Consider the following 57,671-nt stretch of genomic DNA (forward strand, 5'->3'; position numbering starts at 1 on the left):
TCTATTCGTGATGTTCACCTGGCTATAGCATTTACTTTATTACCTAAGCTTTTGGTTCACTTGAGTTTCAAGCACTCATTATCCAGAGTTCAGGTTAATTTAGTGTTTTGAACAACACGAATACTCTCCTGAAACCTATATAAAGTACTCAACATAGCGTATTATATTATTAATCTATATAAAGTTTGCAGCATAAACTAATGCTCTTTTATAGCTAACTTTACTTAGCCAATTGATAATAATAATAAAAACCTGGAATAATTTAGAATATATGACGCAGTCAGTACTAAAAATATTACATATTGAAGACGACGATGGCGATGCAATACAAATAAAACGTGATTGCGCTAAAGAGTTTGATGGTAGAAATTTCACCTTAACACGTGCCAATACAATTGAAATTGCGTTGCAAACACTAAAACAGTTCGACTTTGACGTTATACTATTAGATTTAAACCTTGGTGATAATAGAGGCTTAGAAAACCTTAGAGAAGTAAAAGAACTGACTCCTGATTCTCCAATTGTGGTAATTAGTGGCCTTGATCATACACAAACAGCACTCGAAGCAATTCGCGGTGGTGCTCAAGAATATATAATTAAGTCTAACTACAATAGTCGCCAGCTAGGTTTAGCCATATTATCCTCCATTGAGCGCAAGGCATATGAAAGACATTTATATCAGTTAGCAAATAAAGATGAATTAACGGGATTACATAACAGGCGTGCATTTAATAATTATTTAAGACCTTGGCTAGTGCGTGCAGCTCGTTGGCAACGCACCGAAACAATTATGTTTATGGATGTAAATAATTTTAAAGAAGTTAATGATACCTTAGGCCATGATGTCGGTGATTTATTATTGCTACACATTGCAAAAACACTGAAAACAGGTTTAAGAGCTTGCGACATGCTAGCCCGCTTTGCTGGTGATGAGTTTATTGTGCATTTAGACGCTCAATCACAAGAGTCGACAGAAATCAGTGCAACCATAGCTGAGAAAATAAGCGCTTTATTTGTAAACCCCGTGCTAATTGATGGGCATATAATTAAAACGAGTGTCAGCATCGGCATCGCTTTTTATCCAGCTCACGGTACTGACACGGCATCACTTATTAAAAGTGCTGATAAAGCTATGTATCAAGCAAAAAAAGCTAATATTCCCTACGTGTTTTATCAACCCGAAGAAAAAATTCTAGCTACACAATAACTTTATTGTGTAGCTGTAGTTGAATTACTTTTAATAAGTTTTCACTTAACTTTACTAGCCCTAACCTTAATAAATGAGTGATTAACTTTCACTCCTTTACAACCACATATTATACCAATTGATATAAACAATCGATCATTCTAAAGCGGTTTAAATATCCAGTATCTACGTTGCTTTCAATCCCAATAGCCTGCTATTGCTCGACAATTGCTCCTGCATTGTTCTACTTACGGGCATCCATACCCTAATCAATCAAGCGCCTTGCTACTGAAAATTCATCCTCGTTTAAAATTGATCGATTCATTAAGTCAATTGGTATTAAATTCCAATAAACTTGATTATTTCAGGCTATATTCAAATAAAGCTTGGTGCTTTAGGGTAATCATTTCGACGCGTAATATATAAAACACATTCAGCTTGCCCTTTTTGTTGAAACTTTCGCACAGATTCAATAGGGGTTGTAAATGTATCGCCTTTAGATAAAGAAAGCGTTTCACCATCTACCGTTATATCTAACTGCCCTTGCTGAACAAAAATCACTTCTTCTTCAAATCGAACATGCTCAGGTACTAGTGCATTATTTTGTAGCTTTAACCCTCGCACTACAAAACCATGAGACCAGCTCAATTTACTTGCTGGTAAATCTTCAACTATATTTTTATCACCGACCAGTGCAACCTCTTCAACACCATCAAACTGTGCTAAACAAGTATTTTTTGACCATGCAAAAGTATCGCTACGCTGTACAATTGTTTCCATTTCTTCATTGCCAACAATACGATGCTCTGCAATTTGTTTGGCTGAAGTAACAGGCATAGGTTGCTTACCTTCTGGTACTTTCTCTCCTAAAGTAGTATCGACTAAGCTACCGTCATCAAGCAGTATCAAGCCATACTTTTCTGCAAGTTCAAAAACTTGGGGGGCCCATAATACGTTACCTGGGTCATCACTGCCTAAAACCGCATATAAATAAGCGCTGCCTTCGCCAACATTTTCGAAACCACGGAAAATATCCGTTGGAATAGAAATAATATCACCCTCGTTTATTATAACTTTTCCATCATCACCATTTACACCACTCATAAAAGCCCATGTGCCACTGTGTATTACAAAGAATTCTTCAGTTAAATGACTATGTTGAGAGTTTAAACATCCGGCAGGTTGGCGAGCGCCACCAATGTTAAAACCATGTGGTATCGAAATATGTATATGCTGGTCAGGATTTTCAGCTACACCGGGCCCAATAAGCGTAAAGTTTTCTTTTTTATCACTGCCTGGGCTGCGCGTGTCAATAAAGGCATTGGTACATGGGTTTAAATCATCATATCTAATCAGTCTATCTGCTAATGTCATCTTTTATATCCTCTTATTTTCACTTTCGTTGAGTCATTAAGGTTAAATTTTTATGTCTATTACTTACTGCTGAGTGATTAATGTGCCGTCCAACCGCCATCAACTTTAATGCTAGTGCCGGTGATCATCGACGCTAAGTCACTTAATAGAAAGGTGCAGCTATTAGCGATATCTTCTACTTTCGCTAAGCGACCGAGGGGGATCATATTAAAAACAAAGTTTTTAAAAGCTTCGTCTTCAAACATTGGCTCTGTCATTGGAGTTAATACGAAGGTAGGAGCGACAGTATTTACGCGAATATTATGCTCGGCTAACTCAACAGCCATCGCTTTAGTTACGCCCTCTACCGCATGTTTACTCATACAATACAAAGTGCGACCTGGCGAGCCAACAAAACCCATTTGTGATGACATATTTACAATAGATCCACGCTTGCTGCGCTTCATCGGCGTAATAGCCGCTTGAGATATTTTATAAAGTGTTCGAATATTTAAATCGATCACCGCATCAATATTTTCGCTGCTTTGATCTTCCATAGGACCAACGCGGTTTATGCCGGCATTATTAACTAAACCATCTAAAGTGGGTAATTCGCGTAACTTTTTATAAAAAGCATCACTTGTCACATCCATCACCCAAGGTGTTATATTTTCAGGATAAAGTTCAGTCAATTTATCTAAATCACTTTTTGTTCGAGCTACCGCAATAACATTAGCGCCATACTTAGCTGCCATAACAGCACAGCCCAAACCAATACCTTTTCCTGCACCAGCAATTAATATCGTTTTACCTGTGAATAAATTTTCATTAAAGCTCATAACATATATCCTAAAATCAATTATTGCATTCGAAGTCATTATTACGTAGGATTTAGATAAGTTCAAGTTAATAAGTCGAATCTGTATTAATTAAGTCAAAATTAAAATCAAATAAACTGGAGATATTGAAATGATTAAATACCTAAAAAAAGGCAAGCAAGAAGAAGAAAAAAAAGACTTCTTACAATCAGTTAAGACAACAGTAGAGAATATTCTTGAAGATATTGAACAAGATGGTGATAAAGCTGTTGCAAAATACTCTGAAACCTTCGATAAATGGAATCCGAAGTCATTCAGGCTAACAGAAGAAGAAATTAAAGCCTGTTATGAAGAACTCGATGACAGTGTTATTGAAGATATTAAATGGGCACAAACGCAAGTACGTAATTTCGCTCAAATTCAACGTGACTCAATGAAAGACGTTGAAGTAGAAACATTACCTGGCGTTATACTTGGTCATAAGCATATACCAATGGAAAGTGTTGGCTGTTATGTGCCAGGTGGTAAATACCCATTAGTTGCATCTGCACACATGAGCGTTGTTACTGCTAAAGTTGCTGGTGTAAAACGTGTTATTGCTGCGGCGCCACCATTTAATGGCAAACCATCACCTGCAATTGTTGTTGCGATGGATTTAGCCGGTGCTGACGAAATTTATTGTTTTGGCGGCGTACAAGCTATAGCGGCTATGGCTATTGGCACAGAAACAATTGCCCCTGTTGATATGATTGTTGGCCCTGGCAACGCTTTTGTTGCTGAAGCAAAACGCCAACTATTTGGTCGTGTAGGTATAGATTTATTTGCTGGTCCAACAGAAACATTAGTTATTGCCGATGAAAGTGTTGATGGCGAATTGTGTGCTGCTGACCTACTGGGTCAAGCTGAGCATGGTCCAACATCTCCAGCTATATTACTAACAAATAGTGAAAAACTGGCACGCGACACTATGGCTGAAGTAGAAAGACAATTAACTATTTTGCCTACAGCTGAAGTTGCTGGAGCTGCTTGGAAAGATCACGGTGAAGTGATTGTTTGTGATACCTATGAAGAAATGATTGAAGTTGCTAACGACTTAGCTTTTGAACACGTACAAATCATGACTGAAAATATTCCCTATTTTAAAGAGAACATGCGTAACTTTGGTGCACTCTTCTTAGGCCCAGAAACAAACGTATCTTATGGTGATAAGTGTATTGGTACAAACCATACACTTCCAACTCGTAAGGCGGCACGTTATACTGGCGGACTATGGGTTGGTAAGTTTATTAAAACCTGTACATTTCAAAGTGCTACAGAAGAAGCATCGGTTGTTGTGGGTGAATATTGTTCTAGACTTTGTGCTGTTGAAGGGTTTGCTGGCCATAAGGAGCAAGCCGATATTCGTTTAAGAAGATATAAAGGGTAAACATTGACTAAAAATAAAAAGGTTACTTCTTATGATGTCGCTCGCGAAGCGGGCGTATCACAATCAGCTGTTTCACGGGTATTTAGACCAGGCTTAAGTGTCTCGGCAAAAACTCGTGAAAAAGTAACGGCCGTAGCGAATAAAATGGGTTATCGACCTAATGCCATCGCGAGAATGCTGATTACTAAACAGTCTGGTATGGTGGCGGTTATCGTTTCGTCTCGTGCGAATGAAAACTACCCTGAAGTACTTTCGCAAGTTAGCAAACAGCTTGCGGCTCGTAATAAACGAGTTTTATTATTTACCTTAGATGACGCTGAAGGTGTAGATGAGTTATTTGAACAAATCTGGACCTTCCAAGTTGATGGCGTTATCGCACTTGCTGCTCATTTTGAAAGCCAACGTTTGGCACAATTTGAGCAACATAAAATACCCGTAGTGCTCTATAACCGCAATGTTCCTGATGCTTCAACCAATACCGTTTGTTGTAATCATGAACAAGGCATTAAGCAACTGCTTGCTGAATTAAAATTAAACAATCCAAAATCTTATTTAGTCCTTTCAGGCCCAGAAGACTCTGATGTTGCCAATGAGCGTCGCGAAATCGCGCTTGATTTATTGCAAAAGTCAGGAGAAAAAAACGTTCCTGTGCTGTATGGCGACTATTCATATCAATCAGGCAGAGACTGTATTGCGCAATGGTTGAAGAAACATCCTGCGCCAGATGCGGTAATTTGCAGTAACGATACCATGGCGATTGGCGTAATTGACGAAATAAGAGAAAATCACAACATTCATATTCCAAACGATATGTCCGTTGTTGGCTTTGATGGGATCGCTTCATCATTTTGGCAAAGTTATCAAATAACTACCGTGAAACAACCGTTAGAACAATTGGTAAAAGCAGCTGTAGACATGTTAATAGAACACATAGAAAACCCTGACTCGCCGCCTGAAGCTCGTGTATTAACGGGTACCTTAATTAAAGGAAATTCAGTAAAGCGACCGTAACTAGGTTATGTTGTTATGCCCACTTTACCCATATTAATTTTACCCGGCACCTTATGTACAGGTGCCATGTTTAGTCATCAAATAACTCAACTCAGTCAATATAGCCATCAGATATCAGTTGTACAATTTACCGATGAAGCAACCTTGCCAGAAATGGCAGCAAGCGTAATAAAAGCAACAGGTGATCAACCGTGCGCTATTATTGGTTTCTCCATGGGTGGTATTGTTGCAGCCCAAGTCGCGAAAACTCACCCTCATCTCATTGCTAAGCTCGCGTTAATTAATTCTAATTGCCATGCTGATCTTCCTGAAAGAAAAGCCGGCAGAGTTGAGCATATTAAACAAGCCAATGCTGGGCAGCTTAGGTTATTGATTGAAAATACATTTATGCCTAACTACCTTTACCAACAAAAAGCAGAATACCAAAAAATTATTCTAGATATGGCTTTATCGCTTGGTGAAAAATGTTTTTCTGCACAAGCTATGGCAATAGAAGATCGCCCAGACACGCTTAATGTTCTACAAAGCCTTAAAGCTGACATACTTATTATGAGTGGTCTACAAGATAAAATATGCCCGATTGAGCATCAATTAATGATGCATAAAGCACTTGCTGGTAGCGAATTAGTACTACTTGAACAATGCGCGCACTTCTCGCCTTTAGAACAAGCAGAGAAAGTATCGCAAGCATTAATTCAATGGTATTCGTTGGGTTCAACTCAACAACATACACCAACTTAACATAAGGGATATAAAATGAACCTTAAACAAGCATTAGCAACAAAAAAGCCCTTACTCGGTACATTTATCAAAACACCACATTTTCATAATACAGAAGTATTAGCCCATACTAATTTAGATGTTTTATGTTTAGATGCTGAACATGCCCCTTTTGACAGAGCAGATTTAGACACTTGTGTACTCGCGGCAAAGTCAAAACAAAAACCGGTCATTATTCGTATACCCGACAGTGAAAATGCCACTATTTTAAATGCTTTAGATCTAGGCGCTGACGGGGTTGTTATTCCCCACGTATTAAATGCTGAGCATGCTAAACGCATAGTAAAAAAGTGTTTTTATGGACCAGACGGTAGAGGCTATGCTGGTTCAACGCGCTTTGCCGGCTATACCACTCATAAATTGCCCGATAACCTAGCCGCCAATAAGAATGAAACGTGCGTAATAGCGCAAATTGAAGACTTAGAGGCCATAGACGACATCGATGCTATTTGCCAAGTAGAAGGCATTGATTGTATTTTTATTGGCAGAATGGATTTAACGGTAGCATTACAACAAACAGACCCAAGCCACCCTGATGTAATAGCAGCCGTTGAAAAAGTTGTTGCTGCGACTAAGAAGTATAATAAATATTGCGGTATGTTTGTTGGAAATTTGGCTGAACTTCCACTTTGGATAAAATCAGGTGTGAGCTTATTTTTATTAGGCTCTGATCATAGCTTTTTACTTAATGGCGCTAATCAATTGCAGCAGAGTTTTGAAAGTTCAATAGCAAAGTCAGCAGAATAAAACCTTAAATATTTCCTTATAGTATGAATAAATAAAGCCCTTTCGGGCTTTATTTATTCAGAGAGATTATTAATAACGTGCTTTATTAAACTCTTTCATTCTACCTAATACATCAACGCCAAGTTGATGATAAACATGTAATAAATCAACCAACACCCAGTTTTCTCGTATTAGCCCTTTCTCACAGCGCCAAAAATCTAGGCTACGCATGGTAATTTCTTGGTTTGATGGCGCAATACCTAGCCAGCCATCACCACTTACTTTCATTTGCATACCAGGCCATGCAGTAAAACCGACATACTCACCATCAGCAAATAAGTAGCCTTTTCCAACATCACCTACACGATTAGGTAAAGCATTTAGAAAGGGAATTTGGTGCCAATTACGAAAGCCTTTAATACCACGGCCAGTGCCAATGCCTGATGGACCATACCAACTACATCTTGGATGCCAATATTTTTCAAGCTGCATAGCCTCAACACCACCGGCTGCATAATTGCCTAATGAATTACACATATCACCCACTAACTTGCAGCTGCTAATAGCAACTTCAGGGTTGTTTTCAATCGTTAATCCATCTTGCGTTGCAGGTGCAGGAACATGCCATTCACGCCCTAAACTTGGCGACATTGGCCATGCGTTAGCTTGCATCATAACTTCAGGAATATCCCAAATTGCCTGCATTTCAACAATTAAGCCGTTTTCTATACGATAAAATTCATGAAAGCGCATAGCTACTTGATGCCCTGTTGGGGGAATATCTAACCAACTGCTTTCAAAGCTTCCGGTGTAATAGCCACAACATCCAACCCAATGGCTTCCCTCTTCACTGGCACCTGCCATTACAATAGTTTCACGTCGCTCAAGATCGGGGATTGCCTGTTGCAAAGGTTTATAAACATCTTCAAATAAACTATTAGGTCCTGATAAGGTTTCAAAAGGAAATGAAAGTTGCAGCTTCGCATTTGGTGAAAAAATTTGCTTAATCGCTTGGCGTACAGCAACCTCGTTAAAGTTATACAATGATTCGCTAAACTGCTTAACTAGCTTTTTATTCGCATAATGTAAATCTTGCGGCATGAACCTTCTCCTATGATGAAACAAATACGCTAATGAGATCGAAATATTATTATCAAAATTCTATTATAAAAATATTGGATGACTTCGAAGTCATTCAATGATAGCCTGAGTTCAAAGTAATTCAAGTAAAACTTATTTTAGTGGAGAAAAATTATGTTAACCGTTATTGATAAGTTGTATCAGCAACTCAAGTCATCCCCTAGCAATATAGAGTCATATGTTCATGATCAAGTAGCATGGCGTGTTAGTGCGCCTGTTAATAACTTACTTGGCACAAACGAATTATTAACCTCGTATTGGCAGCCTTTAGTCAGCGCATTGCCCGATATAGAGCGCAAGCCATTTATTAACGTACAAAGTGAATATAACGGTAAAGAGTGGATTGCCAGTACCGGCTATTTTGTTGGCACCTTTAGCCAGCCACTTTGGGGAATACCCGCTAACAATAAAACACTTTATTTACGCTTTACTGAATTAGTAGAACTTGACGAAAATAAAATTAAACAGTGTTTTTTAATTATCGATTTTCTTGATGCAATGAACCAAGTGGGCGTTAATCCATTAAGAAAAAGCTTAGGCCATAGTGGGCTTATTATGCCGCCATCAACAATGGACGGTTTAAGCAGAGAAAAAACCAGCAAAGCTGAAGCCGAAAAATCTGAGCAACTGATACTTGATATGTTAGCCGAACTTGGTCGTTTTGACGGTAAATCTTTATCAAGCATGAAGTTAGAGAACTTTTGGCACCCAGACTTTATGTGGTACGGCCCTGCGGGTATTGGAACTACTCGCGGCATTGTGGGCTTCAGAAGAGATCACCAAGGGCCTTTTGTGTTCAGTTTTCCAGACAGGGATGTCGACCATAAAGCCACTTTAGTATCTGACGGTAATTATGTTGCAACAGGCGGCTGGCCTCATATGCACGGCACCCATAGTGTTGGAGGTTGGTTAGGTCTACCGCCATGTAATAAGCAGCTATCGTTACGTGTGATGGATATTTGGCGTCGTGAAGGTGATTTACTTAAAGAGAACTGGGTTGCAATTGATATTATTGATATGTGTATGCAAATGGGCCTCGATGTATTTGCCATGATGAAAGAACAATTAGGCGATAACACTTAATTATGATTGATCATTGAATACTGCTTTTATCAATAAAAAAGGAAGCTTACTAAGCTTCCTTTTTTAATGCCTTCAATTTAAATGCGCTAAGTATTAAACCTATAAATCAGTGCTGCTAATATTGCTACTAATTAATCCGATTAATGGGGCCTAAACCTCTAGCTTAACTCGGGTTATTAATTTTTCGGCTACGCTCTAAAATATCTAAACCTTGCTGCTTTAACCAATAAGGAATATCAATTAACACCCAGTTTTCCATCAATTTATCGCCCTCTCGACGATACACATCAACCACCCGCATATCGGCTCGAATGTCACCGCCAGGTAAACCTAAAAAACCACCAATAGGCGTACTACTTAAGTTTGGCCAACCAAAGAAACAGGCGTAATTACCCTCTGCATAACGACAAATATGACCATTAAACACTTTATCTTTTAGCCCTTGCCTAAATGGGTAAGAATGCTGCTCTTGAAACTTAGGAATAGTATAAGTTGCCCCAATACCCGCAGGGCCATACCACACCATATCTTTAGCCCATGTTTTTTCTAAAATTTCAGGTGGATACGTGTCATTGCCGGTTTGATTAAGTTGAGATAAATCATCAATCATTTGGTTAAGTACAGCCATGGTTTTCTCAGCTTCTACAGGGTCTTTGTCGTCTAACTGAATACCATCATGAGTTCGGGGACCAGGATAAATAAATGAATGACCTGTTGCTTGAGGTAAAGGATTAATCCCCACTTGATGCATAACGCTGATAATGTCACAGAAAAAACCAGCACGAACAATTTTTCCGTTTTCTATACAGTTAAAATCAGCATAGCGCACCATAGCCACTCGGCCAGAGCGCGGTATACCTAACCAATCATTATCAAACTGCACCATAAAGTGCCCCATACTAGTAACCCAATTAGCGCCATCGTTGCCACTAACACCAGCCATAAACACATCTTGCCTGCGTTGAATATTTTTAAAAGCATGCATAAAAGGCTGCCAAAACACTTCATTTATCGCTTGTGGGCCTTTTTGCTCGTTGAAAGGATGCACACCATACCATTGGCAATCAGTACTCATATATTGAGTCAAAACATCGCCAACAGTTTCCGCTGAAGACTGCTCTAAAGCTTGGTAATATTCCAGTATTAAGTTTTTATTTTGTTGTTCGTTTGTCATCATTACCCTCAATATTAGCGCTGTTATAAGTTTATAAATTACAATAAATTAGTTAGTTACATACAAACATATTCCTACAGAATTCAGTTAACTCTAGAGTAAACCTTAACTTATTATCAATTTTTTAGATAATATCTGCTTTCATATTATTTTAAACAATGCTATGTTTAAATGACTTCGAAGTCAACGATGAATAATTAACAAAAAAAGACTTCTGTAAAAAATAAAGAGAGATAGATATGACAGAGTTTGGAACGCTTAACTGGACTATTTTAATTGTTTATATTTTGGCAAACCTGCTATTAGGTTATGTTATCAGTAAAAAAGTCAGCACCGCTGATGACTTCTATCTAGGACAAAAAACCACTCCCTGGTGGGCAATTGGTATTTCAGTAATTGCTACCTACGTTAGTGCCATGACATTTCTAGGAGCGCCAGCTTGGGCATATAAAGATGGCTTGTCGGTTATAGCGATACACCTTAATTACCCATTAGTAATTATCGCCGTTATAACCTTCTTTTTTCCATTTTTCTACAACGCTGGAGTTGCCTCAATATACGAATACCAAGAAAAACGCTTTGGCAAGAAGGCACGTGCTTTAGTCTCAGGTATTTGGTTAATATCTCAAACTATGAGCTCGGCTGCAGTGCTTTACGCCACCTCTATTGTTTTAAGTTATATCACAGGTATTCCAGAAATAACGTCGATTATTATTGTTACCATTATCGCGCTTATTTACACCGTAATGGGGGGAATTACCGCGGTAATTTGGACTGATGTAATTCAGTCCGGCATATTATTGTTGGGTGCCGGTATAATTATGTATGCATTAATTGATAATAGCACCACACCCGTGATGGAAAGCTTAGCTCAATTAAAAGCAGAGGGTAAAACTAACCCGCTTAACTTTGATTTCGATTTCACTAATGTAACAACCGTTTGGTCAGGTATTTTAGCCATGACGCTTTATCATATTACGGTTTATGGTACTAACCAAATGATGGTACAGCGTACCTTAGCGGCAAAAAATATTGGTGACGCGAAAAAGTCGTACTTGTTAATGGGTTTCTTAGCTTTCTTTGTATATTTCTTCTTTATTATTATGGGGATACTATTTTATAACTATTACCAAGGTAAAACTTTTGAAAATGAAAACACCATTATTTTAGAGTTTGCTTCTCAGTATGGTATGCCTGGTTTAATGGGTATTATCGCCGCAGCGGTTATGGCAGCGTCAATGTCGAGTTTAGACTCCGCATTCAATTCATTATCTACGGTTTCAACCCTAGATTTTTATAAAAAATACTACAAGCCGAATGAATCAGACAAACACTATTTGAATGTTTCACGTGTCTTCACTGTTTTTTGGGCCACTATTATTATCTTCCCTGCCATTATGTATCACTTGCATAGCACAGGCTCTATTTTAGAAGTGTTAAGTAAAGTAGGTTCGTATTTTGTTGGTGCGCAATTAGGTATGTTTGGCTTAGGCTTTTTCTCTAAACATGCGACAGAACGTGGTTTATTAGTAGGCACATTAGTTGGTGTGTTAGCAGTAGCTTACGCCGCCATTTATACAGATATTGCATGGCCTTGGTACGCTGCTATTGGTGCGTTTGTTAATGTGGTAGTAACCATTATTGCTAGCTTAGTTATCGATGGAAAACAAAAAGATTACTCGCCTTACACCATTAAAGGTCAAATCAAAGCGTTTGCCGATAGTGGCTCTCCAGAAAAAGAAAACGGCTGGTATCTAGTTCCAGGCAAAGTAGACAAGGTGTGTTACTCACTATTTGGTTTCTTTATTTTCACATTAGTATTTTTGTTCTCTTTTGAACTATTTATTTAACAAAACGAGTTAACTTTATGAGTTTTAAACTAAATAACAACATCACACAGGTTCATTGGCAGCCTTTAACTAAGCTGTTAGATCCAACAGGTGTCAAGCAACAAACACTCGCGGGATTTGATGAAGAATTCGTTGATATTGTTGATTATATTATTCGTATAACCCACCGTATATGGGAACAGAAAAATGTTGGGCTGTGCTATAAATATTACAGCGATATTTGCCCTGTTTTCACTTTAGGTGCTTACTCAGAGTGTGTTGAGCAAGTGGTTCAAGGTACCTTAAAAACCATTGCAGCCTTTCCAGACAGAAGCCTTATTGGTGAAAATGTAATTTGGAAAGAAGAAAGCGATGGCACCTATTATTCATCGCACCTAATCACCAGTATTATGACCAATACGGGTAACTCTGATTTTGGTTTATCTACAGATAAAACAGGCAGAGTTACTACGATTGCTGATTGTGTTTGTTTTGAAAACCAAATAGTTAAAGAGTGGTTGGTAAGAGATAATAGTTTCCTGATTAGCCAGTTGGGCATTGATTTAATCGATGCTGCCATTAACTTTTCAGCTCTGCAGCCGAATGATACCTTCAACGAATGGTATCAAAGTGAATATACCCGAGTGGTTAACACTGAGCATAGAAAAGAACTTGAGTGCATAAACAGTAATTGGACTACCGATAACTTTGTGCAAGCTTGGGCACAAACCTTATTTAATCAAAAGCAGTTTTCGACGTTAACGCAATTTTATCATGTTGCCGCATCGCACCAATGGCCTGGTGGTCGTCAATCGACTGGGCTTGCACAAATTAGTGGCACGCTTATTCAATGGTTATCACAATGTCCTAATGCCAAAATGACCGTAGATCACACTGCTGTTGTAGGCTTCGATGAGAACACTATAGATATTGCTATTAGATGGTCTGTTGCCGGTAACTTTAACCCTCATATTGGCCGTTTAGCGCAATTAAAAGGCCAACGTTATTTTGTTTTGGGCTGTACTCACCTGCGAGTAAAAAACCAAAAAATAATAAAAGAAGTCACCGTTTTTGACGAAATTGCTTTATACGCCAATATTATTCGTGAATCGGGGCAATCGCTCCCATTATTAGCGCAAGGAGCATAGCCATGTTTAATCAACTTATCGAGTTATACACTAAGGGTGATTTAGCGCAATTATCCGCTAATATTCTCCACAGCACAGCTTGGAAACAGCATGATTTTACGGCATATGGAAATATGCAAATTGAAAAATTATGGCTTAAAAGTATTGAGCAATTTGGTTTTTTAACCGTAACCGAGCGCCAAGAAATACAAGGCGAGCAGTTTTCAGCACTTTATATCGAATTATCCGATCAAGTTAAAAGTGAAAAGGTCTCAATTGCCTTTTTCTTTGAGCATAATAATTTACATATTAAAAAGTTACACTGCGTTGTAGATACCTTAGCTTTGGCAACGTTATTACAGCAAGATGTTGCCACTATAATGCAAGCATTACCGGCGTCAGATCCATTATTGCTGAGTCAATTTGACCATCAATTACATCCAAAAAGCTATCATGCTACGCCTGATGATATTACTGACTTACCAGATAATGTGAAAAGCACGGTGAATAAATGGTGGAATATCTGGCAAGAAAAACAACTCGCCAACTTCGATAAGATTTATCACAACAATGCCTCAATACAACTTGCAGGCTTTGGTAAGAATGAAGGTTTTAATCAGCTAAGAAGCTTTCATTTAAAGTTACATAACAGAATGAATCGCAGTTATTGCCAGTTAGAAAACATAGCATTCGATGAAGCAAAAAGCTCAGTCGCACTTAAGTGGCATGTTGATGGCGATTACCTTGATAATGGCGTTATTAAACGTATTAGATTGCCATTTATTTCTATTATCACCATTAGCGAAGGTCTTGTAGTAAAAGAATACCTACAAGCTGATTGGCTAGCACTTTGTAAACAATATAAAGTAAGTTATCCGTTCGTTTAGTTACTAATTAAATACTATCTAAATTGAGGTTAAGCACTACCTAAGCGCTTAACATATTAAGTTACCTTAGCTAATCGCTTGGGTAACTTTTTATTATCCCAACTATAAAACTTACTCTACGTTTACATCACAAGCTCCTAACCTGTAAAGTATACACAAGCTGCTTATAGTGCTTAAAATGCAGAGTAATCCAATTTTTTGATCCCCTTTAAAGTTGTGTAAATTCATGACCAGTAACATAAGTTACTTAAAGCTGTGGTTACAAGACAAACACTGCTAGGCCGAATAGCACAATCAATTAGATAAACGCTTATTAGCAACTATTAAGGCATTTTACTCGCTTATATTACGTGTATTCGTTGAATTTAATGTGGCCTATATTGAATAGTAATGGCCATTGGTCATAGCCAAAAATACTTCTAAGCTAACGATTAAAATAGTCTTTGAGCTAATCATTTACCTAACATTTTACCTAATCATTGACCTAGCCTTTAACCTTTAACCTCATCAGGTACATAAAATTACAGCGTAACTAAATACCCTTGGGTATTATGCCGTATATACCCAAACTACTTAAGGTATCCATTTTTTAGACATAAAAAAACCGTAGAAGTATCTACGGTTTTAAATTTAAGCTTGAATAACCTTTAACAAATTAAAAGGTATATTTAAGGCTAGCACCCCAAGTTCGAGGATCATTCCAGTTAGCTTGTACTGAGTTTATTGGTTGTGCATCAACAATTTGAGAATGAACAACAGCACGTGTTAGCACTTCTTCATCAGTTAAGTTTTTAACAAAGAAGTCTACTTGAACATCATCGTTAATTAACCAAGTTAATCGTGCATCTACAATGGCATGAGCATCAACTTTCGTTTCAGGTGTATTAACATCAAAAGCATAATATTCGTCTGAATAAGTTACTTGAATATGTGGAATTAACGCACCGCCATTACTTAAGCCAAATTCATAGTTTGCCGCTAAACCAACGGTATATTCTGGTGCCATCGCAGGAGACCAACCAGCAAAACTAAATTGGCTGTTATTATCATTAATATCCTGACGGCCTTCAAAGTTACCTAATCCTAATAACGGACGTAATTGATCATTACCCACTGCGTAATCATCCGAGAACTCAGCATCTAACCAGGTAAAAGTACCGGTAACCGCTAAATTATCGATAGGGTACCATTGCATATCAAGCTCAATACCTTTGGTATCAATACCGCCACCATTTTCATAATATTCAAAGCTTTGCGTTGCACCCGCTTCTACACACTCTAAAACAGTATCTGTAGTCGTAGTATCGCTACAAGCAACAGCAAATAGTTGCGCTTTTACATCATCATATTCGTTAATAAAAGCCGATATATTTAAACGCATGTCACCATCAAGCAATGTGCTTTTCATACCTATTTCATAAGACATAACTTCTTCATTGTCATAAAGTGGATCAGCGCCACGAGAAACAACTCGACTATCATTTGCTCCACCTGTTCTTATGCCTGTAGCAGCCGACGCATACAACATTAAGTCATCATTCTTATCAAATTCAAGGGCCGCTTTCCATAATACTGCTGAGTCATCCCAGTCAGGAATAGTATCGCCAGTAAACGATTTTTCATCTTTGTTATAACGTAAACCACCGACTAAACGTAAGTCATCAGATAGTTCATAACGAAGTTGTCCAAACACGGCAATTGAGTCAGAAGTATGGGGGTCATGATCTGGGTTACCCCAGCTAGGTACAACAACTGAATCTGCTACGCCATTGCCGGTTGTATCTGTGCTCGACAGCCATTCCCAATCAGCTTCTTGATCGAAATAATATAAACCTGCAATCCACTGCAACGGACCTTCATGATTTGATGAAACTTGTAACTCAGTTGATATTGTTTTTTGATCATCTTGGCGACCAAAACCACCAACAAAATCTAAACCCCCATCGCTATAGTCATTATCATAAAACTGCTTACCGCTAAGTTCTGAATAGTTAGATGTCCATTTAAAGTCAGCGACGTCGGTATACCACTCTAAAATAGCCGTTGCTGAAAATGCCTCTTGTTTATCTAACGACATTGCATTTCGATATACATCGTACGGACCTTCATCATTACGCTCTACATCGTCTCGCTGATAAATATGACCTGGCGTAACGGTTGCGTTAGGGTTATAAACACCTGGACTAGTTTCAGTAAGTGAATAACCAGCAATTTGTTGATAACCCCAAATAGCTTCAGAGTTAGCGTCTTTTTTCGAATAATCTAATCTAAAAGTGGCGTTAAAACTATCACTTGGCTCATAGCGTGTGATAGAGCGAGCATAAAATGAATTTTTTTCACGCAAATCATCAGAAGGCCCAGCTATCACATGGTTTTCAATAAAACCGTCATGTCTATCTGAAGCAACAACAATTCGAGTGGCTAAGTTATCAGCTAAAGGAATATTTAATACACCTTCATACGCACTACGATTATATGACCCCGTAGTTATTTTAATATTACCTTCAACTTCATCCATATTTGGGCGATTAGTAATAACATTAATACTACCGGCAAATGTATTACGACCATACAACGTACCTTGTGGGCCACGTAAAACTTCTATGCGCTCAATATCAACAAAAGCACCCATGCCAGCAGTTGTTGTAGGAACATAGATACCATCTTGGAAAATACCGACAATTTGTTCCGCAATACCTGTGCCGGCAACACCTACTTCATTCGTTCTAGCACCACGCATGGCAGGTCTAACTTCTCCACCTGAGCTACCTACTTTTAATCCGGGAACAACCTGCTGCAACCCTGTTATATCAATAATTCCTGCACGTTCAACATCATCCGCTCCCAATGCAGTAATAGAAGAAGATACCTCTTGAAGATCTTGTGAATGGCGGTTAGCTGTAACCATTATTCTTTCAATTTTATCAGTGGCTTTGGTGTTTTTTTCTTCTGCTGCAATTGCAGATTGGCTTATACATGCATTGACAATAGCTAATGCAATAACCGATTTAACAAGCTTTTTTGATGTAACTGGCTTCATGGTAAATCCCCTTCCTTCATTTAAAGAAATAAATGCTTATATTGTTTTAGTTGTGAATTAATGTTGCTTAAATAATCTTCATTTACATATTTGTACTTCGAAATCATTTTGATGTCAACCAAAATTGAAAGAGGTGAATATATTTCAACTGTAACTAAATAGTCAATTGAAAGACCACAAGCTAAAACCCAATGACCTACAAAGATATAAACTCAATATAAAAAACCACACAAAAACTTAAATATCAGTTAGTTAAAAAGATAAAAGCCAAATAAAAATGAATTTAACAACGATTAAAAATAGTCTTACCACAAAAATAAAGATGAATTTAATAATAAAAACAAATAATGACTACGAAGTACTATTTTAGTTTTGTTAGTAGTTTTAATAGTAAATAAAGGAGTAAATAAATTAAGAAATTTCAAAGAGAAGTTGAATACTAAAAACTAATGACTAAATTAAATAAAGCATCAAAGAAGAGTTGGGAGGCGGCAATCATACCGAATGTAAGCTGTATCAACTTCGCCTTTATCTGATATATAGAGCGATTAAATTAAAGTATAAAACAGAGTGGGAACTAAACTAAAAATGCATGTCACCTGAAAATATTCACATGAATGCTTTTATATATGCGCCATTATTCAACATGTTAAACTATTATTTTATCAAGGCATTAAACAGTAAAAAACTCTCTAGATACCTCAAAAAGTTTTCGGAGCGCAATTTTTAACAAACAATCAGCGCTTATATCACAGATGAAGATCAGGTCCGATAAAGCACTTTAATGACATGCCAACCAAATTTAGTTTTAACAAGGTGAGGCTCTAATATTGCTCCACTAAAGGCTACCTTATCAAACTGAGGTACCATTTGACCGCGTTTAAACTCGCCCAAGTCACCGCCTTTTTTACCTGAAGGACAAGTGGAATGCTTCTTAGCTAAGGTTTGAAACTTAGCTCCTTTACCTAATTGCTTAATTATATCTTCTGCAATTTCTTTGTGCTTAACCAATATGTGAAGAGCGTGCGCTGTAGCTGCCATGTAAAGCCTTTTAATACTCAGTGATAAACACGCACATTATAGCGGTTTATTAATTATTTTATTAATATAATCTTTTAGACATAAAAAAACCCCGACTCTTTCGAATCAGGGCTTTATAAATGATGGTACCAGCGGTCGGACTCGAACCGACACGTCTCGCGACAGGGGATTTTGAATCCCCCGTGTATACCAATTTCACCACGCTGGCATAGGCTTTACGCCCGTTTTGCAATTTGCAAAGAAGTCACTTTTTACTTAAAAACTGATTTCTTTGAAAACTAGTTTTCTAACAATTTCTAGATACTTTTTAAATACTCTCTAAGCAAGAGCCCTTCAATAATGTAAACATCAATAAAGAGGCAGGCATTATACGAAAAATTGCTCCGTTGGCAATAGTTTTTCTTTTTATTATCGCTGAGTGCTGTTTATTTGTTCATGAGGCACTAATAGCTGCAGATATCATTTCTTTTTCTACCCACAACCTTGCCTCGAATGCATTATCAAAAAAACCGTATTTAAACCCTGCAGCGCGATACATTTTGCTGAATAAATTCTCAGCTAGAAGTGAAGTTGTGCAATGCTCTAGATTCACAGCAACGATTTTCGATTGGCTATGGCGGATAAAGTTTATGTGGTACTCAAGCGTAGATTCTACACTAAGTGCCTCACCTTTAAGGGATAAAATAACACCATAAGTGTGTGGGTCTACTTGTGTTAATGCCCAAAGTAGCTTTTGGTGAAGATGATCCAAATACTCGATATTCCACGGACCGGTCGCCTCAATAAAGATAATATTATCTTCTATTAATAGCTTTAGAGTGCCTTGTGGTAAAACGTTAGCCATTATTTATTCATCTCTAGTCTCATTAACTAAGCACCTTAAGTATGCACTAATATATAAATTAACCACTATTACTTATACTTTTATATGCCTTTTGTTAGACTATCGCAAATTTTTCTATTGATTTAGCTATGTCATTAACTTCTTATACATCTTTTCCGCGTGCAGGCTTTCGTCGCCGTGTAGCTTCATGGCTTTATGACGCTTTACTTGCGATAGCCGTTTATATGACCGCTGGTGCAGCTTCTTTTTTAATTATTTCTTTATTGGTGCATTTTGGTGTTTTTGATTTACAAGGTCATCAGCATTTAAGCGACACCATCAGAAATACCTCATGGTTACTTTGGCCAAATGAGTTATGGAAACTAGGTTGGGTCTCACTGTTTTTTATCTGGTTTTGGGCTAAAAGTGGACAAACCTTGGGCATGAAAGCGTGGCGTTTGAGGGTACAAAACCAAGATGGTAGCTTGATCAGCAAAACCACCGGCTTAAAGCGCTTACTGCCAACACTCTTTGGTTTAGGTAATTTTACCGTTTTAGTAGATAGAAAAAACAAATTGAGTTTGCAAGATCGACTAACCGATACTGAGGTCGTGCTTTTAACACTTGAGGCAAATCGCGGCAGGCTTTAATTAATATTAATGCTGTGTGTAAAAGTTTCGAGATGAATATTTTTTATTATTCATCTCGAAGCCATTCTAAGTTGATATTTTGTAACTTAAGCGGCTAAATTGCTTACTAGCTCGCCCGTCTATTCATTAAATAAAGCGCAATACTGACAAAGATAATACTGGGCATAAAAGCGCCAAATATTGCCGGAAGTTGATAAACTAAACTCAGCGAGCCTAGCACTTCGTTAACAATAAAGAATAAAATCCCCGTTGCTACACCCATCATAATTCTAGCGCCCATAGAAACCGAACGCAGTGGTCCAAAGATAAAAGATAGTGCCACTAATAGCATTACCGCTAAGGTAACAGGTTGTGCTATTTTTCGCCAAAATGCTAATAAGTAACGACTTGGATCTTGTTTGTTAGCGTCTAAGTAATCTAAATAGTCACTTAACCCCCGAAGCGATAATGATTCAGGTTTTACGGTAACAACACCGAGTTTGTCTGGGGTTAAGGTTGAATCCCAAGACATAGCATCTTGGCTTTCTTTGGTTATTTCTTTTTCACTAATTTGGGTTTCTATTACATTGCGCAGTTGCCAAGCATCTTTTTGATAGACTGCGCTACTCGCCGATACCCAACTAGACAACTTAAGCTGCTCATTAAAGCGGTATATTTGAATATCTTTTAAAGAGCCTTGATCTTGTACTTCGCCAATATGAACAAAGTAGTCTCCGTCTTTCGCCCAAGTACCAGCATCAGATGATATCAAACTTCCGCCTGAAATCGCCTGAGCACGAACTTGTCGAGCAGCAGCTTCACCTTGAGGGGCTAACCATTCACCAACGGCCATGCTAACTACAATCAATAATAAAGCTGATTTCATTACTGATTTAATAATATCTAAACGCGAGAGCCCTGCCGCTTGCATTACAATTAATTCGCTACTACTTGCCATCATCCCCATGCCTATTAAGCCGCCAATTAAGGCCGACATAGGAAAGAATAACGAGATATCTTGCGGAATAGCATAAAGCACATAAAGCGCAGCATGAGCTAAATCATAATTGCCTTTACCGACAGACTTCATTTGCTCAACAAACTTGATAATGCCGCTTAAACTAACAAATACCGCTAGGGTAAGAAACGTTGTTGAAGCAATAATGCGACCTATGTACATATCGAGAATACGCATTAAGCTGCTACCTTATTTTTAGCGAGTTTTGCTTTAAATTTACGACCACTCGTTCGACCTTTAACCAACAAGCTAAAGCCCAATATAAGCACAATAAAGTGTACCGGCCACAAACCTATATATTGCGGAACAGAGCCTTTTTCTATGCCAGAGCGAACAGCGGTTAAGAGTAAAAAGTAACTTAAAAATAGTAAAAGTGCCGGTAACATTTTACCAAATTTACCTTGGCGTGGGTTAACAACACTCAAAGGTACAGCCACTAAAGTCATGATAATGCAGGCTAATGGAAAGGCAATACGCCATTGGCTTTCAGCACTGGCTTCAGGTGTTTTGTCTTGGTATAGCTCATCGGTTGGTATTGCACTTAATTTACGACGCTTGTGGGCCACTTTTTGATCTTGAATTTGAATGTAGTATTTATCAAAAGTAACTTGGCGAAATTCTTTGTTTTTAATATCGTTTTGATAACGTGTACCAGAAGAAAGTATTAAGCGTTGCAAACCGGTTTCTTCTTCAATAACTTGCCCTGTGGCCGCATAAACCAGGCTAGAGTCTATAACACTAGAATTTGGTGTATCTTCATCAGGCAGTTGTGCAACAAATACCTTTTCAAAAGTATTGTCAGCTCGGTTTTTATCGTGAATAAAAACTACCGCTTTCTTATTGCCTGTGGCTTGAAATCGTCCGGCGATAAGTGAACTTAATCCTGAGTCAGCGGCAATTTGATCTTTAACTTGATATTCATACTCTGCCGCCATTGGTGACAAATAAAGCGTAAACATACCGGTAATTATCGCGGTAACGAAACCTAGTATTAGCGTTACACGCACAACATACCATTCGCTTACGCCACAAGCATGCAGCACTGTCATTTCGTTTTCAGCATAAATACGACCATAAGCTAGCAATACGCCGAGAAAAAAACTTAACGGTAATATCATACCGGCAAGATCAGGTATTTTCAGGCCAATAAAAGTCATGACTAAATGACCAGGAATTCCCCCTTCCGAGGCGTCATCTAGCACGCGAACGAATTTATTGCTGATAAATATTGTCATAATGACAAGGAATACAGCAAGTTGTGTTTTGGCAACTTCTTTGAGTAAATAACGAAATATAATCACTAAGTGATCCTATAAAAACTTTCTATAAAACATAGTTTTTTTCTGACATACAGCCATTTTTTGCGTAAACTTGTCATTTTTAGCATTAAGTTAAATGTAAGCTTAACAGGTAATGCTGTGCAATCCGGCTATAATTATAGCCTTTAGCAGAATACAATTAAAAGCAAGCTTAGCGATTATTTACTATTTTTAGCAAGCTTATTAGTATAATTTCTATAAATTATACGTATTTGAGTCAAATTAGGAGACATCATGGAGTTCAGTGTAAAGAGTGGCAGTCCAGAAAAACAACGTAGCGCGTGTATAGTCGTCGGTGTTTTTGAACCACGTCGTTTGTCGGCTATCGCTGAGCAACTAGATGAAATCAGCGAAGGTTATATCAGTAATTTATTACGTCGTGGCGACCTTGAAGGTAAGTCTGGACAAATGCTGTTATTGCATCATGTACCAAATATTCTTAGCGAACGCGTATTGCTCGTTGGTTGTGGTAAAGAACGTGAGTTAGACGAACGTCAATACCGTCAAATTATCAGTAAAACAATTAGCACCTTAAATGAAACAGGCTCAATGGAAGCTGTTTGCTTTTTGTCTGAACTCCACGTTAAAGGTCGCGATACCTACTGGAAAGTTCGTCAAGCAATCGAAGCAACTCAAGATTGTCTTTACAGTTTTAATAGTTTAAAAACCCGTAAAGAAGAACCTCGCCGTCCGTTACGTAAAATTGTATTTAATGTGCCAACACGCCGTGAATTACCTATTGGTGAACGTGCAATTAATCATGCATTAGCAATTTCAGAAGGCATAACAACCTGTAAAAACGTTGCTAACATGCCACCAAACATTTGTAATCCTGCGTATTTAGCAGAACAAGCGCAAATTTTGGCTAACGATTACAACAATGTTACAACCCAAATTGTTGGTGAAGAAGAAATGGAAGCTCTCGGCATGGGGTCATATTTAGCCGTAGGTCGTGGCTCTGTTAATGAATCTTTAATGAGTATTATAAATTATAAAGGCGCTGGTGATGACTCAAAACCGCTAGTACTTGTTGGTAAAGGCCTAACTTTCGACAGTGGCGGCATTTCATTAAAACCAGGCGCAGGCATGGATGAAATGAAATACGACATGGGGGGCGCTGCAGGTGTTTTAGGTGCTATGCATGCCCTAGTTGAACTGCAATTACCGATTAATGTTATTGGTGTTTTAGCTGGCTGTGAAAACATGCCAAGTAGTAATGCCTATCGCCCGGGTGACATTTTAACCACGATGTCAGGTCAAACAGTTGAAGTATTAAATACCGATGCAGAAGGTCGATTAGTACTTTGTGACGCGCTAACTTATGTTGAACGCTTTGATCCTGAACTGGTAATCGATGTGGCTACCTTAACCGGTGCTTGTGTTGTTGCCTTAGGCGCACATGCTACAGGTTTATTAAGTTCTCATAACCCATTGGCGCACGAGTTACTTAATGCTTCAGAGCAAAGTGGTGATAGAGCATGGCGCATGCCATTATGGGACGACTACCAAGACCAACTTGAAAGCCCTTTCGCAGATTTTACCAACTTAGGCGGTAAAGAAGCAGGCACAATAACGGCCGCATGTTTCTTATCACGCTTCACCAAAAAATATCATTGGGCGCATTTAGATATTGCTGGTACAGCATGGCGCGGTGGTAAAAATAAAGGCTCAACAGGTCGCCCAGTAAGCATGCTAACGCAATTTTTATTAAATCGCGCTGGCGCAGAACAAGGCGAATAGTGCTAAATAAATTTATGCCCGGAATAATGTCATGCTAACCCAAGCAATGTTCTACAGTATAGAGCAGCAAAGTAAAGTTGTAGGTGTACCTGAAGAACAGTTACATCTGCACTACGCTTGTTTGCAAGCGGCTCATTTTTATCGACAAAATATGCGGGTATTTATTTATACTCTAGATCAACAAAGCGCCCATGATATTGACGAAATGTTATGGGCTTTTGATCCTGACAGCTTTGTACCACACAATTTAATTGGTGAAGGTCCAAAGCAAGGTGCTGCCGTTGAAATAAGCTGGCAGCCACCAAAAAATCGCCGTGCGGTTTTAATTAATTTAACCCGTGAAGTACCCAACTTTGCTAACCAATATTCTCATCTGATAGATTTTGTGCCTAGTGATGACTCCCTAAAAGAACAAGCTCGAAACCGTTTTCGTACTTGTCGTCAATGGGGTTTCAACGTAGAACACCAAGTTGCAAGTGCTGCACAAACTATCGATACAACCAGTTAAAAAATTTCTGACGGAAACTCTGATGGATAAAACATTTACCCCCTCTGACATTGAACAATCCCTTTATAAAAGTTGGGAAGAACAAGGTTACTTTAGCCCAACCGGTGAAGGCGACAGTTACAGTATTGCTATTCCACCGCCAAACGTAACCGGCAGCTTACATATGGGCCATGCTTTTCAGCAAACCATTATGGACACGCTAATTCGTTATCAACGTATGCAAGGTAAAAATACCTTATGGCAAACGGGTTGTGATCATGCTGGTATTGCAACGCAAATGGTCGTTGAACGTAAAATTGCCGCCGAAGAAGATAAAACTCGCCATGATTACGGCCGTGAAGGCTTTATTGATAAAATTTGGCAGTGGAAAGAAGAGTCTGGCGGTACTATCGGTAAGCAAATGCGCCGTTTGGGCAACTCTATTGATTGGAGCCGTGAGCGCTTTACCATGGACGACGGTATGTCTGAAGCCGTACAAGAAGTTTTTGTCCGCTTGTTTGAAGACGACCTTATTTATCGCGGTAAACGCCTCGTAAACTGGGATCCAAAATTCCATACCGCTATTTCTGATTTAGAAGTAGAAAACAAAGATAAAAAAGGCCACATGTGGCACTTGCGTTACCCGCTAGCTAATGGCGCTAAAACCGCTGACGGACTCGACTATTTAGTGGTTGCCACTACTCGCCCTGAAACCGTTTTAGGCGACACAGGTGTTGCGGTAAATCCTGAAGATCCTCGTTATAAAGATTTAATTGGCAAGCAAGTATTACTGCCTTTGGTTAATCGTTTAATTCCTATTGTTGGTGATGAGCATGCTGACATGGAAAAAGGCACAGGTTGTGTAAAAATAACCCCAGCGCACGATTTTAACGACAACGAAGTCGGTAAACGCCATCAATTACCACAAATTAATATATTAGATAAAGACGCTGCTGTATTAGCCGAAGCAGAAGTTTACGACACTAAAGGCGAAGTGTGCGATGCATACGATACAGCCTTACCAGCAGAATTTGCTGGCATGGACCGATTTGTTGCACGTAAAGCCATTGTTGCGAAATTTGACGAACTAGGTTTGTTGGTCGAAGTTAAAGACCACGATTTAGTTGCTCCGTATGGCGATCGCTCTGGTGTTATTATTGAGCCTTTATTAACAGACCAATGGTATGTGCGTGTTGAAAAACTAGCCGGCCCTGCTGTTGACGCAGTAAAAGACGGTCAAATCGAGTTTGTACCTAAACAATACGAAAACATGTATTTTGCTTGGATGAACAACATTCAAGATTGGTGTATTTCACGCCAACTTTGGTGGGGACATCGTATTCCAGCTTGGTACGACGAAAATGGCAAGGTTTATGTTGGTCGTACCGAAGCAGAAGTACGTGCTAATAACACGATTGCTGACGATGTTAAATTACGCCAAGACGACGATGTACTTGATACTTGGTTCTCTTCTGCGCTTTGGACATTCTCAACACTGGGCTGGCCTAAAAACACTGAAGATTTAAAAACCTTCCACCCAACTGATGTGTTGGTTACTGGTTTTGACATTATTTTCTTCTGGGTTGCTCGTATGATCATGATGACCATGCATTTCAACAAAGATGAAAACGGTAAGTCACAAATACCCTTTAAAAAAGTTTACATGACTGGCCTTATTCGCGATGAAAATGGCGATAAAATGAGTAAATCAAAAGGTAATGTTGTTGATCCATTAGATATGATCGATGGCATTTCGCTTGAAGACTTATTACAAAAACGTACTGGCAATATGATGAAGCCTAAATTGGCCGCGAAAATTGAAAAACTGACCAGAAAAGAATATCCAAACGGTATTGAAGCAAATGGTACTGATGCCTTACGTTTTACTTTAACGTCAGTTGCCACTACCGGCCGTGATATCAGCTGGGATATGAAACGCCTTGAAGGTTACCGTAATTTTACCAATAAATTATGGAATGCCAGCCGTTATGTCATGATGAACACTGAAGAGTTTGACTGCGGTCGCACTTCATCAGATGCACCAGCAGGTGAAATGAAATTTTCTTTAGCTGATCGCTGGATTATGGGTCAGTTTCAACAAACCGTGAAAACTGTGCATGAAGCGTTTGACGCTTATCGCTTTGATCTTGCCTCACAAGCCTTGTATGAATTTACCTGGAACCAATTTTGTGACTGGTACTTAGAGTTAACTAAACCGGTATTATTTAAAGGTAATGAAGCACAGCAGCGCGGAACACGTCATACCCTAGTGACTGTTTTAGAAGCATTGTTGCGTTTAATGCACCCAATTATGCCGTTTATCACTGAAACAATTTGGCAACGTGTTGTGCCGTTAACTAACTTTGAAAAAACTGGTGATAGCATTATGATACAAAGCTTTCCTCAATTTGATGAAAGCCAATGTGATCAAACCGCTATTGACGATTTAGAGTGGGTTAAACAATTGATTGTTGCTGTTCGTAATATTCGAGGCGAAATGGATATTGCCCCTAGCAAACCATTGCCAGTGCTGTTGAAAAACGTAAATGCTGACGACCAACGCCGTTTATCTGAAAATGAGCAATTTATTAGCGCCTTAGCTAAGCTTGAAAGTATTACCATACTTGCCGATGACGATAACGGTCCTGCTTCAGCAAGTGCCGTGGTTGGTAGCTTATCACTATTAATTCCAATGGCTGGCTTAATTGATAAAGATGCTGAGTTAGCGCGTTTAGACAAAGCAATTGATAAGTTATCAAAAGATGCTGACCGTGTACGTGCCAAACTTAATAATGAAAGTTTTGTTGGCAAAGCACCTGAAGCAGTCATTAATAAAGAAAAGGCAAAGTTGGCTGAAGCTGAATCTACCATAGCTAAAATGGTTGACCAGAAAGCTCAAATAGCTGAAATTTAATTAGTTAATGTAAAATAAGCTTTAAAAGCCAGCATCTTAGCTGGCTTTTTTTTATTATAAAAAAGTCTGCCAATCTTGGTATTTTATAGAGATTCCTAAATTCTATTGTGTTAATATGACTTCGCGTTGAGTTTTTGCGTTTCGGGATAAGGAGAGATCTTGTGGTCAACAGACCTATGATCAGCCTAGACGCTTTAATATGTGTTACTGGAAACCTTTCTCTACCTTCTTTTAGATAGAGAGCATTTACTCCGTATATGGCCGTTTTGGCTAAACTTTAATTTTTGACCTGCGAGAAATGTTGGTATGTCTGATACAGTAACTGGTAAAGTAAAATTTTTTAACGAATCTAAAGGATTCGGTTTCATCGAGCAAGAAAACGGCGCTGACGTTTTTGTTCACTTTAGTGCAATCTCTGGTGACGGTTTCCGTACTTTGACTGATGGTCAAACGGTAACTTTCAGCGTAAAACAAGGCCAAAAAGGTCCTGAAGCTGAAAACGTAGTTGCATCTTAATTTAAAGTGCAAAATTTTCTTTAGTTACCACTAAAGATAGATAAAAAAACGAAACATATGTTTCGTTTTTTTGTTTCTGGCACTAAATAAAATAGCTTATCAACACTAAGGTTTTAAATAATCGGTACTCTGAATAAGTTGCCATTACTCAGTATTTTTTCCCCAGCTCGCTTGCTTGCATTCTGAATTATCGGTAAGCAATTGAAAAATAAAACATCAATAGTACTTACTGTGATGTAAACATAACGATATATTAAAAAAAACAGCAAAAATGCTGATTTTCATATCTGTAAAGTACTTATTATCTAGCGTTAAGTAATATGAGGCTCTATCAGATCGAGCATAACGTCAATATGTGCGTCTTGGTCGTTTAACGCGGCGATATAATGATACTTTTCTCCGCCAGCTTGAATAAATATATCTTTATTTTCATGCACTAACTCTTCTAACGTTTCTAAGCAATCAGCACTAAAAGCCGGACTAATAATAGCAACATGCTTATTACCTGCTTCAGCTAAACTTTCTAACGTTTCGTCAGTGTATGGCTTGAGCCACTCAGCCTTACCAAAGCGTGACTGAAAGGTCATAACATAATCGTCTTTGCCTAAGCCTAATGCTTCAACAACTAAACGCGTAGTTTTATGACTAAAGCAATAATATGGGTCGCCCTGCTCAAGAAAATACTTTGGCATACCATGATAAGAAAAAACCAACTTGTCAGGCTTACCGTGCGCTTCTATGTGTGTTGTAATACTCTGCACTAAGGCTTTTATATAAAGCTGTTTGTCATGATAACTACTTTGAAAGTGAATACTGGGTATCCAGCGCCAAGTTTTAACTTTATTAAATACAGCATCAAAAGTTGCCCCGGTAGTTGGACCGGCATACTGAGGGTATAACGGCAACACAATAATGTTATTCACGCCATTTTCTTGAAAGCGATCTAAGGCAGTTGCAATTGATGGGTTACCATAACGCATAGCAACATCAACCATCACTTTATCACCATACTTTTGTGTCAGAGTATGCTCAACTTTAGCTTTTTGTTGTTTGCTGATCACTAACAAGGGCGAACCTTGCTCTGTCCAAATACTTTCATAAAGTTTGGCTGACTTTTTTGGGCGCACTCTTAAAATAATGCCATGTAAAATAACTAACCAAATCAAGCGAGGTATTTCTACTACGCGTGGATCTGATAAAAACTCTCGCAGGTAACGTCTTAATGCTCCTGTTGTGGGGCTATCGGGTGTGCCTAAGTTAGTTAGTAATACGCCTGTTTTCGAGGTGCAATCATGAATTTCTTTACTTTGCCCTGCATATCTTGACATGGATTATCTCTATAAAATTTCGTTAATTGCCTGAATAAACTCTGCTGAGTCAGGCTTTACACGACTATTAAAATGCTTAACTGTTTTACCATCTGCGCTAACGAGGTACTTATAAAAGTTCCACTTAGGGGCTGTGGTTTTATCTGCTAATGTTTTAAAAATTGGGTGTGCTTCGCTACCAAAAACATGCACAGGTGATAGCATAGTAAATGTTACGCCATAATTAACAAAACATATATCGGCGGTATCTTTTTCATTATCTTCTTCTTGGAAAAAATCATTGGAAGGAAAACCAATCACTACTAAGCCTTTATTTTCATATGCTTTATGTAAGCTTTCAAGGGCTTTAAATTGTGGAGTAAACCCGCAATGGCTGGCGGTATTAACAATTAATATGGCTTTACCTGCGGTTAGTTGGCATAAATCTAGTTGCTCTTTAGCGTGTAATTTTTTCTCATTGTGCTGCATAAACGCTAAACAAGACGAGGCTGGCTTTAACTGTTCTGATTGAGCAATATCGACATTTTTTTCGGCTTTCACCATAAATGAAGTTAAAGCCATCAAGGTAATTATTGTGAAGTATTTCATGCGTTTCCTTTCAGCACTTTTACAAAGGCATATTATCGTAATTATTCAAGCAAAGGAATTGCCTATACCGTTGAAAATGCCTCATTAATAGATTTATTTTATATACGAAAGTCATTGTGGTTTTGATCACATAACTTACATTTAGGGATAATAAATAAAGAAGCGCTCGGAATATCTGTTACTAGCCTTTATTGAACGATATAGTATCATAAGCAAAGTTGCATTAACTGACATAAACACGCGTTAATGCTTTGCCCCTAATATCAAAATGTATCAATTAGTTAAGTGAAAAAGTTTGTCAAACCTAAATATCGAAAATAAAACCACATCAACAAACAATGATAGCTTGTTAAGCGCGAACAATTTAACTTGTATTCGTGAAGAACGAGTTTTGTTTGAAGATTTAAATCTCAGTATTTTTCCTGGTGATATTTTACAAATTGAAGGGCCTAATGGCGCGGGTAAAACCAGTTTAATGCGTATACTTGCTGGCTTATCTCAACCTTATGATGGCGATATACATTTTCAAGGTAAAAGCATTACAGATCAGCGTGAATTATTTCATCAAAATTTATTATACCTAGGGCACTTACCCGGTGTTAAAGACGAGCTAACTGCTCAAGAAAACCTGGAGTTCAACCTTGCTTTACATGGACTAGATGCCAGCACGGCTGAAAGCACCTTAGCTGAAGTTAACTTATTAGGCTTTGAAGATGCACTAGCTTCGCACTTAAGTGCAGGACAGCATAGGCGCATTGCTTTATCGCGATTATGGCAGAGCCAAGCTAAAATTTGGATTTTAGATGAGCCCTTTACTGCAATCGACAAACTAGGCGTAGAAAAGTTAGAGCAGCTATTTTTGCAACATGCTGATAACGGCGGCTGTGTCATTTTAACCACGCATCAAGATCTCTCATTACCCGCCGAGCGAGTAAAGAAAGTTTCTTTAGCTTATCGGTTTTATTAGGGTAATTATTCATGACACAACTATCTTATCGTGCCGCTTTCGCGTTAATTGTTAAAAGAGATTTAAGAATCGCCTTTCGTCACCGCGACGACATTATTAACCCCTTACTTTTCTTTATTATTGTTGTAACGCTTTTTCCTTTAGGTGTGGGCCCAGAAAGCACCATGCTCTCACGCATTGCACCCGGCATTATTTGGGTAGCAGCCCTTTTATCGACTTTACTCTCGCTAGACAGGTTATTTAAGTCTGATCATGCTGATGGCTCTCTTGAGCAGATGTTACTTAGCCCACATCCGATATTTATTTTAGTTTTGGCTAAAATTGTCGCGCATTGGTTACTCACCGGCTTACCCTTAATACTCATAGCACCTTTGTTAGCGGTATTATTGCACTTACAAGAAAGTAGCTACATCGCACTAATGCTTACCCTATTATTGGGCACCCCTATATTAAGTTTACTAGGTGCAATTGGTGTCGCTTTAACCGTTGGTATCAAAAAAGGTGGGGTGCTGTTAAGTCTGTTGGTATTGCCACTTTATATACCGGTACTTATTTTCGCTACCAGTGCCATTGATACTGCCGGAATGAACTTACCTTATAACGGACAACTTGCTATAATCGCGGCAATATTTTTTGCCTCGTTAACCTTGGCCCCCTTTGCTGTTAGTGCAGCGCTGAAAGTGAGTACAAATTAATATGATGTGGAAATGGCTTCACCCTTATGCAAACCCTGAAATAAGCTATCATTTTGCAGGTAAAATATTACCTTGGTGCGCACGTTTGGCTTTTGCATTCTTAACCATAGGGATTACTTGGGCATTGTTGTTCGCCCCAGCAGATTACCAACAAGGCGATACGTTTAGAATTTTCTATATCCATGTACCTGCGGCAATGCTTTCTATGGGCATTTATCTTGGTATGGCTATTGCCGCGTTGTCAGGCTTAGTTTGGCAATTAAAATTAGCCGATGCTTCGGCAGCTGCTATGGCGCCCATTGGGGCTACTTTTACTTTCATTGCTTTAATTACTGGCTCGGCATGGGGAAAACCTATGTGGGGAACTTGGTGGATTTGGGATGCTAGACTGACTTCAGAATTAATATTATTATTTTTATACTTAGGCGTTATGGCGTTACATAATGCATTTGATGATAAAGCCTTAGCAGGTAAAGCAGCTGGCATTCTTGCTTTAGTGGGGGTTATTAACCTACCTATTATTAAGTACTCAGTTGAGTGGTGGAATACGCTGCACCAAGGCGCAACCGTAAGTAAGTTGGGTCAACCTTCCATGACTGCTGATATGTTTTGGCCATTTTTAGTGTGCTTTATTGGCTTTGCTTTTTTAGTAACCGCCTTAATATGTCTTCGCTTTCGTACTGAAATATTAAACCGAAATAGTATGCGTCCTTGGGTACGTGAATTAGTGACTACAGAGGTGAAAACGCATGCAGTTTGATAGTATCAGCGCCTTTATAGATATGGGCGGTTATGGCTTTTATGTTTGGTTATCTTATGGCGTAAGTATTTTTGCCTTAGCCCTATTAATTTTTACTAGTATCAGTAGCCATAAAAAAATTAAGCTACAAATAACTCAACGCATTAAACGTGAAGAAAAATTACGCCAAGCGGCTAAATTGCAGCAAGCACAAACCAGTAATGACAATAGTCATAACATTTAAGAGGTAATATTATGAATCCCCGTCGTAAAAAACGATTAACGATAGTAACGTCATTAATCATAGGTTTAGGTGTAGTGGCAGGACTTGTTTTGTATGCATTAAGTCAAAATATTGATTTATTTTATAAGCCATCTGAAATATACAATGGTAAAGAAGACACAGGTCTAAAAGCGATAGACGGTCAAAGGTTACGTATAGGTGGCTTAGTTGTACCAGGTAGCGTACATCGTAATAGTGAGACCTTACACGTAAGCTTTAAACTTGCAGACATGAGAATGCCTATTAGCTTCTCAGAAAGTGACCCAACGGTTACGGTTACTTATGACGGTATATTGCCTGACTTATTTCGCGAAGGCCAAGGTATAGTTGCCAACGGCACATTGGTTGATGGTAATACAATTAAAGCCAGTGAAGTACTCGCAAAGCATGATGAAAACTACATGCCTAAAGAGCTAGCTGACGATATGGGTAAAAAACACGAAAAACCAACATATTAATCTCTCGAGCTATCAAGTTTATTTTAATTAGCGACTGTTAATTAATAAACTCAGGAAAACTCAATAAAAAACGCAAAGTGGTGACACTTTGCGTTTTTTTATGTGACCGGTTTAAAACCGTTTCTACTTTTATTTATGCGCTATTGATGTCGATGGTATGCCTTAATCGCAACAACTGAAAATATACCGACTAATGCGACGATAAGGGTTAATAACAATAATGCTTCAGCCCGTAATAAAGTATTTAACCAATCTATCGGGTAACCTTTTATTGTTAGCCATGAATATTTAAGCATATTAAAATACGCTTACGCATCCATACTAAGAATACGATTTACTCTTCGAAGTATGTGCCCCAACCATCGTATTCAACTTTACATTGTTTTGCTAATTCGTACATTTTTTTTGTTTCATCAAAAATAATGTCAAAATCTAAGGCTTGCTCGGTAATAATGTCAAAAGCAAAAACTTTCTCGCCTGACTCTAACTCAGCCTCTTCTGGCTCTTCAATTTCAAAACCACTTTTAAAGGCGGTAATCGCGGCTTTCTCAAGCACATCAAAATCAGCGCTAGAAAAGTGATGCTCTATAGTGTGGTGCACTTCTTCGTTAGTGCCATCTTCGACTAACGCTGCGATTAAATCTTCGGTGTGCTCTTTCCATTCTTGTAATTCTTCATCGATCATTATTTTGTCTCACTTTTTTGCTTATTTTGTGAATTCTTGTCATTAACTTTTGGCAACTCGTGACCTGTTTCGTCGCTTAATTGTGTTATTTTAACTAGCATATCGCTACGTGTTTGATTGGTTATACTGCGAATTTTGTCTTTATCTTCACAAGATAAATAAACCGGCGGTAAGAATTCAACAATCATTTTACCGTTATCCCAGCGATTTAAATCTATGGTTTTATGTGTATTACTCGCACACACTGGAATAATTGGCACCCCTGCTTTAGCAGCCGTTCGAAATGCGCCAGTTTTAAAAGGTAATAAACCTCGACCATAGCTGCGTGTTCCTTCAGGAAAGAGCCATACAGATAGCTTTTTTTCACGAATTTTATTGGCGGTCATGTCGATGGTATTCATGGCTTTATTTTTGTTTTTACGGTCAATTAAAATATTACCGGTTAGCCAATACATTTGCCCGAAAAAGGGGATCCACTTTAAACTTTTCTTGCCAACACTCACAGTGCCAGGTTGAACCGCATTACTTACCGTAAAAATATCATAGCTATTTTGATGGTTACAAACGTAAACCACAGGGCCAATATTTTTTACTGAATCAGGTATTCTAATTTCGACCTCTAGGCCTAAAATTTTTGAAACTTTACCTAAATACTTAGCTGTATGATGAACATTGTCGCGATGAAATGGTCGGATCAAACAGAGTAAAATTGAACAAATGGAGGTAATAACTAAAGCCAAAGTCATCAATATGACACGTATAACAGCTAACAAAAGACATTCCTAGAAAATTTATAAGGCGTGATTATACCTTTAATTGATAAAATAGCTAAAACTACTATGCATTCTATTCGCTGAAAACTGTCTAACGAACATATCGTCATACAGCTATCATTTTGTAAATACTTAAAGACAGTAGAGTCCCTTATCGCGCCACTTGAATTTCTCGGTACTTTTTATAAAGTAGTTTTAAATACTCATACTCAAAAGCTGAGCCCGAAGCGTAGTACCTAAAAGGTAGCCTAGCTCTAGCGTCAATACTGTTGACAAGTGAAAGGTACAACTCTTGTTCCGCTGTCATACCAAATATATCTAGTACTTGTTGGTCAGCAAAGCTATCAAATGCCAAGCCTGTAGCATCTCTAAGCGACGAAGGTCCTAATAAAGGTAAAACCAAATATGGACCTGCCCCTACGCCCCAAAAACCTAATGTTTGGCCAAAGTCTTCATTTTGCTCAGCTAAACCCAAAGGTGTTGCAACATCTAATAACCCAACCATGCCGATAGTTGAGTTTACAAAAAACCGTCCAAAAGTCTCACCTGCCACGGAAAATTTAAACTGTAAAACCGAATTAATAAAGGTTGATATTTCAGCTAAATTATTAAAAAAATTACTCAGTCCGGTTTCAACAACATCTGGGGTAATTGCTTTATAGCCATCAACTATAGGTAATAATACATACTCATCAGCTTTAGCATTAAAATAATACATTCGGCGATTAAAGCCTTCCCAAGGATCGTTATAAGCACTAAAAACACCAAGCTCTTCATTATTTTCAGGCACAGGTACTATTGGGGTAGCGACATTATTTTCTAATTGAGGAACTGAGGAGCATGCCGCTAATAAAGTACAAGCTAATACCATAATAGATCTACGGCATTTATTTGAAATGGCTAACATTAGTTCGTCCCTCTTTGGAATGTGGTATCAAGATATTCAACAAAATTTTGTCTATCAAAATTTCCACAATGCCCACCACGAGGAAAAATTTTTGCCCGGCTACCAAAAGTATCTTTTAAATAATCGATTTCACCTGTTTGTAAAATAATATCGTCTTTACTCGTCACCAAAAATACTTTCTCTGAGCTTTTTAAATAAGCTTCAATTTGGTGCAAACTATAACGCTTAATAAGATCCGCTTTAGTGATATTGGGATCTTCTCGCTGTGCTCTTGGTAGCATAGCGCGATCAAAATAATCGCCAAAGGTAATATTACTTGCCCGCTGCATAGAGTGAGTTAAACTTTCAAGCTTATCTATTTTGTGGTTTTTATAAGTAATTGCGCCGGTATTAAAGCTCACATCAATAGCAAATATCATATCCGAAGACGACATTCTAAAAGATGCGCCAATTAACAGCTTTAACTCTGCTTCGGTTAACTCAACATTTTTAAATAAGCTGTAAACCGAGCTTTGATCAAACCTTGAAGATTCTTGTGCTGAATAAATCGTTGAAAAACGAGCAAATATTTCGTCGAACATGGCTACAGCAGCAGACCGGTTGTTGCGCAGATCAAAATATTGGTCGAGAATACTGACTGAATTATACAAACTAACCGGTGGGTTAATTAATAAGACTTTTTCAAAATTAAACACTTGCTCTTGTTCATCAAGTAACGCCAAAAATGCAGAGTGCGCACCGCCCAAACTATAACCTGTAAGTGAAAATGACGATGCTTGAACATTATCTTCGGCTTGAACTTGTGCCCAAACCAACTGCATTACCTTGTACAACTCTTTTGCATCATGAGTTAAATCACCGGGCATGTATTTCGTGTTTGTTGAGTTAACTATAAAATTAGCAAATGTTGGTGAAGATATGGAAATGACATGATAACCCTGCTGAAAAAAACTTTTTTGAAGGCTAATCATCTTAGCGCTTTCAAAGCTTGCGCCTGTACCCGCTATAACAAAAATTAACGGCGCATCACCCTCTTGTTTAACTAGTGAATATTTCATTTGCTTGTTAAACCAAAATACTTCAGAAATTTCATCAAGTGGTTTAATCGTAATGCGCTTATTAATTGTATCAAGCGTATCTGGGAGGTCGGCAGCGGGTATTTGACAGTAACCGGTAACTGTTGCTTGGTAACGGGAATAATCTAAGTCGCAAACAGTTGGCGTATTCTCTTCAACCAAATTAGCTTCTTTACTGGTACACCCTGCTAATATCAGGATGAATAAAACACTCAAAATTCGCACAAACTATTCCTATTGCCATGTATTTAAAAGTTTATTTGTTCTCTAAAACTGATAAAACACAGCACCTTAATTGTGCTGTATTTAAGCATTATAGCTTTGCTTTTGAGTACTTGAATAATATCCGCTAGTTTATCGAACGAAAGATTATTTGATTTGAGCGCTAGATTAAAAGTTTTATAATTGCAGCGCTTAGCTATATTCTAACTTTTGACAACAAAAAAGTATCTAACTTAGCGAAGTAATTGCTAAAAAATTAGTAAAAAACTGCTAACTAATTTTTCAACAGTAATCTAAATAGCTCTTTCAGTGCTGTGTTTTTAAATCATAATTTTAGACGGTTCTTTCAAACAGCAAGCTCAAACAGTACCTTTAAGAAATACAGCAAACTAAAGTTCATCGTTTTATCAGCGTCGCTGACATTCCCCACCAGCAATATAAGTAATTAAATATAGGCAATAAAAAAGCCAACTCAAATTAATGAATTGGCTAAAGTAGATGTTACCAACGCTTATGAACTAATCACAACTTTAGTTACTGTGTTAGTTATTTAAGTTTAGTAACTAAGACCAGTGATATAATAAGCAAGCTGCTTAAAATAGCGCTTCGTCGATATCAAACAATGCACTTTGTCCAGACTTCGCTGATGTTATCAATGACTGACAACGTGGCAGTAATCTTGAAAAGTAGTAACGTGCTGTACGAATTTTACTTTCGTGAAAGTTTTTATCTTCACTCGCAGATAACGATACTTCAGCCATTTTAGCCCAAACGTAAGCCATAGCGGTGTAACCAAAAACGTGTAAGTAGTCATTAGCTGCACAACCAAGTTCTTCTGGGGAAGCTTGTGCGGCAGTTAACAAATGCTCAGTTAAATTAGCGAGTTCATCTGTTGCTGCTGCCAATGGTTGCGTAAACTCTTGCATAGACTCACTGTTACATTGTGCGATATATGCGCGAACTTCTTCTAGAAACACCAAGACTAATTTGCCTTTACTACCCGCAACTTTACGCGCTAATAGATCCATCGCTTGAATACCATTAGTGCCTTCATAGATTTGTGAAATGCGCGTATCACGCACTAATTGCTCTTGTCCCCATTCTCTTACATATCCATGACCACCAAATACTTGTTGGCCAGCAACTGTACTTTCAAAGCCCAGATCGGTGAAAAATGCTTTAGCGATCGGTGTCATTAATGCCACAAGATGGTCTGCTTTTTCTTGCGCTTCACCAGTACCGTATGTCGCTATATCTAATTGCATAGCAATGTAAGTTGATAACGCACGTGAACCTTCATTTAACGCTTTCATGTTTAATAACATACGACGAACATCGCCATGAACGAGTAATGAATCAGCTTGAGCATCAGGTGATTTTACGCCTGATAACGAGCGACCTTGAATTCGATCTTTAGCGTATTCTAAAGCATTTTGATACGAACGCTCTGCTGCACCTAAGCCTTGAATACCAACACCAATACGTTCAAAGTTCATCATGGTGAACATACAGGCTAAACCTTTATTGAGTTCGCCTACTAAATAACCTTTAGCGCCATCAAAATTCATTACACAGGTAGCAGAAGCATGAATACCCATTTTATGTTCAATTGAACCACAACTTACGTTGTTAGACTCGCCAATGGTTTCATCGTCATTTACATGAAATTTTGGTACTAAGAATAAAGAAATACCACGAGGACCTGCAGGTGCATCAGGTAGTTTCGCCAGCACTAAATGAACAATGTTTTCAGTTAAGTCATGTTCACCGGCTGTAATAAATATTTTTGTACCTGATATTAAGTAGCTGTCATCATCTTGCGGCACGGCTTTTGTTCTGATCATGCCTAAATCTGTGCCAGCATGTGCTTCAGTTAAACACATACTTGCTGCCCAATCACCAGCATACATGCGTGTTAGATAACGATTTTTTAATTCCTCACTGCCATGCTTAGCTAGCGATAACCCTGCGCCAGCAGTTAAACCTGGGTAAAGTGAAAATGAGATATCTGCCGAACACAACATTTCTTCATGGAATGCGGTGATAACTTTTGGCATACCCATGCCACCAAAATCAGGATCACCACCTAATGATGTCCAACCGCCTTCGGCATAGGTTTTAAATGCTGCTTTGTATCCTGGTGCGGTAGTGACATTACCGGCATCAAAAGTTACACCAGTTTCGTCGCCATTACGTGATAAAGGGGCGATTTCTTGCTCAGCAATTTTTGCACAACCTTGCAAAATAGCTTCTGCGGTATCTTTGTCTACTCGTTCAGCCAACGTGGGTAATGACTGCCATAATTTGTCAGCTTTAAATACGTCATACAACAAAAAACTCATATCTTTCAAAGGCACTTGATAATCAGCCATTACATTCTCCGAACAGGTAATTTAAACAATTAATTAAAACACGCGTTTGAATATATATTAAACCCAGTAAAAGTAAAGTAAAAACGAGAAATTAGCTTGCCAGCAAAAATTAACGTAAGCTCTATTGAGGCACAGTTGAAAATAAAGGCTAGCAGTGAAGTTTATTGGTGTTGTAGTTATTTTAATATTGATTTTTTCTGAAATGGCTTCGGCTGAACAAGTGCAATTCAATAAAGTAAATGTCGATAATTATGTACAATTTAACTATCGATGGATTGATCAGGCGCAACAAAAGCAATCGCTAAGTTTTGCTATTGATAAAACAATGATATTTGATCGTTTTAGAAACTTTAGAAATTATGATGCGATTTACGCAAAAAAGTATGTAGATAAAAAGATTAGACAGTCATTGATAAAGTCCCCTATTCCAGGCGTAACTGTTAATTTTCTTGGTTATGGCGATAATTTACAAATAGAGTTAAAGGGAAAAAACCAAGCAGATATTGATAAAGCACATGCAACTATTGCTCAACTCGAAAAAGATTTCATGCTAGAGCAACTAGAAAAAAGCTATTACACCCAATTTATGTCATTCAACAATCAGCTAGCCATCAAACCCGATCATGTACGTTTCGCGCTAGCATCTATAGCTGATTTTTCGGCGCTTAAAGAGATAATTCTAGATAAATTTCCAGAGCAAAATATCAGAGAAGTTACTAACTATGTGCTTGGTTTTGTGCAAAGTATTCCATATTCAACTTTAGAGTCTAGAACGACTTCAACAGGTGCTGGCTTTAATCCCCCTTTGCAAACGCTTTGGCAAAACCAAGGAGATTGCGATAGTAAGGTTACCCTCATTGCGGCTATTTATAGAGCCTTAATGCCACGCATTAAAATGATGCTGGTTTTTATTGATAACCATGCATTACTTGCCATGGAAATTGAGCCTAAAGCCGATGAAATAACCATTACGGTTGATAATGTAAATTATATTTTGCTTGAGCCTACCGGCCCAGCATTGATGAAAATGGGCGAAATATCAGCAGACTCAGAGTTTGCCATTCGCAATGGCCGTTATTATGCTGAGCCTTTTCAGTAATAATAAGTTAGCCAGTAACTAGCGATAAAATACTTTCTCTAAGTGCATTTAAACTAATTGGCTTAGCAATGTGTAAATTCATACCTGCGGTTAAACATTGTTGCTTGTCTTCTTCACGTGCATGGGCTGTCATAGCAATAATAGGTAATTGGCCATATTGAGGTTGAGCGCGTATATGTTGAGTGGCCGTTAAACCATCCATAACGGGCATTTGAATGTCCATTAAAACAATATCAAATACTTGTAACGCTAATGTGTCGAGTGCCTCTTGCCCATTTTGAGCAATAACTACTTTCGCCTGCATTGACTCTAATAACTTAATAGCAACGAGTTGATTAACTAAGTTATCTTCTACTAATAGCACCTTAATTCCAGCTAAATCGTTAATATTTGGCTTAATAATTTCTGGTTTATTAATTTTCGCTGTTTTATCTTCATTCATTACCAAGGGTTTTAGTGCTTTGGCTATTTTAGGAATAACTTGTCGATACAAAGGCATTTCAAGTAATAAATAATGAATATTGTGTTGCGTTAGTTGTTCAAGAAGTGCCGTTGAAATAATACTGCCTGTAGGTTGGCATAAGGCGAGCAAAGTTAGATTGTTGAGCATTAACTTCAGTTCTGTCTCTTTAAAGCCTTGCGGATAATCACTACTATCAACGAATAGTACTTTCGTGGTTGTATCTGTCTCAGCATCTAAACATTCGAGACTAGCAACGTCGATAATTTTTTGTGAAATATCTGCAAAGTTTTCACACAACGCCTTCGGTAACTCAACGCCAAAATTAATAACCGTGCAGGTTGAAAAATCAGAGGTAAACTTAGTTAAACATTGCTCTGAATAGTCACCATGACAATGAGCAATATTGGTGTCATTCAAAGGCAGCGCCAAAATAAACTCAGCCCCTTGGCCAAGCTCGCTTTCTATAGAGATTTCACCGCCTAACAAATGCGCTATATGCTGACAAATTGATAACCCAAGCCCAGTACCACCATAAACCCGTGTCATAGATTCATCGGCCTGTTTAAAGGCTTCAAACAAACCAGCATGCTTTGATTTTTCTATGCCGATACCGGTATCTTTGACCCGAAATAAAATCGCGACATTATTGGCGTCGGTTTGCTCGGTTATAACAGAAGATAATGATACGCTAAGCGTTACTTTACCCTGCTCAGTAAATTTAATTGCATTATTTAGTAGATTACTTAGCACTTGTACCAAACGCATAATATCGGTGTGAATGTTTAATGGTACTTGGCTATCTATGGCAACATGTAAGCTTAAGTCTTTACCAGAAACTGCGGCAATATTTAGATTAATAGCTTGCGATACAATACTTTCAAGCTCTATTAGCTCTTGATGAACCGACATATTGCCTGATTCAACTTTTGCTGAATCAAGCAATTCGTTTACTAAGTAAAGCAGCGTTTCTGAAGCCGTTTGTGCATTGCCTAAATACTGCTCTTGCACTGAATTTAGTCGGCTCTGTTGTAATAAATAAAACATACCTTGAATCGCATTAATCGGCGTACGAATTTCATGGCTCATATTGGCTAAAAATTGACTTTTAATTTGGTTAGCTTCTTCTGCTTGGTTTTTCGCACGCTTTAAAGCTTGGTTAATTTTAAACTGTTGACTAACATCTCGAATTAAAACAATACTGCCGAGCAATTCATTATGTTGCCCATAAAAAGGGGCATGATAAACTTCGTAGGTATGTAGCTCTGTCGACACTGTTTTATGAGTAGCTGGTGCAACTTGGCTTTCTCCAAGGCTTTGCGCAACCTCTTCACTAATATCACTTGTAATAAAGTCATAAATATTACCGCCAAGAATATCGGCCTCTTTTTGTAACACTAGTTGCTCAACCGCCTGATTACAGCCAATTAACAGGCCTTGTTGATCATGAAAAAGAATATAATCCGGAATTGCATCCATTACCGAACGAAGCAAAGCATAGTCTCGCTGGTGCTGCTCACTTTTATGATATAGGGCTTGAGTTTTTTCTTTAACGCGCAAATCTAATTCATTATTCTGGTCTTTCAAACGTTGCATTAAACTACGGTTTTCACCAAATAAATCTTCTACAATTTTAAACCAGTGCCGCCATTCTTTTGAGGGTTTTATTTTTCCTGGGTCTCCTTCAGAGCAATGTTCAATATGGTTTATAAATTTTTTAGATGGCGCAATAAATGATCGGTAAGTAAAATAGTAAACAACCACTAACAAACTAAAGAAACCTAAAAACACCCATGCAAAAATAGTAATAAAGCGTTGGTTAATCACAGAAAAAAAATGTTCTTCCTTTTGATATTCCAACAAAATCCAATCATTAACAGGCAGTTTTTTTCTTTGCACTAGCCAATTGTCGACCGTAGTGCTTTCGGGCATATTTAATAACGTTTGGTAAGTAAACTCATTTAATTTTTCCGGCGCAGTATCACTAAAAGCGGTATGGGCATTAAGCGTTAAATTAGCGTTATTTTTGTGAAGTAATACATGACTATGTTTATCAATAATAATATAACCATGATCCTGATCGGTTACTTGGGGTAAATAGTGATATAGCCCTGCGGTATTAATATCAATTAGCAGTGCCCCTTTCATCTCATTGTCTAAATACACGCCCATGCCTAAGGCAGCATTTAAACCTTTTCCCGCTGTATCCACATAAGGCTGAGACCAAAACGTTTCATCTTGGCGTTTTGAAGACTTTATTTCTAACATTAAATCATTGGTGAGACTCTGATCACTATATTGCCAAATACTTCTAGGAACCCAAGGGTATAAATTAACGAATCGGCGAACTGAAATATAATACAACCAATTAGCCGCTTTAATCGACTCTTGCGCTGTTACAAATGCAGGGGTTAGTGCATTGGCCATAATCAACTCATTTTTAAATGATTGATTGAACACATCAATACGACCAACTCCGGTAATATTTCCGGTCATAACACGATTGTTCGTCATAAGATTTTGACGATTTTTCAGCTGATAAAAATACTTACCCTCTTGTTTAAGCGCGGGCACTGTATCGGGTAATTCTTCAGGAAAGCGTAAGTAATACTCTGCTAAATCTCGAATACCACTGAGGGTTTCTACTGTACTGGTAAGTTTATTGTTTAGCTGAGTACTATATTTGCTCATTTGAGCTAATGAATTGTCGCGGTGCTCTTCTCGAGCAACATAGTAATTATAAAAGGTAATAATAAAAGTGAGCAGCATAATGCCTGAAAAAATCACGATCACTGATTTATTGTAGTGCTGAAAAATTTGCTCTTTTGAGTTTTCTGCTAACACTGAGAAGCCTTAGTGGTGTTAATTAAAACCGAATACGCCAATATTACATATTAGCTTAAGTGATATGTTGCAATTATTAACACTTAAATGAAAGGCTTAATAATAAAACAAAGTTGCTACAGAGGATAGTAGTGAAAGGTTAGCGCTGAGACACTAACCTTGCACTTTTTCTATTAACGACAAATAACTTCGAGCGTCGAAACGGTGTAATTATAAATTTTCTTCAGCAAAAGACGCTAATCGACTGCGAACAACACCATTTAAATTAATATTACTACTACCTGGAAAGTCTTTGAAGCGCTCAACTATATAAGTTAGCCCTGAAGTAACCGCCGTTAAATAGTTGCTGTCAATTTGAGCAAGATTGCCCGAGCAAACTAGCTTAGTCCCTTCACCGCAGCGAGTAATAATGGTTTTTAATTGTGAAGCTGTCAGGTTTTGGCACTCATCGAGCAACACTAGTGCATTTTGAATACTGCGCCCACGCATAAAGTTTACCGACTTAAACTGAATATTACCTTTGTCCATAATGTAATTCAGGCTACCACTCATATTTTCATCTTGCTTGTGTAGCACTTCTAGCGAGTCGGTGATAGCGGCTAGCCAAGGTGCCATTTTTTCTTCTTCAGTGCCGGGTAAAAAACCAATAGACTCAGCTATTTCTGGCGTACTACGAGTCACGATAATTTTGTCGTATAACCCACGTTCTATCACTTGCTCTAACGCAGTAGCCAAAGCCAGTAAAGTTTTTAGGTATTATAAACTCAAAATAGATACACCGACCGACCGATTGAGTGTTATTATTTACAACCATCTATCTGAAAGTCGATATAATTTTAAGGTATACCTAAGTTAGTCCTATGAATAATTATAAAAATAAAAGCATCCTCAATATCGACAATGCAATTTTCCAAAGCTTAGCCCCAAAAGGCAGCTTTTTACAACATTGTTTAATCAACTCTAAATGGGATGATGAAAACGAAAAAAGCTCCTCTCTTGCGCATTACAATTTACGATTAGCGATATCAAAGTTACTGCAACTGATAAATGCTGACGAAGAAGAGCACCAAGCACTAATCCATTTATTAGTGAGTAAATCAGAGACTGTAACCATCACAGATCTAATCCAAGGTTACAAGTCAGTTGAGCTAGCATTAGTAAACAGCTTTCCTTTGAGCAGAGCCAAAAGCTACAGCACCGCTGTCAGAAACTTTTTCAATTCATTCAGTGCTCCCATAGAAAATGATTTTAATGCAACCGAATTAGCTTATGAAACACTGTTATCAACAAATATAGACTTTAAGAAAAACCCCAACATCGACCTTTTTACCATTGATGTAAAAAATAAGATTAAGTTTACCGTTATTGATCCCGACACTTTGCCAAATCTATTTGTTAAAGACTCGGTTTTACACGATCTTCTGATCAATTTAGAAAACGCTTCAAAAGAACAGCCATTTGAATACTCAGTCATTGTGGGCTTCAAAAAGTTGTTACGCGAAATTGATCAGTGGCCTGAAAATTCTGAAATAAAGATTTTGCTTAACAAGCCATTAAAAAAATTAACACCAACAGGAGTTAACGAGGCACTAATCGATTTTGAGAAAAACCTATTAAGAGCTTTCCCAAATAGAAAGTTGAATCAGTTAAGTACACTATTTAGACAGAAATTATTTGATCATGGACTAACTGCTCCTGAGCTAAATAAAGCGAAAGACCTTTTCAAAACCAATTTCAACAGCTCAGGTCAGTTAAAATTTAAACCACGGTTCATAATTCAATGCAAAGGCATTGAGCATATTGTAGATTCGTTTCAACTACCATTGGTTCTGCCGTTGGAGAGTGTGGGCGAGAATTGTTTTAATCAGTTAGAAAAAATATCAGAAACCAGCGCTGCCGATACGGACAGCGTAACTGACCTAATAGAAATCTTAATGCTGCTTCAGCAAGGAGGATATAGTGATGCGAGATTACTATTTGCTAAAAAGCCCGAAGACTTGATTACTTATCATGTTTCCAAAGGCTTAGTAGATCTAGAGTTATTAATAACCAATCACTTCCCTGACGACAAGCTCGAAAAACTAAAACTCATTCGTGACTTTCTGAACCTATGCGAAACCCCAACTCAAAGTGGAAGGCTACTCAAAGATTATGAGATTGATTCGACTATCAATCCAAAAGAAAAAATCAAAACAATGGCTTTTCACGGGTATTCCAAAGCTAACGGGAAAAAGAGAGATGTAACTGTCGAGTTTAACCTGACCAAATTAAAACCGTTGTTAAAATTAAACAGCGTACTTGTTACCGCGCTGAACAACCTACAAACTCACACTGCCACTACGCCAATGCCTGTCGCATCATTATCTGACATAGAGCGAATTTTGGGCTATGTCATAGATACATCATCAGAGTCGGCACAAATCAAGCATATCCTTGTCAGCCCTTTATTTGAATTAGAACAGCGAGATTTCAGGTTAGGTTTTGCTCAACTTGAAGACATCATCGATGAGCAGGATATGCAATTAAAGGCACCTAGAAGCCAAGGTCTACGTACATTCTTAAGTAATCACGCGGGTAAAATCAATGGCCTGATTGATATAAAAAACTGTGGTTTTAATTCTCGGTTTAGTGCTTCTGATGAAATGAATGCTCAAAAGCTCATTGAGCCTGTTGATGAGAATGGTGATGTTTTACCCAGCCCTATTCAAAATCAACAACAATCGCTATCAGAGTTAAGAAAAAATGTACAAGAGTACTTTGAAAAGCCAATTAACCAGATACTATATGCGTGTAAGAAAGAAGTTGAATGCTATAAACAACTTGTATCTACTTTTAACACTTACACGGAAAAAGACGAAAATGGGGTTCACATCAAAGATATCCCAGAAGAAGTTCTTGCTTTAGTTAAAGATAATCAAGTTGACGAAGGTCGGTTAATCCTAAAGTCACAAGCGAGTGCCTTTAGAAAAGAGTTTACACGTGAAGTTGTGATGGGAGCTTACCTTCGGCATCAACTATCCATTGGATCAGCAAGCACAACCTACTGCTCTCAAAAATCTGAATTAATCCCAACTTATGTAAAACACTGGTTTCCTAATACTGGAACTGGCATGAGAGACTTCTTTTGGTCAGGCATATTTTTACCAAAAAACATTCTTCTTGTGTGCTTTATCAGATTAGTTATCAGAACCACTTGGAATAAAGATGTAATAGCTACGTTGACTCGTGCAAATTTGCCAGAGCAAATACCAGAAGGGCCTTTTGTACTTGCTGGTTTCAAAGAAAAAGTAGGTAAAGAGACTACGCCTGTTACCATTGAGCCACATGAAAAAGAAATTCATGAGGTGATCAGCTTCCTTATCCAACATCATGACAACATGGTACGAATGGGCTTTAAACCAGAGAGTATTTGGGATACTCCGGGTTCGACAAAACTAAATTTCCTATCGGCAGCTATTATAGACAGGCTACGCGATCACTACACCCTTCCATATTTTCGGATGGAGTTATTAGCCAAACATCAAATGAATCTTAGAAAAGGTATCGACGGTAGCTTGGTTAATTCACAACGAGAGCGGAATCATGCAACCAGTAGAGTAACTTCTGCTTATCTAACGCACCCTATCGCCGTGATTGAATATGAAGCCAACAATGCAGATTTTCAGCGAAAATTTGAGACAACCGTTCAGTTTAGACATAAAGAAGCATCTATAGAGAAATACGGCTTAGATCGCAACAACATTGACGAAGATTTAATTGTAGCACCAACAGATCATAAAGAAGAATTGCCAGACTGGTTCATTTTAGCAGACGGCTCATCATGCACAGATATCTTCGCTGCTGTTGATAAATCTAAGCAAGATAGCATTTGTAAAGGTCGAAAATGCCATTCAGGAGAAGGTTGCGAGTTCAATCGCGTTGAACTGGGTGTTGATGAATTTGTACGAACCCTGCGACATCAGGCTTATTACATAGCACGTGGTGAGGTACTGCTGGCAAAGCATGGTAAAGAATATTTTGATGAGTATATTGCACCTGACATGCGATTTACGTTTGGTTTAGTGAAGTATGTAGAGCTATCCAATCCTCTAATGTTCAAAGACGCTAAAGGGAGATTAGAAAATGAACAGTAATCTAAAATACCAATTCTTAGAAGATATAAAGCCGGAAGAGATACTAGAAGAGCATGATGATCTGCTTTTAGAAAATGCAAAACTGTTGCAAGTTACAGATGAAAAACTCGCTATTGAAGGTACTGTTTTACATTATCATGCAAAGATCACTGGCGCGAAAGCCAATGAAACGGTATTGCAAAAAGGCTCTGTAGATCTGCGTGATATATGGGTTCCCGGTGCTGCGGGATGGCAGCACCCAGTGCCTATTTTGGTTTACCCTGACTATGCCAACGCACTTGTTGAAATCATCGATATCTATGCAAACAGAGCTAAACATACGCCGACATTTGTAAAAACTGGGGTAATGTCGCAAGTTAACGTTGCAGCGCAATTCATTGAATATATGTGCTTACATGGTCATCTCGTACTAAATGGAGTAAATCAAAAGCAAATCGATAAGATGAAAGTAACGCTCAAAGAAGGTGGTATTCCAGCAACACTAGCCTTGCATGAACGAGTTAATTCATTTGTCGATTTGTTAATCGAGAATGACGAACTAGAGCCATTTTTAATCAAAGACGGTAATACCGAAAACTCTAAAGTAACGAGTATAAGAGTACCTAAGATTGCCCAATGTATCGGTGCGGTTAGTCTTGAAAATCAAGTTCCAACTAGTGTTTACCAAAAAGTAACAGAACACCTAAAATCAAAGGGAATTAAATTCGGTGCTAGTTTAGCATCCAAAGGCGCATCTGCACCTTCTCAACCAGCAGTTAAATCTTTGAATAACTGGTTTGGTACTTGGAATAGGTTTGCAAAACTAGATAACGAAGATCGGATGCAGTTTATTCCTTTTCCTAACCCTAACCAGCTTTCTAAAAAACTAGGTAAAGTAGCTGGTCGCACGAAAAATTTGGATTTAGAGCATGTTGTTGATCTATTGGGCGGTTCACACCTTTGGGTATATGAATACTCCTCAAAAATAATTTCATTAGTAAATGAAATTACCAGCTTAAAAAATCAATATCTTGATGAAGGGCTTCGCCATCGCACACTTACTGAAGGTAGATTTCCAGAATTTTTAGTTAGCTCTCAAAAAGTTAAAGAGCTTGAAAAGCTGCTAGACATTGAAATCCATAAATCGAGTTTAACCGCTTCAGATAAAGATTCTGAGGCGTTCTCTGTCACCGAGGTGATCACGCTATTGATGACCGCATGTTATGTCATATTGCAAACTTACAACGCAAGAAGACAAGCAGAAATCCAGCACCCTCTCATAGGTATTACGGAAGAGTTCTTCCGTTGCAAGGATAAAAAATTCAATTGGTATCAAGCCTGCTTTTATAACGAGAAAAATGGTGAGCGCCGCTGGTACACAACTAACAACGGTAGTACCAAAGCAATTCAATGCTTAATTAAATTGAAAAAAGCATGGGGGGCTGTTGATGTTGACGGCTTGTTTAATGTGCCAACCTTTAGAATTGATGAACAAGATAACTTCAAACACTATAAATATCATTTTAATAAGGGAAAAGATTCAAAGATCACTGGCAACGCCTTCTTAAAAATGATGCTAGGTGATGCAGAAGTGGATATGAAAAGCCACCCATTCAGACGTATCTACGCTGTTATTTACCATTATCAGTATAAAAACGCAGACTTACTAGCATTATGTCACCAGCTAGGACATGTTGATCCCGAAGAAACAACTGTGTATGTGACGGAGCCTGCCGCTAGAGAAACGCATGAGCAACTTCATCATAAAACCAAGCTGACTCGGAATGAGAAAGCTGAATCAACCATTGCGATAAAAGAAGAAAACAAGGCTCTAGATAAAATCATTGCTGAAGTAGGTGTTGAAACAACGGCAAAAGATATTCTAGCTCTGCTTATGGGAACCGAAGAAATGGCAGGTAAATATACTTCTTATTTGAAAAAGGTTTATCGTGTTTTACAAAAGAGTGTGAGGTTCAACAACTATACCAAAGACAAGTACGGTAAAGGCTTTAGCGAATTACCTGACGAAGAAAAAAGTAATGAAATGGCTCAAGTGCTGGATGCTAGAGGCCACAAACACAAACCTAAACCACATGCTACTTGCCATAAAAAAGAGGGAGAAGCTAAAAAGCATAAGGCACCTTGTGAACCATCTGTGTGTAAAGGCTGTGCATACCAAGAAGTAAAACGAACCCAGCTTGATATTATGAAAGAAGACTTAATCGCGCTAAAGGCAGTCCAAGCTGATTATTTGACGCTCCCTGTTGAACGTATGCGAGCTAAGGAACAAAGCGCTAATTTAGAGATTTTAATTGAAAGCCATGAACGCACAATGAAAAGAAGTAAGAGTATTTTCCAAGCGGAGCAACCTAATGGCTAAGACAAAACAAACCCAAGATCCCCAACAAAAAGAAGCTTTTGAGCGCATTGAAAGAAAAGTGGAAATACTTGAAAAGTGGGCAAGCGAGGGAATCCCCTTTGTATTAGTTAATGGTAACAAACAGGTTGATGACAAAGGAAAATATGTCCTTGAATTCTTCCCTACCAGCCCTACAGGACTTAGAAAGTGGAACGGTAAACAAAATAGTAAGGATGTTGTTAAGCAATATGATATTCCGACATATACAACATCTGCAAAGTCTCTGGATGCAATACCTACGAGCTTAAAGCTAAGAATTTATGGCGATAAAAATAAACTAAACATTTGGGAAAGGCTGAAGTTTAAGGCCAAGCTGCAAGCCAACACTAAAGAAAAGAATGTCCTGCAAGAGCTAGAGGAAGAGCTTAAAGTATCTAAAGCTAATCACCAAGGACTAGCGTATGAATTAATTGAACTTCGAGTGACTAACAAACACTTGGAAGAAGAAAACAGCACGTTAGAAAACCAAATTGAAAGTGTCCGCTTGTCTATAAAATCCCAGCTTGATCTGAAGAAAAAACAACTTAAGCAGTCTGATCTAAAGAACAAGCAGCTCAGCATCGAAAATGCAAAGCTGAAAAAGCTTTTAGACGAACATGGTATCGACTACGAAAATGCTGACGAGAGCACCTCTATTATTGATTTTCCGGGGAAGTAAATCATGGTGAATAAGCGCAGAAAATCTTCTCAGGATATCGGTAAACAGAATGCTAAAAAGATAGCAGATTGGGTAAATACTTCACCTATTATTCCACTGTATCAAGGCCGGGTTAACAAGACTCAAATTTTTAAAATGCATAATGTGCCTAAATCAACGCTTGATACGAATGAAGACCTGCAAAAGTTATTTGCTCCTGATGGTTCAATAGAGAAGCTAGTTCGAAAACAAAAAGGGCTTGAGATTGAACTACCTGATGATGTTGAAGAAGAAAGTTCAGCAAAAGCAAATATAGAAAATACGGTTTCCAATAGTGAGCTTGAATTGAAAGTTAAAGCATTAGAGACACAGCTTAACTCTATTCAATTAGATCTGGCTTCAGAAGAGTTTTTGTTGGCAACAGGTCGGTATATTCCAAAACTTTACTTGGATGATGGTGACGTGTCATGCAAATAAGCAATATATCGTTTCACGAAGATGTTAAGCAATTAACAGGCGTAGTCACTTTAGTTCGGCACCATACACAAGATAAACGTGGTATTTCATCTATTTTTTTATTAAAGGTTGCACGTGAAAAAATAATCGTGAAGGCTGAATTCGGTGCAATCACCTCAATCCCACAAACAGGAGAAATCTGGAAGGCGACTGGTGATTATTTCTTTGATAAAGAGTATGGCTCACAGTTTGTTGTTAATGAGGCTTCAAAGCAGCACCCCTGCGTAGAAATTACAACAGATGTTCTTTGTGATTTTCTCATCTACAACGCCCATTTCGTCGGGATAAATAGCTATTGGGCGAAGAAACTTAAGCTCGCTTTTGGTGAAGATTTATTAGCTGTTTTACAAAGTTACTCAGCTAAAAAGTTATCTAACTGTAAAAAGCTAAAAATTTCACCAGTTATGGCCCAAAATCTTTGTGATGGTTGGGCTAAAGCTGTTGGTGAAACTGAATTAAATCTATTTTTTGAACGACACGATTTACCAGTTGAGTATGTTGAAACAACTCGTCAGCTACTAGGACATGACGCAAGTAGCCTGATAAAAAAGAATCCATATCTGCTCTATCCTATAACCTCTGTAAATGCTGCAAAGCGGACATGGAAATCACTAGACAAAAAATTAAGAGTTAATTTTGATATCAATTTAAACGATAAGCGTAGAGCGATTTCATTTATTGAATCACTACTCTATTCAGCACTAAGCAATAACGGTGATATGGCATTACCTGCTGATGAAGTCAAAACTGAGCTGATTGAAGCGGGAATTGAGCTAGAGCTTGATGAAGTTGAAGACTGTGCTTTTCAGACGCTTTGTTTCAACAAACAAAATAACACTATACAAATTTTAGGTCATCAGGCGATTGAGAAGGCAATAAATGCATTATTTCACAGGCGTTTATCTAAGATAAAGCAGCTATTTGATAGGAGTTCATTAGCGTTTGACGAAACGCTATCAGTACTAGAAAACAATAATATTGAGCTAAATCCTCTCCAGTTACAGGCATTAGGTAATGCCTTTAATCAGCCTGTTTCTTTTATTGTCGGGGAAACTGGAACAGGAAAGTTTTTGCTATCCCAGATCATCATTGATGTAAGCCTTAATAATGGTATTAACGTTTGGAAAGTTAATTCAGTTGTTCGTAATGAAGACAATATACTGCCTAATTTAAAGGGAGAATCTATTAATCGCTTCATTTCACAGGCAAAAAAGCGAAAGCTAAAAGGCGCACTGTCTGGGGCACTTATCCTGATAGAAAATTCAAATTCGGTTGATATGTTAACGCTGTATAAACTTTTAAAGGTTATTCCTCTTAACGCTCACATTTGCTTTATTGGTGATAAATTTAAATTACCTCCTATAGGTCCGGGATCGTTTTTCAAACAGGCTGTTGAATTAAAAGATGAAGCCCTAACAGAGTTAATTGAAGTGAAAGGTGCCGAGTCCCAGTCTGATATCCAACGGCTGTATAGCTCTTTAATTGGTGGCGCTGCATCATCCGTATTTGATGCTATTCCTGCATTTGACGTGTCAGAAGAGCAAAGCCTAAGTATTTACCATACTGAAGATAAATATCACGAGATGCTTAGTACCATTACGACCAATATTTGGTTCGAATTGGCTTCAATGTTAAGTGATGTGCCTAAGATCATTTGTTCTAGTCCACAATTGTGTGATGACATAAATTCTCAAGTTCAGCGGATTCGTTTTGACCGGAAAAAAGTAGCAAAGCTAGAAATTGGTGAATCTGTTTTCTACGCAGGGGAACCAATTATTTTTGCTAAACCTAATAAATTTATTGATGTATCGGTTGGTACGTTGGCAAACATAGTAGAAGTTTACGAAAAGCCTGTCGTTGCATATGGGCGTGACTGTTGGATGAAGATAGAGATTGGCGGTGATTGTATCGATTTGTCTATAGAAGATACTGAAAGCATTGTTCTTTGTTATGCAATTACGGCGCACAAGGTTCAGGGTAATCAATTTAATCATTCCTTGATTATTTTGGATAATTTCTATTTGATTGATAAATCATGGCTTTACACATGTATAAACGCATCTAGAGAGTCGATGTTATTTATCGGCAATAGGAGTCAATTAGTCAATGCGGTTGATGCCTCAGAGTTTAGCGCTAAGAGACATTGTGGCGTTCCGCTTAAATTGGAGGTTTCAGATGAGTAACGGTATTACTGAAACAAAGATACGCTATGATCGTCAAGACCACTATGTTTACCAAGATATCAACGGAGAGGTCCTTTGGGGGCCTACTGACTTTCTAATCAATCTTGATAGAGATCCTAAGACCAAGCGCACTTATCGAAAGGCTATCAGACGATTATTTAAATTCTTAAACTCTGGCAAACATAAAATAAGCTGGCTTGAAATGAACGACTCACGCATGAGGGAGTTTAGGGCATTCTGTTTAAAAGCAACAAAAGCAGATTCTCGCTACAGAGGTAATGAAAACGTTGCCAAGCAAACGGTCAACAGTGATTTTTTGATGCCAATCTATAACTTTTATCATTGGGTACAAAAGCAAGGTACATATCACCCAAATATTCTTGGTTTTGATCCGGCCAATAAGTTTTCATATCAAATAACATCATCATTATTATTGAAAGAAATCGCCGTATCTAGAAATGAAAAGCCAAATAATAATTCACTTTATCCAGAATTATTTAGAGATTGTGATACGAGAAGCCGAAACAGAAAAGATGCAAGTGAGTATGAGCTAGAAGAACTAAATAATTACATAGTTAATGAATATCAGGGCTATGAGCGAGCCTCACTACTCTTAATTGCACAGATCATGAATGAAACGGGTAGCCGCCCGATTTCAGTTAGTAGCTATCGTAGACTTCAATTTTCTAAAGAAATCATCGAAAGAGAGTTCTTCCTCAACAAGCAAGATAGTTTATCAATTGTTCCTAAGCTGGCTAAGCAAGGAAATACTATGCCAGTGAGCTTTAGATTCTCAACAGTGCTCGCTGTCAGGAATTTCGTTGAGAATGATTTGGAAGAGTTTCTCACCAACATTGATACTGGCAACTACGATGGTCATTTGTTCATAGACCCCAACAACTTTAAACCATTAACGGCGGAAAATATCAGCAAGCTCTTCAGTGAAATCACCACAGAACTTGGCTGGCCTAAAGGTAAATCGATATACTCATTACGTCATAAATTTTCAGGCGATAGCCTTGATAAGCATTTGGACGCTGCAATAGAGCTAGGCTTTAGTGCTAATGAAACCGCAATTGCACTTCAGATGGAAAAAGAGATGACCCATCGTAGCTCCGGCTCTCTAGAAGACTATATTTCGAGTCGTAAAAGAACGATGCAACAAACTGAATCTTTTAAGAAGTCATTAAAAATTAGTGAACTAGAATCAGATAAAACTCGCCTTGAGTTAGAAAGGCAAAAAGCGATAGAAAGCGCAGAGCAAAAAGATGCAGAGAATCAGGCACTGTTATTAGAAATTCAAAAGCTACAAAGCCAACTAAAAGACGGCGATATTAATTAGTAAATATCTGAATCGGGGATCTCAAGATCTCCTAGATCACCAACCTGCGAATAAAAAGGATGAGTCTCAAATGTATATATTTTATCATCGGACTCGTTATCTTTCGAAACGGCATAGTCAAAGCTAAAAACGTTCTTGGTCTGAAATTGCCAGACATATAGTTTGCTACTTGCCTGATGTTAAACACCTAAGATTTACTGACAATTGCTCGATTACCGAAGCCTTATTTTTGCACCAAATTTCAGCCAGATACTCAGTAACAGTGCCAACACTTGAAGGAAACAGAATACTCCCCGCCACTTTGGCGAAAGGTCCATCAGTTTCGAGTAAAATCCTATCTTTAGGTATCCAAGTTATTACTTTTTTAGCTCTCGCTGAAGTTAGCATGGCTGGCCCAATAGAAAAGAAACAGCCTAGCTCGACGGCTTCTAGAACTTGTTTCTTAGTACCCAAAAACCAATGAAGTATGGGAATGCCAGCCTCAGGGTGCTGCCTAAGTTTCAGAAGTACTTCACCAGTCGCGTTAAGACTATGGATAGTTAATATTTTGTCATCAAAATCCTCACATTTTTTTAAAATATGTGTAAAAACCTCTAATTGGTCATCAAAGTAATCAGCGTAACCTTTTGAGCCATCGAGTCCAATTTCTCCAATATATCTAGTTCTGTTAACTAGCTTATCGAATAATGCTAATTCATTTTTTCTTAGATGAGCAAGTTGAGGGTGCAGCCCCAAAGCCGTTTTACAGTGTTTTATACCACTTGTTAACTGGACAGTACCTTCAAAAGCTGAAGGCACCGTAGTTACTGATAGCACGTAATAATTACTGCTTTTTATGTCGTTCAATACCGCTTGGTGATCTGGATATAAATCAACATGGCAATGAAGATCCATCATGATGATTTATCCGCTTGGAGAAATAATTCAACCTCTGCTAATCCTCGCTTAATAGTTGATTCTAATTTTTCTCGTATATGTTTATCTTGCGGTATCGGCCCCGACATTCGTAACCAAGAACGATAATTATTAGTCTGTTTTAATCGAATAATGGCTGTTTGAACCGCTTGTAGATCATCGCGAGTATCTTTTTGTTTGATAAGACCTCTCAACCGTTTTGTCTTGTATGGCGCATCTTGTGTAAAACCAGCGTGAAAAACTGACGCTCTTCGAATGAGACAAGGCACACAATGCCCACACTGTTTATGTTCTCTGTGCCAATGACTGCATGAAACGCTCAAGGGAACGGCTTTTCTAATTGCGTCTTGGTCAACACATTCAGCTAACATTTCACCTTTGGTTTTAAATTGATAAGGGTTTACAAATTTGACATGGAACCCTGTGTCTCTGAGCAAAGATTCAAATCTGCTTAGAAAATTAGGATGAGTAGTTCTAGTACTATGGCTACCAATCCGTCTTCTGGTAAGCGGTGGATTTATAGAAATATAGCCATTCTCAGGGACGACGATAGTTTCAATACTGCTATCGCAATTAGCATTTCTTAAAGCTGCTATACCAAGTACCGCCATAGCTAGGAAGTTGAAACTTCTTCCTCTCATACTAATGTCAGTTTTACCTTCTAAATGCTTAATTATGTGAGGAGACATTGAATAGGACAATTCGCCGAATGGCGGGGATAATAATCGCTTAATATCTTCCTGTTTTGCGCCATCACCACGATAAGCGTGACTAACCAAAAGAGGCTTTAACTCTGACTCTCCGTTTAAAATATCAATTGCACCAACTGCGCTATCAAGACCTCCAGAAAAAAGGCATACTGAGTTGAGTCCTATTAGTGATTTTGCCTTTGCTTTCGCTTGCTCACTTGTTTTAGGAGTCGGCATCGGCATAGTTGTTTTTTCAAACGTAAACTGCCATTGATCACCCGTTAGAAAGTTGAGTATTGAACTTAGTTCAGGCTCAACAGTATTCCACATATCCTCATCGGTAACAGGAACATGTAAATGCATTTTTCTAGCCCATGCATTTTCTGCATTATCCCTCAATTCAAATGTATCAGCGGCGGTAACGGCGGTTGCAATTGTTATGAGATCTATTGCGTCAGCATCTACATGCAATCCTAAATCACGAACTGTTTGTAGTAGTTGTTTTGACACTAAGCTGTGCTTAGTGATGTCATTTTGATGCGTATGGAACATCTGGACAGGATGACAATCATCAGAAAAATCAGGCAAGTTAGCTGGGTCATGATTAAAATAAAAATTAGTCATCAAAGCTCTCCCATTCATCCACTGTCATGGCAATAGCATCGGCTTGAATTTTAGTAATATTTTCCTTACTGATAGTACTGGGGTTGCCATTAGTTACTTTGTCTAACTGTTCTTGTGTGATCACTTTTATTAATTCCCTTAATTCAACTTCCATTTGATGATGCTTGCTTGCTGGCTCAACATGAAACCAAGCTCTGCCCATGCCTTCAACCACATCCTGAAAAATAAGATCTGTTAAATAACAGCCTATTGCTTCTTGAATAACTTCGTCAGTAAAACTGTTAGGATCAAACTCTTCAGTATCGGGTAATGCTTCTTCTAGTGCGTAATCCAACGCAACTCTTACAGCATCCGAATCGGCATTATGAGGCGCTAAATGGCTAGCAATTTTGTCAATTGCTTGGTCAGTCGATAGCCCAGTTAGATCATTTAATGATAAGCTTTGATTATTAACCGTTACTGTGTCGCCACGCATGACACCAAGCAATCCAGAACCAGCAGTTATGCCGCTTGCTAGTCTCCGGCTAGTACTCTTACCTCCACCAGAGCCTTTTCTAGAGTAACTTTTTAATGAACGCCTTAGATCCGAAGTTGATCCACCTGTTTGAGCGTACTTACCAAATGCTCTTCTTGCACTAGCAAACCTATTTGGAGGCGGTGTTGCTGTTGGT

47 protein-coding genes, 1 tRNA gene and 1 pseudogene (1 of these 49 running past the window's edge) are annotated in these 57,671 nt (G+C 38.2%); 26 read left to right on the plus strand and 23 right to left on the minus strand.

What is annotated here, in order from left to right:
- Positions 1–271: 271 nt before the first annotated feature.
- Entirely contained in the window at positions 272–1,207 is a 936-nt protein-coding gene (locus AC27H3_RS02415) for a diguanylate cyclase domain-containing protein (RefSeq protein ID WP_487103428.1), read from the plus strand.
- Positions 1,208–1,561: 354 nt separating this feature from the next.
- Here AC27H3_RS02415 and AC27H3_RS02420 read toward each other — a convergent pair whose 3' ends face one another.
- Both AC27H3_RS02420 and AC27H3_RS02425 read right to left on the minus strand, forming a co-directional pair.
- Positions 1,562–2,560: a cupin domain-containing protein gene (locus AC27H3_RS02420; protein ID WP_487103430.1), complete on the minus strand. Its 999-nt coding sequence runs from the start codon at positions 2,558–2,560 to the stop codon at positions 1,562–1,564.
- A 77-nt stretch (positions 2,561–2,637) separates the two neighbouring features.
- Entirely contained in the window at positions 2,638–3,378 is a 741-nt protein-coding gene (locus AC27H3_RS02425) for an SDR family NAD(P)-dependent oxidoreductase (RefSeq protein WP_487103432.1), read from the minus strand.
- A gap of 130 nt (positions 3,379–3,508) precedes the next feature.
- On the opposite strand from AC27H3_RS02425, the gene hisD reads away from it, so the two are divergent.
- Genes hisD through AC27H3_RS02445 form a run of 4 tightly spaced genes read left to right on the plus strand, consistent with a single transcriptional unit; the run spans position 3,509 to position 7,321 of the window.
- A complete protein-coding gene (hisD, locus tag AC27H3_RS02430; protein WP_487103434.1) occupies positions 3,509–4,783 on the plus strand; it encodes a histidinol dehydrogenase in 1,275 nt (424 codons plus the stop codon).
- Between the two features lie 3 nt (positions 4,784–4,786).
- The gene (locus AC27H3_RS02435; RefSeq protein WP_487103436.1) at positions 4,787–5,794 is read left to right on the plus strand and encodes a LacI family DNA-binding transcriptional regulator; all 1,008 of its coding nucleotides are present in this window, start codon (positions 4,787–4,789) and stop codon (positions 5,792–5,794) included.
- A 15-nt stretch (positions 5,795–5,809) separates the two neighbouring features.
- Positions 5,810–6,535 (plus strand): alpha/beta fold hydrolase, encoded by a 726-nt coding sequence (locus AC27H3_RS02440; RefSeq protein WP_487103437.1) that lies wholly within the window; start codon positions 5,810–5,812, stop codon positions 6,533–6,535.
- Between the two features lie 15 nt (positions 6,536–6,550).
- Positions 6,551–7,321, plus strand: coding sequence for an HpcH/HpaI aldolase family protein (locus AC27H3_RS02445; RefSeq protein ID WP_487103439.1), 771 nt, complete (start codon positions 6,551–6,553; stop codon positions 7,319–7,321).
- Positions 7,322–7,390: 69 nt separating this feature from the next.
- Here AC27H3_RS02445 and AC27H3_RS02450 read toward each other — a convergent pair whose 3' ends face one another.
- Positions 7,391–8,401 (minus strand): ester cyclase, encoded by a 1,011-nt coding sequence (locus AC27H3_RS02450; RefSeq protein WP_487103440.1) that lies wholly within the window; start codon positions 8,399–8,401, stop codon positions 7,391–7,393.
- A 153-nt stretch (positions 8,402–8,554) separates the two neighbouring features.
- Here AC27H3_RS02450 and AC27H3_RS02455 point away from each other — a divergent pair, with 153 nt between their 5' ends.
- A complete protein-coding gene (locus tag AC27H3_RS02455; RefSeq protein WP_487103442.1) occupies positions 8,555–9,523 on the plus strand; it encodes a nuclear transport factor 2 family protein in 969 nt (322 codons plus the stop codon).
- 163 nt (positions 9,524–9,686) lie between these two features.
- Here the strand turns inward: AC27H3_RS02455 and AC27H3_RS02460 are convergent, their stop codons facing one another.
- Positions 9,687–10,697: a nuclear transport factor 2 family protein gene (locus tag AC27H3_RS02460; RefSeq protein WP_487103444.1), complete on the minus strand. Its 1,011-nt coding sequence runs from the start codon at positions 10,695–10,697 to the stop codon at positions 9,687–9,689.
- Between the two features lie 239 nt (positions 10,698–10,936).
- On the opposite strand from AC27H3_RS02460, the gene AC27H3_RS02465 reads away from it, so the two are divergent.
- Genes AC27H3_RS02465 through AC27H3_RS02475 form a run of 3 tightly spaced genes read left to right on the plus strand, consistent with a single transcriptional unit; the run spans position 10,937 to position 14,540 of the window.
- Complete coding sequence (locus AC27H3_RS02465; RefSeq protein ID WP_487103446.1) at positions 10,937–12,547, plus strand: sodium:solute symporter family transporter; 1,611 nt, start codon at positions 10,937–10,939, stop codon at positions 12,545–12,547.
- Positions 12,548–12,564: 17 nt separating this feature from the next.
- Positions 12,565–13,674, plus strand: coding sequence for an ester cyclase (locus AC27H3_RS02470; protein ID WP_487103448.1), 1,110 nt, complete (start codon positions 12,565–12,567; stop codon positions 13,672–13,674).
- Positions 13,675–13,676: 2 nt separating this feature from the next.
- Complete coding sequence (locus AC27H3_RS02475) at positions 13,677–14,540, plus strand: hypothetical protein (RefSeq protein WP_487103450.1); 864 nt, start codon at positions 13,677–13,679, stop codon at positions 14,538–14,540.
- A gap of 655 nt (positions 14,541–15,195) precedes the next feature.
- On the opposite strand, the gene AC27H3_RS02480 is transcribed toward AC27H3_RS02475, so the two are convergent.
- From AC27H3_RS02480 to AC27H3_RS02495, 4 genes are all read right to left on the minus strand, one after another.
- Positions 15,196–17,580: a TonB-dependent receptor gene (locus tag AC27H3_RS02480; RefSeq protein WP_487103452.1), complete on the minus strand. Its 2,385-nt coding sequence runs from the start codon at positions 17,578–17,580 to the stop codon at positions 15,196–15,198.
- 762 nt (positions 17,581–18,342) lie between these two features.
- Complete coding sequence (gene ppiC, locus AC27H3_RS02485) at positions 18,343–18,621, minus strand: peptidylprolyl isomerase PpiC (protein WP_081179067.1); 279 nt, start codon at positions 18,619–18,621, stop codon at positions 18,343–18,345.
- Between the two features lie 123 nt (positions 18,622–18,744).
- Positions 18,745–18,829: transfer RNA gene (locus AC27H3_RS02490), tRNA-Leu, on the minus strand.
- A gap of 225 nt (positions 18,830–19,054) precedes the next feature.
- The gene (locus AC27H3_RS02495; RefSeq protein ID WP_487103454.1) at positions 19,055–19,465 is read right to left on the minus strand and encodes a hypothetical protein; all 411 of its coding nucleotides are present in this window, start codon (positions 19,463–19,465) and stop codon (positions 19,055–19,057) included.
- A gap of 128 nt (positions 19,466–19,593) precedes the next feature.
- Between AC27H3_RS02495 and AC27H3_RS02500 the strand changes: the two genes are divergently transcribed.
- Complete coding sequence (locus AC27H3_RS02500; RefSeq protein ID WP_487103456.1) at positions 19,594–20,094, plus strand: RDD family protein; 501 nt, start codon at positions 19,594–19,596, stop codon at positions 20,092–20,094.
- Between the two features lie 106 nt (positions 20,095–20,200).
- On the opposite strand, the gene lptG is transcribed toward AC27H3_RS02500, so the two are convergent.
- Positions 20,201–21,268 carry an LPS export ABC transporter permease LptG gene (gene lptG, locus AC27H3_RS02505; protein WP_487103458.1) on the minus strand — a complete coding sequence of 356 codons (1,068 nt, stop codon included), beginning with the start codon at positions 21,266–21,268 and terminating at the stop codon, positions 20,201–20,203.
- On the minus strand, positions 21,268–22,392 hold the full coding sequence (gene lptF, locus AC27H3_RS02510) for an LPS export ABC transporter permease LptF (protein ID WP_487103460.1): 1,125 nt from the start codon (positions 22,390–22,392) through the stop codon (positions 21,268–21,270). The genes lptG and lptF overlap by 1 nt, the downstream gene beginning before the upstream one ends.
- Before the next feature lie 252 nt (positions 22,393–22,644).
- Here lptF and pepA point away from each other — a divergent pair, with 252 nt between their 5' ends.
- The 4 genes from pepA (at position 22,645) to AC27H3_RS02530 (ending at position 28,067) form a co-directional block, all read left to right on the plus strand.
- Positions 22,645–24,150 (plus strand): leucyl aminopeptidase, encoded by a 1,506-nt coding sequence (gene pepA / locus AC27H3_RS02515; protein WP_085301265.1) that lies wholly within the window; start codon positions 22,645–22,647, stop codon positions 24,148–24,150.
- Positions 24,151–24,181: 31 nt separating this feature from the next.
- Complete coding sequence (locus tag AC27H3_RS02520; RefSeq protein ID WP_487103462.1) at positions 24,182–24,658, plus strand: DNA polymerase III subunit chi; 477 nt, start codon at positions 24,182–24,184, stop codon at positions 24,656–24,658.
- 22 nt (positions 24,659–24,680) lie between these two features.
- Positions 24,681–27,551, plus strand: coding sequence for a valine--tRNA ligase (locus AC27H3_RS02525; protein ID WP_487103464.1), 2,871 nt, complete (start codon positions 24,681–24,683; stop codon positions 27,549–27,551).
- A 306-nt stretch (positions 27,552–27,857) separates the two neighbouring features.
- Positions 27,858–28,067: a cold-shock protein gene (locus tag AC27H3_RS02530; protein WP_085301262.1), complete on the plus strand. Its 210-nt coding sequence runs from the start codon at positions 27,858–27,860 to the stop codon at positions 28,065–28,067.
- Between the two features lie 311 nt (positions 28,068–28,378).
- Here AC27H3_RS02530 and hemH read toward each other — a convergent pair whose 3' ends face one another.
- Both hemH and AC27H3_RS02540 read right to left on the minus strand, forming a co-directional pair.
- Entirely contained in the window at positions 28,379–29,395 is a 1,017-nt protein-coding gene (hemH, locus tag AC27H3_RS02535) for a ferrochelatase (RefSeq protein WP_487103466.1), read from the minus strand.
- Positions 29,396–29,404: 9 nt separating this feature from the next.
- Positions 29,405–29,938 carry a glutathione peroxidase gene (locus tag AC27H3_RS02540; protein ID WP_487103530.1) on the minus strand — a complete coding sequence of 178 codons (534 nt, stop codon included), beginning with the start codon at positions 29,936–29,938 and terminating at the stop codon, positions 29,405–29,407.
- Positions 29,939–30,278: 340 nt separating this feature from the next.
- Between AC27H3_RS02540 and ccmA the strand changes: the two genes are divergently transcribed.
- From ccmA to ccmE, 5 genes are read left to right on the plus strand one after another with little or no spacing between them, the layout of a single operon-like run.
- Positions 30,279–30,950 (plus strand): cytochrome c biogenesis heme-transporting ATPase CcmA, encoded by a 672-nt coding sequence (gene ccmA, locus AC27H3_RS02545; protein WP_487103468.1) that lies wholly within the window; start codon positions 30,279–30,281, stop codon positions 30,948–30,950.
- 11 nt (positions 30,951–30,961) lie between these two features.
- The gene (gene ccmB, locus AC27H3_RS02550; protein WP_085301259.1) at positions 30,962–31,645 is read left to right on the plus strand and encodes a heme exporter protein CcmB; all 684 of its coding nucleotides are present in this window, start codon (positions 30,962–30,964) and stop codon (positions 31,643–31,645) included.
- Positions 31,646–31,649: 4 nt separating this feature from the next.
- On the plus strand, positions 31,650–32,405 hold the full coding sequence (locus AC27H3_RS02555; protein ID WP_487103532.1) for a heme ABC transporter permease: 756 nt from the start codon (positions 31,650–31,652) through the stop codon (positions 32,403–32,405).
- Positions 32,395–32,628 (plus strand): heme exporter protein CcmD, encoded by a 234-nt coding sequence (gene ccmD, locus AC27H3_RS02560; RefSeq protein ID WP_487103471.1) that lies wholly within the window; start codon positions 32,395–32,397, stop codon positions 32,626–32,628. The genes AC27H3_RS02555 and ccmD overlap by 11 nt, the downstream gene beginning before the upstream one ends.
- A gap of 11 nt (positions 32,629–32,639) precedes the next feature.
- Positions 32,640–33,125, plus strand: coding sequence for a cytochrome c maturation protein CcmE (gene ccmE, locus AC27H3_RS02565; RefSeq protein ID WP_487103473.1), 486 nt, complete (start codon positions 32,640–32,642; stop codon positions 33,123–33,125).
- A 140-nt stretch (positions 33,126–33,265) separates the two neighbouring features.
- Here the strand turns inward: ccmE and AC27H3_RS02570 are convergent, their stop codons facing one another.
- From AC27H3_RS02570 to AC27H3_RS02595, 6 genes are all read right to left on the minus strand, one after another.
- Entirely contained in the window at positions 33,266–33,421 is a 156-nt protein-coding gene (locus AC27H3_RS02570) for a hypothetical protein (RefSeq protein ID WP_487103475.1), read from the minus strand.
- A 38-nt stretch (positions 33,422–33,459) separates the two neighbouring features.
- Complete coding sequence (gene rraB, locus AC27H3_RS02575) at positions 33,460–33,810, minus strand: ribonuclease E inhibitor RraB (protein ID WP_085301256.1); 351 nt, start codon at positions 33,808–33,810, stop codon at positions 33,460–33,462.
- Positions 33,810–34,583, minus strand: a complete 774-nt coding sequence (locus tag AC27H3_RS02580) for a 1-acylglycerol-3-phosphate O-acyltransferase (RefSeq protein ID WP_487103477.1) — start codon at positions 34,581–34,583, stop codon at positions 33,810–33,812. The genes rraB and AC27H3_RS02580 overlap by 1 nt, the downstream gene beginning before the upstream one ends.
- A gap of 151 nt (positions 34,584–34,734) precedes the next feature.
- Positions 34,735–35,490, minus strand: coding sequence for an MlaA family lipoprotein (locus AC27H3_RS02585; RefSeq protein ID WP_487103478.1), 756 nt, complete (start codon positions 35,488–35,490; stop codon positions 34,735–34,737).
- The gene (locus AC27H3_RS02590; RefSeq protein WP_487103480.1) at positions 35,490–36,791 is read right to left on the minus strand and encodes an alpha/beta hydrolase; all 1,302 of its coding nucleotides are present in this window, start codon (positions 36,789–36,791) and stop codon (positions 35,490–35,492) included. The genes AC27H3_RS02585 and AC27H3_RS02590 overlap by 1 nt, the downstream gene beginning before the upstream one ends.
- A 590-nt stretch (positions 36,792–37,381) precedes the next feature.
- A complete protein-coding gene (locus AC27H3_RS02595) occupies positions 37,382–39,160 on the minus strand; it encodes an acyl-CoA dehydrogenase C-terminal domain-containing protein (protein ID WP_487103482.1) in 1,779 nt (592 codons plus the stop codon).
- Between the two features lie 154 nt (positions 39,161–39,314).
- Here AC27H3_RS02595 and AC27H3_RS02600 point away from each other — a divergent pair, with 154 nt between their 5' ends.
- Positions 39,315–40,259, plus strand: coding sequence for a hypothetical protein (locus tag AC27H3_RS02600; protein WP_487103484.1), 945 nt, complete (start codon positions 39,315–39,317; stop codon positions 40,257–40,259).
- 7 nt (positions 40,260–40,266) lie between these two features.
- Here AC27H3_RS02600 and AC27H3_RS02605 read toward each other — a convergent pair whose 3' ends face one another.
- Positions 40,267–43,563: an ATP-binding protein gene (locus AC27H3_RS02605; protein WP_487103486.1), complete on the minus strand. Its 3,297-nt coding sequence runs from the start codon at positions 43,561–43,563 to the stop codon at positions 40,267–40,269.
- 210 nt (positions 43,564–43,773) lie between these two features.
- Positions 43,774–44,313 (minus strand): annotated as a pseudogene (locus AC27H3_RS02610) (PhoH family protein); the annotation flags it as partial.
- Between the two features lie 110 nt (positions 44,314–44,423).
- Here AC27H3_RS02610 and AC27H3_RS02615 point away from each other — a divergent pair.
- Genes AC27H3_RS02615 through AC27H3_RS02640 form a run of 6 tightly spaced genes read left to right on the plus strand, consistent with a single transcriptional unit; the run spans position 44,424 to position 54,772 of the window.
- Positions 44,424–47,696 carry a hypothetical protein gene (locus tag AC27H3_RS02615; RefSeq protein WP_487103487.1) on the plus strand — a complete coding sequence of 1,091 codons (3,273 nt, stop codon included), beginning with the start codon at positions 44,424–44,426 and terminating at the stop codon, positions 47,694–47,696.
- On the plus strand, positions 47,686–50,055 hold the full coding sequence (locus AC27H3_RS02620; protein ID WP_487103489.1) for a hypothetical protein: 2,370 nt from the start codon (positions 47,686–47,688) through the stop codon (positions 50,053–50,055). Before AC27H3_RS02615 ends, AC27H3_RS02620 begins: the two co-directional genes overlap by 11 nt.
- Complete coding sequence (locus AC27H3_RS02625; protein WP_487103490.1) at positions 50,048–50,752, plus strand: hypothetical protein; 705 nt, start codon at positions 50,048–50,050, stop codon at positions 50,750–50,752. The genes AC27H3_RS02620 and AC27H3_RS02625 overlap by 8 nt, the downstream gene beginning before the upstream one ends.
- Before the next feature lie 3 nt (positions 50,753–50,755).
- On the plus strand, positions 50,756–51,208 hold the full coding sequence (locus tag AC27H3_RS02630) for a hypothetical protein (RefSeq protein WP_487103491.1): 453 nt from the start codon (positions 50,756–50,758) through the stop codon (positions 51,206–51,208).
- Positions 51,199–53,430: an AAA family ATPase gene (locus AC27H3_RS02635; protein ID WP_487103493.1), complete on the plus strand. Its 2,232-nt coding sequence runs from the start codon at positions 51,199–51,201 to the stop codon at positions 53,428–53,430. Before AC27H3_RS02630 ends, AC27H3_RS02635 begins: the two co-directional genes overlap by 10 nt.
- On the plus strand, positions 53,423–54,772 hold the full coding sequence (locus AC27H3_RS02640) for a hypothetical protein (protein ID WP_487103494.1): 1,350 nt from the start codon (positions 53,423–53,425) through the stop codon (positions 54,770–54,772). The genes AC27H3_RS02635 and AC27H3_RS02640 overlap by 8 nt, the downstream gene beginning before the upstream one ends.
- 165 nt (positions 54,773–54,937) lie before the next feature.
- On the opposite strand, the gene qatD is transcribed toward AC27H3_RS02640, so the two are convergent.
- The 3 genes in view from qatD to AC27H3_RS02655 are tightly spaced (each overlapping or abutting the next) and all read right to left on the minus strand, a layout consistent with a single transcriptional unit that may run on beyond the window.
- A complete protein-coding gene (qatD, locus tag AC27H3_RS02645; RefSeq protein ID WP_487103495.1) occupies positions 54,938–55,669 on the minus strand; it encodes a Qat anti-phage system TatD family nuclease QatD in 732 nt (243 codons plus the stop codon).
- On the minus strand, positions 55,666–57,000 hold the full coding sequence (gene qatC / locus AC27H3_RS02650) for a Qat anti-phage system QueC-like protein QatC (RefSeq protein ID WP_487103497.1): 1,335 nt from the start codon (positions 56,998–57,000) through the stop codon (positions 55,666–55,668). Before qatC ends, qatD begins: the two co-directional genes overlap by 4 nt.
- On the minus strand, positions 56,993–57,671 hold the 3' portion of the coding sequence (locus tag AC27H3_RS02655) for a hypothetical protein (protein WP_487103499.1). The gene runs 209 nt beyond the window's last position; only the last 679 of its 888 coding nucleotides appear in the window; its start codon lies beyond the right edge, outside the window; the stop codon is at positions 56,993–56,995. The genes qatC and AC27H3_RS02655 overlap by 8 nt, the downstream gene beginning before the upstream one ends.

The organism is Colwellia sp. NW0002-52-1 (assembly GCF_057550865.1).

What these genes read in the sequence shown, in the direction of transcription:
- AC27H3_RS02500 (WP_487103456.1), top strand. Translation starts at nt 19,594, where the DNA reads ATGTCATTAACTTCTTATACATCTTTTCCGCGTGCAGGCTTTCGTCGC.
- AC27H3_RS02585 (WP_487103478.1), bottom strand. Translation starts at nt 35,490, where the DNA reads ATGTTAGCCATTTCAAATAAATGCCGTAGATCTATTATGGTATTAGCT.
- AC27H3_RS02625 (WP_487103490.1), top strand. Translation starts at nt 50,048, where the DNA reads ATGGCTAAGACAAAACAAACCCAAGATCCCCAACAAAAAGAAGCTTTT.
- AC27H3_RS02440 (WP_487103437.1), top strand. Translation starts at nt 5,810, where the DNA reads ATGCCCACTTTACCCATATTAATTTTACCCGGCACCTTATGTACAGGT.
- AC27H3_RS02525 (WP_487103464.1), top strand. Translation starts at nt 24,681, where the DNA reads ATGGATAAAACATTTACCCCCTCTGACATTGAACAATCCCTTTATAAA.
- AC27H3_RS02445 (WP_487103439.1), top strand. Translation starts at nt 6,551, where the DNA reads ATGAACCTTAAACAAGCATTAGCAACAAAAAAGCCCTTACTCGGTACA.
- AC27H3_RS02475 (WP_487103450.1), top strand. Translation starts at nt 13,677, where the DNA reads ATGTTTAATCAACTTATCGAGTTATACACTAAGGGTGATTTAGCGCAA.
- AC27H3_RS02635 (WP_487103493.1), top strand. Translation starts at nt 51,199, where the DNA reads ATGCAAATAAGCAATATATCGTTTCACGAAGATGTTAAGCAATTAACA.
- ccmB (WP_085301259.1), top strand. Translation starts at nt 30,962, where the DNA reads ATGACACAACTATCTTATCGTGCCGCTTTCGCGTTAATTGTTAAAAGA.
- AC27H3_RS02460 (WP_487103444.1), bottom strand. Translation starts at nt 10,697, where the DNA reads ATGACAAACGAACAACAAAATAAAAACTTAATACTGGAATATTACCAA.
- ccmE (WP_487103473.1), top strand. Translation starts at nt 32,640, where the DNA reads ATGAATCCCCGTCGTAAAAAACGATTAACGATAGTAACGTCATTAATC.
- AC27H3_RS02465 (WP_487103446.1), top strand. Translation starts at nt 10,937, where the DNA reads ATGACAGAGTTTGGAACGCTTAACTGGACTATTTTAATTGTTTATATT.
- lptG (WP_487103458.1), bottom strand. Translation starts at nt 21,268, where the DNA reads ATGCGTATTCTCGATATGTACATAGGTCGCATTATTGCTTCAACAACG.
- hisD (WP_487103434.1), top strand. Translation starts at nt 3,509, where the DNA reads ATGATTAAATACCTAAAAAAAGGCAAGCAAGAAGAAGAAAAAAAAGAC.
- qatD (WP_487103495.1), bottom strand. Translation starts at nt 55,669, where the DNA reads ATGATGGATCTTCATTGCCATGTTGATTTATATCCAGATCACCAAGCG.
- AC27H3_RS02415 (WP_487103428.1), top strand. Translation starts at nt 272, where the DNA reads ATGACGCAGTCAGTACTAAAAATATTACATATTGAAGACGACGATGGC.
- AC27H3_RS02450 (WP_487103440.1), bottom strand. Translation starts at nt 8,401, where the DNA reads ATGCCGCAAGATTTACATTATGCGAATAAAAAGCTAGTTAAGCAGTTT.
- ccmD (WP_487103471.1), top strand. Translation starts at nt 32,395, where the DNA reads ATGCAGTTTGATAGTATCAGCGCCTTTATAGATATGGGCGGTTATGGC.
- AC27H3_RS02425 (WP_487103432.1), bottom strand. Translation starts at nt 3,378, where the DNA reads ATGAGCTTTAATGAAAATTTATTCACAGGTAAAACGATATTAATTGCT.
- AC27H3_RS02630 (WP_487103491.1), top strand. Translation starts at nt 50,756, where the DNA reads ATGGTGAATAAGCGCAGAAAATCTTCTCAGGATATCGGTAAACAGAAT.
- AC27H3_RS02455 (WP_487103442.1), top strand. Translation starts at nt 8,555, where the DNA reads ATGTTAACCGTTATTGATAAGTTGTATCAGCAACTCAAGTCATCCCCT.
- AC27H3_RS02555 (WP_487103532.1), top strand. Translation starts at nt 31,650, where the DNA reads ATGTGGAAATGGCTTCACCCTTATGCAAACCCTGAAATAAGCTATCAT.
- AC27H3_RS02595 (WP_487103482.1), bottom strand. Translation starts at nt 39,160, where the DNA reads ATGGCTGATTATCAAGTGCCTTTGAAAGATATGAGTTTTTTGTTGTAT.
- hemH (WP_487103466.1), bottom strand. Translation starts at nt 29,395, where the DNA reads ATGTCAAGATATGCAGGGCAAAGTAAAGAAATTCATGATTGCACCTCG.
- ppiC (WP_081179067.1), bottom strand. Translation starts at nt 18,621, where the DNA reads ATGGCAGCTACAGCGCACGCTCTTCACATATTGGTTAAGCACAAAGAA.
- qatC (WP_487103497.1), bottom strand. Translation starts at nt 57,000, where the DNA reads ATGACTAATTTTTATTTTAATCATGACCCAGCTAACTTGCCTGATTTT.
- AC27H3_RS02540 (WP_487103530.1), bottom strand. Translation starts at nt 29,938, where the DNA reads ATGGTGAAAGCCGAAAAAAATGTCGATATTGCTCAATCAGAACAGTTA.
- AC27H3_RS02615 (WP_487103487.1), top strand. Translation starts at nt 44,424, where the DNA reads ATGAATAATTATAAAAATAAAAGCATCCTCAATATCGACAATGCAATT.
- AC27H3_RS02640 (WP_487103494.1), top strand. Translation starts at nt 53,423, where the DNA reads ATGAGTAACGGTATTACTGAAACAAAGATACGCTATGATCGTCAAGAC.
- pepA (WP_085301265.1), top strand. Translation starts at nt 22,645, where the DNA reads ATGGAGTTCAGTGTAAAGAGTGGCAGTCCAGAAAAACAACGTAGCGCG.
- AC27H3_RS02480 (WP_487103452.1), bottom strand. Translation starts at nt 17,580, where the DNA reads ATGAAGCCAGTTACATCAAAAAAGCTTGTTAAATCGGTTATTGCATTA.
- AC27H3_RS02520 (WP_487103462.1), top strand. Translation starts at nt 24,182, where the DNA reads ATGCTAACCCAAGCAATGTTCTACAGTATAGAGCAGCAAAGTAAAGTT.
- AC27H3_RS02620 (WP_487103489.1), top strand. Translation starts at nt 47,686, where the DNA reads ATGAACAGTAATCTAAAATACCAATTCTTAGAAGATATAAAGCCGGAA.
- rraB (WP_085301256.1), bottom strand. Translation starts at nt 33,810, where the DNA reads ATGATCGATGAAGAATTACAAGAATGGAAAGAGCACACCGAAGATTTA.
- AC27H3_RS02495 (WP_487103454.1), bottom strand. Translation starts at nt 19,465, where the DNA reads ATGGCTAACGTTTTACCACAAGGCACTCTAAAGCTATTAATAGAAGAT.
- AC27H3_RS02570 (WP_487103475.1), bottom strand. Translation starts at nt 33,421, where the DNA reads ATGCTTAAATATTCATGGCTAACAATAAAAGGTTACCCGATAGATTGG.
- AC27H3_RS02530 (WP_085301262.1), top strand. Translation starts at nt 27,858, where the DNA reads ATGTCTGATACAGTAACTGGTAAAGTAAAATTTTTTAACGAATCTAAA.
- AC27H3_RS02420 (WP_487103430.1), bottom strand. Translation starts at nt 2,560, where the DNA reads ATGACATTAGCAGATAGACTGATTAGATATGATGATTTAAACCCATGT.
- AC27H3_RS02470 (WP_487103448.1), top strand. Translation starts at nt 12,565, where the DNA reads ATGAGTTTTAAACTAAATAACAACATCACACAGGTTCATTGGCAGCCT.